The 50,581-nt window shown below is 47.9% G+C and carries 43 protein-coding genes, 1 other RNA gene and 2 pseudogenes; 19 read left to right on the plus strand and 27 right to left on the minus strand.

The genetic code is table 11. The features are described 5' to 3' along the window. The 3 genes and pseudogenes from DXD25_RS10385 to DXD25_RS10390 all read left to right on the plus strand — a co-directional run. Nucleotides 1–249: pseudogene (locus DXD25_RS10385) on the plus strand (hypothetical protein); the annotation flags it as partial. Between the two features lie 151 nt (nt 250–400). Then, entirely contained in the window at nt 401–493 is a 93-nt protein-coding gene (locus DXD25_RS16705) for a smalltalk protein (protein ID WP_153089932.1), read from the plus strand. Between the two features lie 366 nt (nt 494–859). Then, nucleotides 860–2,194, plus strand: a complete 1,335-nt coding sequence (locus DXD25_RS10390) for an NADP-specific glutamate dehydrogenase (protein WP_117663441.1) — start codon at nt 860–862, stop codon at nt 2,192–2,194. Between the two features lie 148 nt (nt 2,195–2,342). On the opposite strand, the gene DXD25_RS10395 is transcribed toward DXD25_RS10390, so the two are convergent. From DXD25_RS10395 to rnpB, 3 genes are all read right to left on the minus strand, one after another. Next, nucleotides 2,343–2,750 carry a YkvA family protein gene (locus DXD25_RS10395; protein WP_089544164.1) on the minus strand — a complete coding sequence of 136 codons (408 nt, stop codon included), beginning with the start codon at nt 2,748–2,750 and terminating at the stop codon, nt 2,343–2,345. A 21-nt stretch (nt 2,751–2,771) separates the two neighbouring features. Then, nucleotides 2,772–3,206: a hypothetical protein gene (locus DXD25_RS10400; protein ID WP_089544165.1), complete on the minus strand. Its 435-nt coding sequence runs from the start codon at nt 3,204–3,206 to the stop codon at nt 2,772–2,774. A gap of 113 nt (nt 3,207–3,319) precedes the next feature. Continuing rightward, nucleotides 3,320–3,752: RNase P RNA component class A (gene rnpB / locus DXD25_RS10405), an RNA gene on the minus strand. A gap of 456 nt (nt 3,753–4,208) precedes the next feature. On the opposite strand from rnpB, the gene DXD25_RS10410 reads away from it, so the two are divergent. From DXD25_RS10410 to DXD25_RS10420, 3 genes are all read left to right on the plus strand, one after another. Then, on the plus strand, nt 4,209–5,675 hold the full coding sequence (locus DXD25_RS10410; RefSeq protein WP_117663442.1) for a trypsin-like peptidase domain-containing protein: 1,467 nt from the start codon (nt 4,209–4,211) through the stop codon (nt 5,673–5,675). A gap of 180 nt (nt 5,676–5,855) precedes the next feature. Further along, entirely contained in the window at nt 5,856–6,719 is an 864-nt protein-coding gene (locus tag DXD25_RS10415; protein WP_117663443.1) for an RNA polymerase sigma factor RpoD/SigA, read from the plus strand. A gap of 29 nt (nt 6,720–6,748) precedes the next feature. Further along, nucleotides 6,749–7,378, plus strand: a complete 630-nt coding sequence (locus tag DXD25_RS10420) for a hypothetical protein (RefSeq protein WP_117663444.1) — start codon at nt 6,749–6,751, stop codon at nt 7,376–7,378. 194 nt (nt 7,379–7,572) lie between these two features. Here the strand turns inward: DXD25_RS10420 and DXD25_RS10425 are convergent, their stop codons facing one another. The 7 genes from DXD25_RS10425 to DXD25_RS16960 all read right to left on the minus strand — a co-directional run bounded on the left by DXD25_RS10425 (nt 7,573) and on the right by DXD25_RS16960 (nt 15,852). Then, nucleotides 7,573–9,762, minus strand: a complete 2,190-nt coding sequence (locus DXD25_RS10425; RefSeq protein WP_117663445.1) for a S9 family peptidase — start codon at nt 9,760–9,762, stop codon at nt 7,573–7,575. 81 nt (nt 9,763–9,843) lie between these two features. After that, nucleotides 9,844–10,620 (minus strand): gliding motility protein GldB, encoded by a 777-nt coding sequence (locus DXD25_RS10430; RefSeq protein ID WP_117663446.1) that lies wholly within the window; start codon nt 10,618–10,620, stop codon nt 9,844–9,846. A gap of 226 nt (nt 10,621–10,846) precedes the next feature. After that, on the minus strand, nt 10,847–12,094 hold the full coding sequence (locus tag DXD25_RS10435) for a DUF4861 domain-containing protein (RefSeq protein ID WP_117663447.1): 1,248 nt from the start codon (nt 12,092–12,094) through the stop codon (nt 10,847–10,849). 33 nt (nt 12,095–12,127) lie between these two features. Further along, nucleotides 12,128–13,144 carry a glycosyltransferase family 2 protein gene (locus DXD25_RS10440; protein WP_117663448.1) on the minus strand — a complete coding sequence of 339 codons (1,017 nt, stop codon included), beginning with the start codon at nt 13,142–13,144 and terminating at the stop codon, nt 12,128–12,130. Nucleotides 13,145–13,147: 3 nt separating this feature from the next. Next, nucleotides 13,148–14,032 carry a TIGR01212 family radical SAM protein gene (locus DXD25_RS10445; protein WP_117663449.1) on the minus strand — a complete coding sequence of 295 codons (885 nt, stop codon included), beginning with the start codon at nt 14,030–14,032 and terminating at the stop codon, nt 13,148–13,150. 53 nt (nt 14,033–14,085) lie between these two features. Then, nucleotides 14,086–15,471, minus strand: a complete 1,386-nt coding sequence (mtaB, locus tag DXD25_RS10450) for a tRNA (N(6)-L-threonylcarbamoyladenosine(37)-C(2))-methylthiotransferase MtaB (protein ID WP_117663450.1) — start codon at nt 15,469–15,471, stop codon at nt 14,086–14,088. A gap of 207 nt (nt 15,472–15,678) precedes the next feature. After that, nucleotides 15,679–15,852 (minus strand): hypothetical protein, encoded by a 174-nt coding sequence (locus tag DXD25_RS16960; protein ID WP_176425561.1) that lies wholly within the window; start codon nt 15,850–15,852, stop codon nt 15,679–15,681. Between the two features lie 400 nt (nt 15,853–16,252). Between DXD25_RS16960 and DXD25_RS10460 the strand changes: the two genes are divergently transcribed. Continuing rightward, on the plus strand, nt 16,253–17,425 hold the full coding sequence (locus tag DXD25_RS10460) for an MFS transporter (protein ID WP_117663451.1): 1,173 nt from the start codon (nt 16,253–16,255) through the stop codon (nt 17,423–17,425). Nucleotides 17,426–17,521: 96 nt separating this feature from the next. Here DXD25_RS10460 and DXD25_RS10465 read toward each other — a convergent pair whose 3' ends face one another. After that, a complete protein-coding gene (locus DXD25_RS10465; protein WP_233522272.1) occupies nt 17,522–20,119 on the minus strand; it encodes a prolyl oligopeptidase family serine peptidase in 2,598 nt (865 codons plus the stop codon). A gap of 310 nt (nt 20,120–20,429) precedes the next feature. Here DXD25_RS10465 and DXD25_RS10470 point away from each other — a divergent pair, with 310 nt between their 5' ends. From DXD25_RS10470 to DXD25_RS10480, 3 genes are all read left to right on the plus strand, one after another. Then, the gene (locus DXD25_RS10470; protein ID WP_117663453.1) at nt 20,430–22,670 is read left to right on the plus strand and encodes an outer membrane beta-barrel family protein; all 2,241 of its coding nucleotides are present in this window, start codon (nt 20,430–20,432) and stop codon (nt 22,668–22,670) included. A 170-nt stretch (nt 22,671–22,840) separates the two neighbouring features. Then, the gene (locus tag DXD25_RS10475) at nt 22,841–24,025 is read left to right on the plus strand and encodes a PLP-dependent aspartate aminotransferase family protein (protein ID WP_117663454.1); all 1,185 of its coding nucleotides are present in this window, start codon (nt 22,841–22,843) and stop codon (nt 24,023–24,025) included. Nucleotides 24,026–24,181: 156 nt separating this feature from the next. Then, complete coding sequence (locus tag DXD25_RS10480) at nt 24,182–25,354, plus strand: MalY/PatB family protein (protein ID WP_117663455.1); 1,173 nt, start codon at nt 24,182–24,184, stop codon at nt 25,352–25,354. Nucleotides 25,355–25,531: 177 nt separating this feature from the next. Here DXD25_RS10480 and DXD25_RS10485 read toward each other — a convergent pair whose 3' ends face one another. Continuing rightward, nucleotides 25,532–27,733, minus strand: coding sequence for a helix-turn-helix domain-containing protein (locus tag DXD25_RS10485; protein ID WP_117663456.1), 2,202 nt, complete (start codon nt 27,731–27,733; stop codon nt 25,532–25,534). A gap of 11 nt (nt 27,734–27,744) precedes the next feature. Continuing rightward, nucleotides 27,745–28,257, minus strand: coding sequence for a nitroreductase family protein (locus DXD25_RS10490; RefSeq protein ID WP_117663457.1), 513 nt, complete (start codon nt 28,255–28,257; stop codon nt 27,745–27,747). A 312-nt stretch (nt 28,258–28,569) separates the two neighbouring features. On the opposite strand from DXD25_RS10490, the gene DXD25_RS10495 reads away from it, so the two are divergent. Both DXD25_RS10495 and DXD25_RS10500 read left to right on the plus strand, forming a co-directional pair. Beyond that, nucleotides 28,570–29,883, plus strand: a complete 1,314-nt coding sequence (locus DXD25_RS10495) for a Y-family DNA polymerase (RefSeq protein WP_117663458.1) — start codon at nt 28,570–28,572, stop codon at nt 29,881–29,883. A 65-nt stretch (nt 29,884–29,948) separates the two neighbouring features. Next, nucleotides 29,949–30,407 carry a LexA family transcriptional regulator gene (locus DXD25_RS10500; RefSeq protein WP_176425564.1) on the plus strand — a complete coding sequence of 153 codons (459 nt, stop codon included), beginning with the start codon at nt 29,949–29,951 and terminating at the stop codon, nt 30,405–30,407. Between the two features lie 110 nt (nt 30,408–30,517). Here DXD25_RS10500 and DXD25_RS10505 read toward each other — a convergent pair whose 3' ends face one another. The 3 genes from DXD25_RS10505 to DXD25_RS10515 all read right to left on the minus strand — a co-directional run bounded on the left by DXD25_RS10505 (nt 30,518) and on the right by DXD25_RS10515 (nt 34,532). Continuing rightward, entirely contained in the window at nt 30,518–31,825 is a 1,308-nt protein-coding gene (locus DXD25_RS10505) for an MFS transporter (RefSeq protein WP_117663459.1), read from the minus strand. Nucleotides 31,826–31,828: 3 nt separating this feature from the next. After that, nucleotides 31,829–33,280, minus strand: a complete 1,452-nt coding sequence (locus DXD25_RS10510; RefSeq protein ID WP_187360470.1) for a mannitol dehydrogenase family protein — start codon at nt 33,278–33,280, stop codon at nt 31,829–31,831. Nucleotides 33,281–33,527: 247 nt separating this feature from the next. Further along, a complete protein-coding gene (locus tag DXD25_RS10515) occupies nt 33,528–34,532 on the minus strand; it encodes a LacI family DNA-binding transcriptional regulator (protein WP_117663461.1) in 1,005 nt (334 codons plus the stop codon). Between the two features lie 339 nt (nt 34,533–34,871). Here DXD25_RS10515 and DXD25_RS10520 point away from each other — a divergent pair, with 339 nt between their 5' ends. Continuing rightward, complete coding sequence (locus DXD25_RS10520) at nt 34,872–36,245, plus strand: NAD(P)/FAD-dependent oxidoreductase (RefSeq protein ID WP_117663462.1); 1,374 nt, start codon at nt 34,872–34,874, stop codon at nt 36,243–36,245. A 121-nt stretch (nt 36,246–36,366) separates the two neighbouring features. Here DXD25_RS10520 and DXD25_RS10525 read toward each other — a convergent pair whose 3' ends face one another. Then, nucleotides 36,367–37,374: a LacI family DNA-binding transcriptional regulator gene (locus DXD25_RS10525; protein WP_117663463.1), complete on the minus strand. Its 1,008-nt coding sequence runs from the start codon at nt 37,372–37,374 to the stop codon at nt 36,367–36,369. Between the two features lie 282 nt (nt 37,375–37,656). Between DXD25_RS10525 and DXD25_RS10535 the strand changes: the two genes are divergently transcribed. The 5 genes from DXD25_RS10535 to DXD25_RS10555 all read left to right on the plus strand — a co-directional run bounded on the left by DXD25_RS10535 (nt 37,657) and on the right by DXD25_RS10555 (nt 42,621). Further along, nucleotides 37,657–39,096 (plus strand): MFS transporter, encoded by a 1,440-nt coding sequence (locus tag DXD25_RS10535; RefSeq protein WP_233522273.1) that lies wholly within the window; start codon nt 37,657–37,659, stop codon nt 39,094–39,096. Between the two features lie 77 nt (nt 39,097–39,173). After that, a complete protein-coding gene (locus DXD25_RS10540; RefSeq protein ID WP_117663466.1) occupies nt 39,174–40,223 on the plus strand; it encodes a zinc-binding dehydrogenase in 1,050 nt (349 codons plus the stop codon). Nucleotides 40,224–40,391: 168 nt separating this feature from the next. Further along, nucleotides 40,392–41,354, plus strand: a complete 963-nt coding sequence (locus tag DXD25_RS10545; RefSeq protein ID WP_117663467.1) for a carbohydrate kinase — start codon at nt 40,392–40,394, stop codon at nt 41,352–41,354. Nucleotides 41,355–41,438: 84 nt separating this feature from the next. Then, on the plus strand, nt 41,439–42,173 hold the full coding sequence (locus tag DXD25_RS10550) for a hypothetical protein (RefSeq protein ID WP_117663468.1): 735 nt from the start codon (nt 41,439–41,441) through the stop codon (nt 42,171–42,173). 58 nt (nt 42,174–42,231) lie between these two features. Continuing rightward, nucleotides 42,232–42,621 (plus strand): VOC family protein, encoded by a 390-nt coding sequence (locus DXD25_RS10555; RefSeq protein ID WP_117663469.1) that lies wholly within the window; start codon nt 42,232–42,234, stop codon nt 42,619–42,621. 186 nt (nt 42,622–42,807) lie between these two features. Here DXD25_RS10555 and DXD25_RS10560 read toward each other — a convergent pair whose 3' ends face one another. Both DXD25_RS10560 and DXD25_RS10565 read right to left on the minus strand, forming a co-directional pair. Then, complete coding sequence (locus DXD25_RS10560) at nt 42,808–43,140, minus strand: cupin domain-containing protein (RefSeq protein WP_022122055.1); 333 nt, start codon at nt 43,138–43,140, stop codon at nt 42,808–42,810. 45 nt (nt 43,141–43,185) lie between these two features. Then, nucleotides 43,186–43,734, minus strand: coding sequence for an NUDIX hydrolase (locus DXD25_RS10565; RefSeq protein ID WP_117663470.1), 549 nt, complete (start codon nt 43,732–43,734; stop codon nt 43,186–43,188). A gap of 181 nt (nt 43,735–43,915) precedes the next feature. Between DXD25_RS10565 and DXD25_RS10570 the strand changes: the two genes are divergently transcribed. Next, nucleotides 43,916–44,407: a GAF domain-containing protein gene (locus DXD25_RS10570; RefSeq protein ID WP_117663471.1), complete on the plus strand. Its 492-nt coding sequence runs from the start codon at nt 43,916–43,918 to the stop codon at nt 44,405–44,407. On the opposite strand, the gene DXD25_RS10575 is transcribed toward DXD25_RS10570, so the two are convergent. The 8 genes and pseudogenes from DXD25_RS10575 to DXD25_RS10625 all read right to left on the minus strand — a co-directional run. Then, nucleotides 44,375–45,523, minus strand: a complete 1,149-nt coding sequence (locus tag DXD25_RS10575) for an acyloxyacyl hydrolase (RefSeq protein ID WP_233522275.1) — start codon at nt 45,521–45,523, stop codon at nt 44,375–44,377. The two genes, DXD25_RS10570 and DXD25_RS10575, sit on opposite strands and share 33 nt — an antisense overlap. A 29-nt stretch (nt 45,524–45,552) precedes the next feature. After that, a complete protein-coding gene (locus DXD25_RS10580; RefSeq protein WP_117663473.1) occupies nt 45,553–45,783 on the minus strand; it encodes a DUF3791 domain-containing protein in 231 nt (76 codons plus the stop codon). Beyond that, on the minus strand, nt 45,780–46,256 hold the full coding sequence (locus tag DXD25_RS10585) for a DUF3990 domain-containing protein (RefSeq protein ID WP_117663474.1): 477 nt from the start codon (nt 46,254–46,256) through the stop codon (nt 45,780–45,782). Before DXD25_RS10585 ends, DXD25_RS10580 begins: the two co-directional genes overlap by 4 nt. Continuing rightward, a complete protein-coding gene (locus tag DXD25_RS10590; protein ID WP_117663475.1) occupies nt 46,253–46,471 on the minus strand; it encodes a DUF3791 domain-containing protein in 219 nt (72 codons plus the stop codon). Before DXD25_RS10590 ends, DXD25_RS10585 begins: the two co-directional genes overlap by 4 nt. 13 nt (nt 46,472–46,484) lie before the next feature. Further along, a complete protein-coding gene (locus tag DXD25_RS10595) occupies nt 46,485–46,799 on the minus strand; it encodes a HigA family addiction module antitoxin (RefSeq protein ID WP_233522277.1) in 315 nt (104 codons plus the stop codon). 1,008 nt (nt 46,800–47,807) lie between these two features. Beyond that, entirely contained in the window at nt 47,808–48,470 is a 663-nt protein-coding gene (locus tag DXD25_RS10610) for a hypothetical protein (RefSeq protein WP_117663478.1), read from the minus strand. 162 nt (nt 48,471–48,632) lie between these two features. Continuing rightward, entirely contained in the window at nt 48,633–49,487 is an 855-nt protein-coding gene (locus DXD25_RS10615; RefSeq protein WP_117663479.1) for an Rpn family recombination-promoting nuclease/putative transposase, read from the minus strand. 649 nt (nt 49,488–50,136) lie between these two features. Then, a pseudogene (locus tag DXD25_RS10625) lies at nt 50,137–50,581 on the minus strand (carbamoyl phosphate synthase large subunit); the annotation flags it as partial.

Below are 50,581 nucleotides of genomic sequence, written 5' to 3' on the forward strand. Positions count from 1 at the left end.
CTCGTGGCTAGCCGCAGCGCTCAGGCAGCCGTGATCAAGGCGATCAAGGAGGGCAAGACCAACGTGGACCTCAACGTTCCAGTTACTCCTGACGGAGGTGGTGATGGCGACGGAACCACTGGCGGCGGCAGCAATGCTGGCGGCAGCGGAACCACAGGAACTGAAGGTAGCGGAACCACTGGTGACCAGGGAACCAGTGGCGGCAATACCGGAGGTGAAGACGGCGGCGGCGACAATGTAAATTTTTAAATCTTGCTTGATGCGGATTGCAAATCCGCAAAGCTAAAAGAGGTTAGGACGTTTTTTAACGGCGGATTACAAATCCGCCGGAACGCCTAACGGATGCAAATCCGCCGGAACGCCTAACGAAATTAAACATTAAAAACTAAACATTAAAACAATGAAGAAGGATACTTGGAAAATGGTGATTCAGATTGCGATTAGCATTCTCACCGCAATAGCCACTTCGCTCGGCGTTTCGAGCTGCGTGTAGGGTTTTTCAAAAGAAAAGTTAGTTCATGATCATTTTAAATTAGTTCATTATCAGATTAAATTAGTTCATAACCAGACCGCTCCCTCCTGAGACAGGAGGGGCGGTTTCTCACTTTTCCGAGAGTGTCATTTCGGGTCAAGGTCATTTCGGGTCATTTTCATCGTAGAGTACTGCTCTTTATATATATAATAAGGTGTACGCACACAATTAGGCTACATGAACCTTTACGAAAAGTTAAAAGATTGTCTTTTTTCTGCTTTTTATGCATTTTTTCTTTCTTTTTGTTGGTTATTTCAAGAAAAAGCTATATCTTTGCAAGCGCAAACAAGAAAAAAGAAATTTCAAACACAATAAAAGATAAAGATTATGAAAGCATCTGAAGTAATCGCGAATCTCCAAAGAAGATTCCCAAACGAGCCGGAGTACATCCAGGCTGTTAGTCAGGTTCTCGGTACTATCGAGGAAGAGTACAACAAGCACCCTGAGTTCGAGAAGGCAAACCTCATCGAGCGCCTCTGCATCCCAGACCGCATCATCCAGTTCCGTGTATCTTGGGTAGATGACAAGGGTAACGTTCAGACTAACATGGGTTACCGCGTTCAGCACAACAACGTAATCGGCCCTTACAAGGGAGGTCTTCGCTACCACAAGTCTGTAAACTTGGGTATCCTGAAGTTCCTTGCTTTCGAGCAGACTTTCAAGAACTCTCTTACTACTCTCCCTATGGGTGGTGCAAAGGGTGGTTCTGACTTCTCTCCACGTGGCAAGAGCAACAACGAGGTGATGCGTTTCTGCCAGGCTTTCATGACTGAGCTTTACCGTCACATGGGTCCAGACGAGGATGTTCCTGCTGGCGATATCGGTGTAGGCGGCCGTGAGGTAGGTTACCTCTTCGGTATGTACAAGAAGTTGACTCACCAGTTCCAGGGTGTCTTGACCGGTAAGGGTCAGGAGTTCGGTGGTTCTCTCATCCGTCCTGAGGCTACTGGTTACGGTAACGTTTACTTCCTCTGCAATATGCTCGCTACCAAGGGCATCGACATCAAGGGCAAGACTGTATTGGTTTCTGGTTCAGGTAACGTTGCCCAGTACACTATGGAGAAGTTGCTCCAGTTGGGTGCTAAGCCTGTTACATGTTCAGACTCTGATGGTTACATCTACGATCCAGACGGTATCGACCGCGAGAAGCTCGACTACATCATGGAGCTCAAGAACGTAGAGCGTGGCCGTATCAAGGAATATGCTGAGAAATATGGCGTGAAGTATGTAGAGGGTGCTAAGCCTTGGTTTGAGAAGGCTGACATCGCACTGCCATCTGCTACTCAGAACGAGATCAACGAGGAGGCTGCCAAGGCTCTCATCGCAAACGGTGTATTCGCTGTAAGCGAGGGTGCTAACATGCCTACTACTCCAGAGGCTATCAAGGTATTCCAGGATGCTAAGATTCTCTACGCTCCAGGTAAGGCTGCCAACGCTGGAGGTGTGGCTGTTTCTGGTCTTGAGATGAGCCAGAACTCTGAGCGCCTGAAGTGGTCACGCGAGGAGGTTGACGCCAAGCTCCACGACATCATGAACAATATCCACGCTAACTGCGTGAAGTACGGTACAGAGAACGACGGTTACGTAAACTACGTAAAGGGTGCTAACGTAGCCGGATTCCTGAAGGTGGCTAAGGCTATGATGGCTCAGGGTATCGTATAAAAAAGATAAAATCGTAAAAAGATAAAAGGATTTAATCATTTATTAGTTATTAATAGAAGCGGCGGGCTCGTGAGAGTCCGCCGTTTTGCTATTGTCCTGAATCGAAATTCAGAAACGGGTTCTGAAAAATGAATGTGTTCTAAATGAATCAGACCGGAGTATCTTCCGGATTCTCCTTGAAGAGATCTTCTGCCTGTGGAAGTTCATCTTCATCAAACCACTGTGCGAGCTTGTCGTGAGCCTTCTGCTTCGCATCCTCAGAAACATCTCCCCATACCTTATGAAGCACGAAGATGAGCACAGCCAGGTCGTCGCTCAGTCCCGCTATCGGAATGGCATCAGGAATCACATCGAGCGGACTGATGAGGTAGCCCAGGGCGCCGATAATCATCGCCTTGTCCTTGAGCGCAACCTTGTCACTCTCCAGCGTATAATAGAGAATGAGAGCTGCATAAACCATCTTGGCACCTGCACGCTTTGCCACGTGCGAAATCTTCTCGACAAATGCACTCTGAGTGAATTTGTCCTTATAAGCCATAAAATCAGGTAAATTCATATCTTCAATGCTTTAAAGTTATTATCTTTTTTCATAGAAGAGTACTGCCTTGATAAAGGTCTCCATCTTCGTTTCCTTGTGCTTGTTCACACGGTAGAGGATCACCATCTGGAGCAATGCCTTGCAGAAGCAGGCGAGCAGCAGACCGATGATGATGGCGATGATGGTGGTCATTGCCTTGCCGTTCTCATAGATAGGCGACTTATCTGGGAAGCAGGAAAGGATCAATACGGGGATGACGGTGATGAAACCGCCCACCGTGAGCTGCGTGCGCTTGGAACCGCCCATGTCGAGGATGGCCTGCTTATCGAAGAGATAGTCATCCAGCTCCATGCGGGTAAGTCCGTAATTTTCCAACTTAGGGAAGTCGGGCTCATCGCCATACTTCTGCATCTTGTTGGTTACCTTGTGCTCAAAATCGTCTAATATCTGCTTTTCCGGTTCTCTAAGATTCATAATTGCTGGTTATTTTTAAATGGTTTGAAACACCGCACCATACATTGCATAGACAGGTATATATGTCTCCATACCTTATTATATATATATGATGCAGAAAGAACTAAAAGAAAGAAAGCAGTGCTCCTATAAGCCGAGTTCTGTACCCATACCGTCAGAAACGATACGGGTGCCTGTCATTTATCTAGTCCCAGAGTCACCCCTGGGCTCAAGCACTCTACCCTCCGCAGCAGCCCGAAGGCAATCGGACGAGCCGCCCTCAATCTGCGGTTTACATGAGCTTACAGCTCCCAGATGGCACAGCCTGGCGATCACCCGCCAGCTGGTGGTCTCTTACACCACCTTCTCACCCTTACCCGACACTAAACCACGATGCCCTGCCGGAGCCTGACTTCGCTACGGAATAAGTTTCGGGCGGTAATTTTCTTCTACCGACACCTACTGTCACCAATAGCTTCTATTTTCGGAAGTGGGATGCCCTACGCTGCCCGGACTTTCCTCTCGCACCCCCCAGTAGAGAATGCCAGCGACAAGCCGGAGCACTGCTTTCGAAATGCAAAGATAGCAAAAAAGTTCGACTTAACCGCCAATTTCTCTGAGTTTTTAAACTCTTTTCGCTTTTTGGGGATGATTTTACTGCTTTCTCATCCCGAAAGACTGACATTCCAGTCATCTTTTTCTCTTGTTCCGTTCACATTCGTTTGCATATCAAGAAGTTTTAATTTCATATACAAAACTATCATTTTTCAGAAAAGTAGCAAATAATTGTAAAAATAGGGCTATTCTTGTTTAAGAGCCGTTAAAGTGTTAATTTTAAATGTTAAAACGGAATAAAAAATGACTCAAAGTTATACGTATATCAAAAAATGACTCTATATTTGCAATCGAAAAGCTGAGGCAAGAAGCTGACAGATTTGGCAGACCCGAGGGATTTGGCATAGATTTGGCTGATGGCTAGGCGTAACAATAAAAAAGGAAATAATAATAAAAAGGATATTAAACATGAAAAAGGTAACTAATTATGTAATGGCAGTGCTATGCGTAGGTTCGCTAGCATTCTCAACAGGTGCTTTCATGAAGGTGAACGCTTCACCAGCAGTAACAGCAACAGCACCAGGTCAACCAGTTGATCTCACTTACGCAGCAGAGAAGGCTCTGCCAGCCGTGGTACATATCAAATACGTACAGAACTCGAAGGTGAAGACCGTAGATGTTCAGAGCGACCCATTCGGCGGCTTCTTCGACCCATTCGGATTCTTCGGCAATCCAGGAGGTCAAGGCGGCACACGCAAGCAGCAGGTGCAGACTCCTAAGAGAGAGGCTACAGGTTCGGGCGTGATCATCAGCTCAGACGGATACATCGTAACCAACAACCACGTGGTGGAAGGCGCAGACGAGCTGACCGTGACCCTGAACGACAACCGCGAATACTCTGCACGCATCATCGGTACCGACAAGAGCACCGACCTCGCCCTCATCAAGGTGGATGGCAAGAACCTGCCTACCCTGCCTATCGCCAACAGCGACAATGTGAAGGTGGGTGAATGGGTCATCGCAGTGGGCAATCCATTCGGACTCAACAATACCGTTACCGCAGGTATCATCTCTGCCAAGGCACGTTCGCTCGGTGCCAACGGCGTGGAGAGCTTCATCCAGACCGATGCTGCCATCAACGCAGGTAACTCTGGCGGTGCACTCGTCAACACCCAAGGTGAGCTGGTGGGCATCAACGCCATGCTCTACTCCCAGACCGGTTCCTACTCAGGCTACGGCTTCGCCATTCCTACCTCTATCATGAACAAGGTGGTGGATGACCTGAAGAAGTACGGAAGCGTACAGCGCGTGATGCTGAGCATCCAGGGTAGCGACGTGCTCAACTACATCAACGCCCAGAAGGAAAACGGCAAGGACGTGAACCTGGGAACCAACGAGGGTGTCTATATCGCCAAGGTAGATGAAGACGGCAACGGTGCTGCTGCCGGACTGAAGGAAGGCGACGTGATTACCAAGGTAGATGGCAAGAAGGTGACCAAGATGGCAGAACTGCAGGAGTCGCTCAATGGCAAGCGCCCTGGCGACAAGATGAGCATCACCTACCTGCGCAACAAGAAGGAGACCACCAAGACCATCACCCTGAAGAATGCCCAGGGCAACACCTCAGTAATCAAGAGCGCAGACCTCGACGTGCTCGGCGGAACCTTCCGTCCTGTTACAGAGAGCCAGAAGAACCAGCTCAGCATCAAGTATGGTGTAGAGGTGATGAAGGTGAACAGCGGTGCCCTGAAGGATGCCGGCGTTTCACGCGGATTCATCATCCAGCGCATCAACGACAGCAACATCACATCGCTCGACGACCTGCAGAAGGCTGTGAAGAGTGCTTCTACCAGCAAGGATCCTGTGCTCTACATCCAGGGTGTATGGCCTACAGGCAAGAAGGCTTACTTCGCTGTTCCACTGCAGAAGGACTAATCGGCTGAGGGGCGCCTTTCACCGGAAGAGCCGGCTGAAGTTCCTAAAAAAAGAGAACTTAATCCCCTCTGAAAAGATAAAAAATGACAAAATAGCAGGTATTTTGAAAAATATCTGCTATTTTTTTTGTTTTTCCAAACAAAAAGTGTACTTTTGCATCTACAAAATTAAATTGCTACCATGAGACAACTGAAAATTTCAAAGTCTATAACGAATCGCGAAAGCGCATCGTTGGACAAATATCTCCAAGAAATTGGACACGAGGAGCTCCTGACAACCGACCAGGAAGTGGAACTCGCACAGCGCATAAGAAAAGGGGACAAGAGAGCCCTGGAGAGATTGACCAAAGCAAACCTGAGATTCGTGGTATCTGTTGCCAAGCAATATCAGAATCAGGGACTCAGCTTACCTGACCTTATCAACGAAGGAAACGTTGGGCTTATCAAAGCTGCAGAAAAATTTGATGAAACACGCGGCTTCAAGTTCATCTCGTATGCCGTTTGGTGGATCAGACAGAGCATTCTGCAGGCTATAGCTGAGCAGAGCAGACTGGTACGCCTCCCCCTCAACCAGGTGGGTAGCGTCAACAAGATAACAAGGGAACTCAACAAGTTCGAGCAGGAACACGAGCGCAAGCCGAGCGTGGATGAGATTGCCGAGCGTGTGGATTTGCCCGAAGACAAGATTGCAGACGCCATGAAGGCGAACTCACGCCACGTGAGCATGGATGCACCTATCGCCGACGGCGAGGACAGCAGCATGATCGACTTCCTGGCTGGCGACTCATCCAATACCGACAGGGAACTCGCCATAGAATCGCTCAAGGCGGAGGTTAGCCGCATACTGAAGCTGCTCACCGACAAGGAGCAGAAGGTGCTGAGAGCATTCTTCGGAATAGACGGCTCGCCGGAAATGACCCTGGATGAGATAGGTGAAAAGTACAACCTGACGAGGGAGCGTGTAAGGCAGATCAAGGAGAAAGCCCTGCGCCGACTCAGACACAACACGAAGAATAAACTGCTGAAATCCTATCTGGGACAGTAAGCGCAAAACATAAGTATAGAAAAGAATAAATGAAAGTTTTAAAAATCGCATTAGCACTGGCTATCGCAGCCATCTCTTCATTCACGGCTCACGCCAAGAATGATCCGACAACTGCATATATGTTCGGTTTCGCATCGTCGTTCAGCGACTCTACGGTGTATATGACCAGCGTGCAGAGAGTTGATTCAGTATATCTGACTCACAAGAAGCTCTTCCTGGACAACAGAGAGAACTACTCCCTGCAGCTAAAGGAATACCTGGAGTCGATCGGTGCACCAAAGAGAACCTGCATCGTGATCTTCGACCGCAACTTCAAGAAGGCGGAGAAGAAATGGTCCAAACTGCACGACCGTTACACCAAGCAGGCGAAGGCAAAGCGCCTGAAGAACGGCGAGAAGCCGAAGGACCTCCCTACTCCATGGCAGATGAAGAACATCGACGAGAGCAAGTTCATGTTCAAGGCGGTAGAGCCAAGCGACATGGAGGAGCCAAAGACCAAGGCTGAAAGAAAGGCTGAAAAAAAGGAGGCAAAGGCTCAGCTGAAGCAGAAGAAAGCGGAAGTGAAGAGCCAGCTGAAGCAGAGAAAAGCCGAAGTGAAGCAGAAGAAGGCGGAACTGAAGCTGAAAAAGGCGGAAGCCAAGAAAAAAGCTGAAGCATAAAGAAAAGAAGTTTTTAAAAAATATTTAGTAGTTAATACCTATAATTTTTTAGGGCGTCAGCGGTACTAGATTACCGCTGAATGTTAGTAGTTTAGTTCAGCCCCTAGGAAGTTGTGAAATCTCCAAAAGGGCAAAAGCCCCCGGAAGTTGTGAAACCTCCGGGGGCTTTTTTTATAGGAATAAACCTGATGTCTTTATTTCATTTTATCCTTAAACCAGTTGGTAATCTGGCGCAGGAGATGATTGCGGGTGTTACCTCCCGAAATGCCGTGGTTGCGGTTGGTGTACCACAGCTCCTTGAAATCCTTGTCTGCCTGAACCAATGCCTCTGAATACTCGAAGGTGTTCTGTGGATGAACATTGTCATCTGCCAGTCCATGACAGATAAGCAAGGCTCCGTGCTGCTTGTCGGCACGTTCGATTGGGTTTACCTTGTAACCCTCCTCGTTCTCCTGAGGAGTACGCATGTAACGCTCGGTATAGACCGTATCATAGAAGCGGTAGCAGGTAGGAGGCGCAACAGCCACACCCGCCTTGAACACAGGGCGGCCTTCGCTCATACTCATCAGGGTATTGAAACCGCCATAGCTCCATCCCCAGATACCGATGTTGTCCTTATCCACGTATGGCAGACTGCCCATATAGAGCGCTGTCTCCACCTGATCCTTTGACTCCAGGTCGCCGAGGCGCAGATAGGTGCACTTCTCAAACTCAGCACCACGGGCACCGGTTCCACGGCCATCTACACAAGCCACGATGAATCCCTCCTGAGCCAGATAGTAATCGAAGGCTCCACCGGAACCCATGCTTCCCGTGCTCCAGGAATTGAGCACCTGCTGACTGCCCGGACCGGAATACTGGAAGAGGATGACCGGATACTTCTTGCTGGCATCGAAATCTACCGGCTTCACCATCCATCCGTCGAGCTTCACGCCCTCTGATGTTGTGAAGGTGAAGGTCTCGCGCTTGCCCCAGTTATACTGCTTGGTCTTCTCCAACAGCTTCTTGTTGTCCTCCAGGGTCTTGATCACCTTACCCTTGTTGTTGCGTACGGTGTAAACGTATGGATGGCTGTAGCTGCTCCAGTTATTCACGAAATAGCGGTAATCGCCTGAGAAGTAAGCCGAGTTGGAACCCTCCTCAGAAGTGAGTCGCTCCACCTTGCCGTTCTTGTGAGCCACATAAACCTGGCGGTCGTGTGCATTGAGCATGGCTGCCTGGAAGTAGATGTCGCCGGTCTTCTCATCCATGCCGTAGATGGCGGTAACATCGTAGTTGCCCTTCTCTACCTGGCGGATCAGCTTGCCTTTCATATCATAGAGATAAAGGTGCATGTAGCCGTCGCGGTCGCTAGGGAGCAGGATGTTCTTCTTGCCCACGATGCTGTTCTCCATCACCTCTTCCTTGATGAACTTAGGTACGCTTTCCTGGATGATCTGCTTGCTCTTGCCGGTGAATGGATTCACGGAGTAGAGGCGCATGTCGTCCTGGTGGCGGTTCATCGTATAGACGATGAGACTGTTGGCATCTGGAGTGGTCTTGATGCGAGGATAGTAGCCGTCTGCATCTACCGGAACATCCAGTGCGAGGGTCTTGCCCGTCTTCATATCGTAGCTCCAGAGGCTCACCTTGGAGTTGTCCTGTCCTGCCTTAGGATACTTGTAGGAATACTCTCCCGGATAATCGTGAAACTCGCTGCGGGTAGGCTTGGCGCCTTCGAAGAGCTGGAGCGAATAGGTCTTCACGTGGCTTTCGTCGAAACGGATCCAGCCGAGTGAGGTTCCGTCAGCATTCCAGGCGAAGGCACGGTTGAAGGCAAACTCCTCCTCATATACCCAGTCGGGAATACCATTGATCACTTCATTGAACTTTCCGTCCTTGGTAACCTGCACTTCCTTCTCGCCATCGGTTACGAAGATGTTGTTGTCCTTGACGAAGGCGATGTGGCGTGAATCCGGTGACCAGGTAGCCACCTGCTGGTTCTCGCCCTCAGAAAGCTTCTTGATGGTCTTGCGGGCAATATCATAGATGAAGTACTCAGCCTTGAACGAACGGCGATACACCGCCTTGCTCTTGGTGAAGACGAGCATCTTCTTGCCATCCGGGCTCATCACGTAGCCCTCTACCGACTTCATCGGAGCCTTGGCAGCCTCAACGTCGAAGAGCACAGCCACCTGCTTGCCTGTCTTGAAAGAATAACTTACTACCTGCTTGCCATCAGAACTGATGGAAGCATAGAGATCGGTACCCTCAATAGGGTTGATTCCTGTAACGTATGAGGCAGAGAATGCACCTGAAGTAATCGACTTCAAATCGAGCTTCTCAGCTGCCTGCATTACTGATGCCATCATCATCGTTGCAACAAAAATTGAAAATCTTTTCATGTATTGTATTGAATGCTTTTGTTTTTCCTGCTTCATCCAGCAGCTGACTAATCCTTATCCGATTAGTCCTTATCCTGCTGATTAGTCCTTATGCAGCGCTTCGATAGGCGAATAGTCCTCGTCTTCCAGCAGTTCCTTGACGGTGATTTTCGGATTGCGCTTCACATAAGCCTGGATGGTCTTCACATACTTGGTGTCCAGGATATCCTTGCCCAACGCCTTGTTCACGGTCCACATGATCTTGCCCATGTGCAGGTCGCGGTCCAGCTGCGGACGGGTATCGAAATCCTTCATCGGATAGATGCTCAGCAGATAGAAGGTGAGGCAGTCGGGCACGATATACTCGCGCTGCATGGTAGCACGCTGCTGGGCTGTATAGAATTTCTTGTAGAGCGGATATTCCGGACCCAGATACTTATCCAGTGAAATACCTACCGAATGCTCACCTACCACGATACTCTGGTCGAGCGCACCAATCTGGGCATAGAAGTATGGCTGCTGAAGCTCAGGCAGCCAGTCGTGCAGACGGCCGAACGACTTCTTCAGCTGCTCGTTGATGTCGTCCATGTTCGCATACATGGCCTCAGCATCTGCGATAAGCGACTGGAGGGTGGAATCCTGATAGAACATCAGGAAACGGTTGCTGATATTGGCGTCGGTAATGGTGCCAAGCTGCAGCATCTTCTCTATCAGTGTTCGGGTTTCTATCGGATAGTCAGTATTCATCTGCTGAAGGGCAGAGAAATCACCGGTGGTAAGGTATCTGCTTTGCAGACGGTCGTAGCGCTGCACCGTTAAAGGGACAGCGTCAGCCTCCTCGTTCGGCTTGAACTTGAACTCGCAGGCCGAACAGAGCATAATAAATGCTAATATGACGATATAATCAAATATTCTTTTCACGTAATTTTAAAGTCTTCTGGTTACGACTGCAAAAATACTAAAAAATATTTAAATTACCAAGTAAAATCTCAAAAAAATAATAAAAAACAGCCAATAGCGAGCAAAATGCTAACACTTTTACTCACTATTGGCTATCTGTGCAATATTCTGTCGTTTATTGAGGAGTTAAGGAGTTAGTTCCCTACTATCGAATCGTGCAGGAAACGGAAACCTTCACGGGTTCCTCGATCTGCTTCTTCCACTCCTTCAACCACTGATACCATTCTTTCTCACCCTTGAAACCATAGGTTTCGTTGGCACTGGTATAGGCGAGCTTGTAGCTCAGCTTCTTGCCGGAAGGCTTCACCACCTGGGTGTAGCAGTCCTTGTTGGCTGGTTCCTGGCTCACCAGGGCGCTCTGCGGCACGTAGATTCCCAAGCCTACGGTTTCCAATTTGTGCTTGCCGTCATCCTTGCCTGTAGGCCAGTCGCTGCCGTAGCAGCCACGCAGACCCTTGCCGTCGGCAAACTCGCTGGAACCCTTCACATTGATGAGTCCGGTAGCAAACTGATAACCAGAAGCATCCTTGTTGAAGAACACATCTACATCGAAATCACGATGACCGGCGTAGATCGTGTAGCGGATGGTAGCATTCAGCGGTTTCAGACCCGGAGCCGGAACCCAGCCGTTATCCACCACCTCGACGATGGCACGGAGCGGACCTTCGGAGATGACGCGCTGCTCCTGATACTTCACATCGGTGAGATGCAGCTGATTCTTGCCGTCCCAGCCACGCAAGGCTCCCAGTCCGTAGGTGTTCCCTACCCAAAGGCAGTCGTCGCCAGAGCCAGCCTGTAGCTGTCCTTCGGATGGATAGAACTGTGTGTCGTAGATTACCAGTCCCTTGTTGATCTTACCGTAGAGGTCGATGGTCTGTCGATTGTCGAAATAGACGCGCATGGCAACCAGTTCACTCTCGAAGCAGACACCGTGGGAATGAACATAGTGATAGACATCCTTGGTCTTCTTGTCGAAGGAGATGCTTCGCAGATAGATGTCCTGTCTGTTCTTGGCAAGTTTCTTGTTCTTGCTAGGCAGACAGAGTTCGGCGAAGGTACGGGCAGGATACTGCGCCTGTTCGCCCTCTGTAAAGAGCTGCACCTGGCAGTTCTTGGTTTCCTTCTTGCCGAGATCGAGCAGGAAGCAGAGTTCATCGTTGGTACAGTCGCGGTTGGTGTCGTCGAGCTGTGAAGGAATCTCCTTTCCATCCACGGTTACCACCGCACGCTGAATCTCCCCGATGCTTCCCAGCTTGCTGAGGTCGATTACCACCGGTTCGTCTGTCTTCACCATCTTTGACGGATTGGTCACCGTCACATTGAAATTCGCCTGTGCCTGTGCTGTCAAAGCCATCAGCGACACGAGCGCCATCATCATTTGTTTCTTCATCATAGATTCTTATTTTAAGTTTGTTTTATCGTCTTCTTACAGTTTCGAGAAGAGCTTCTTGTCCCTGGCGTAATACTGCCAGAGGATGGAGCAATCGAAAACCTGCGGAATCTTCTCCTCTACTCTATTCTCCTGAATCTTCTTGCGGTCTTCATCGAAATCGTGCTTCCATGCCTGGAAAGCCCTGCGGGCCTTGAAGATTGCCTTGAAGTCGCCCAGGTTGCGTTTCAGGATCAGCATCTCGAAAGCAGCCAAGTAATCCAGGAACCATCTCACTCTCATAACATGATATAATTCTTTGTCGCTCAGATTCTTATAGAGCATCGTTAGATTGTTTCTGAAATTCAGGAAAGTCTTCATCGGATTGCTCTTCGGTAAGGTTCCACCACCCACGTGATAGACTTCACTCTCCGGAATGCAGTAGATCTTCCTACCCATCAGGCGCAATCGCCAGCAAAGGTCTATTTCCTCGTTATGGGCAAAGAAGCGGCCATCCAGTCCGCCTGCCTCCCAGTAATCCTTGGCACGGATCATCATGCAGGCACCCGTAGCCCAGAGCACCTCCTGCTGGTAATCATACTGTCCGTTGTCGCGCTCCACGGTCTCAAAGATGCGGCCGCGGCAGAACGGATAGCCGAACTTGTCGAGGAAACCGCCGCAGGCTCCCGCATACTCAAACATATCCTTGTCGTATTCCGCCAGGAGCTTTGGCTGGCAGGCTGCCACCTGGGGATGGGAATCCATGAACTCGATGAGCGGAGTGAGCCAGTGATGAGCCACCTCCACATCGCTGTTCAGGAGAACATAATACTCTGCCTCTATCTGCTCCAGCGCACGGTTGTAGCCCTCGGCAAAGCCGAAGTTCTGCTCCAGCACGATGGTCTTGACGTGGGGAAACTGAGTCTCCAGGAGAAGCATTGACTGGTCTGACGAATTGTTGTCAGCCACCCATATCTCAGCATCCTGCCGTGAATACTCCACGACATTAGGCAGATACTTGGCAAGCATCTTCTGCCCATTCCAGTTTAATATTACGATTGCAACTTTAGCCATATTTTACTGTAAACTCTTTAACTTATTATTCAGGAGATTGGTAAACTCATAGTTCTTGAGTCCCCATTTCGGTGCAACGAGCAGTTCCTTAGGCGACTGGCTGACGAACCGCTCCAGCACCAGGTCCTTTCTCAAGAGCCGGATGTATTTTACGATGACATCGATGTATTCCTCCACCGTATAGACGTGGAAGGGATGCTCTGCATACTCCTGTGCCAGGCGAGTTCCCTTGATGATCTGCATCTGGTGAATCTTCAGGATGTCGATGGGAAGGGAAGAGATGATGGGCGCCTGACGGAGACTCTCTGCCGCATCCTCACCCGGCAAGCCGATGATGATGTGGGCACCCGTGAGGATTCCCCTGGCGTGGGTTCGCTCCACCGCATCCCGGCAGCAGGCGAAATCATGACCACGGTTGATGCGCTTCAGGGTCTCATCGTTGGCACTCTCAATGCCATACTCCACCAGCACGAAGGTGTGCCGGTTCAACGCCTCGAGATAATCCAGCAATTCATCGCTCACGCAATCAGGACGGGTTCCTATCACGATTCCCACTACATCCTCTACCTGCAGCGCCTCCTCGTACATCTGACGGAGAAGTTCCACTTTGGCGTAGGTATTGGTATAAGCCTGGAAATAAGCCAGATACTTCATATCCGGATACTTCCTGCTGAAGAAGGCCTTGCCCTCCTCCAACTGCTCCGTTATCGACTTCCTGCGGTCGCAATAGCTGGGATTGAACGTACGGTTGTCGCAGTACGTGCATCCTCCGCTCGAGATTCTTCCATCCCTGTTAGGACAGGAGAATCCTGCATCTATCGAAATCTTCTGAACCCGGAAGTCAGGAAACTGCTTCCGGATCCAGGAGCCAAAATCATTGTAGTACATTGAACTTTGAGGTTTGAACTTTGAACTTTATGATCAGCCTTCACTTTGAACTATCAAATCAATTCTGCCTTCAATGCCGTCTTGTCGTGATTGAAACCACCCAGACGAACCTTGATGAGCTGATTGTCGTATTCCTCCTTGGCGAGAGCTGGCGAAAGTTCCACACGAACATAGTTCTTGGTGAAACCATGCATTGCCTTGCCTCTTGGCGCCTTCTCGAAGAGCACCTCTGCCTCGGTACCGATGTACTGGGCATAGAACTCCTGAGTCTTCTGGTCGCTCAACTCAAGGAGACGCTTGGAGCGCAGCTTCTTCTCCTTCTCATCTACCACGTATGGAATCTTCAAGGCTGCTGTTCCAGGACGCTCGGAGTATGGGAACACGTGGAGCTGCGTAACAGGCAGGCTCTTCAGGAACTCATAGCACTCCTCAAAGCACTCCGGAGTTTCACCACGACAGCCCACCATCACATCTACGCCGATAAACGCATCAGGCATCTTCTCCTTGATCAGGTTCACCTTGTGGGCGAAGAGCGCCTTGTCGTAACGGCGGTGCATCAGCTTGAGCACCTCATCGCTTCCGCTCTGCAGCGGAATATGGAAGTGAGGCATGAAGGCACGGCTCTCGGCACAGTAGGCGATGAGGTCATCATCGCAGAGATCCGGTTCCAGACTGGAGATACGGTAACGCTTGATGCCTTCCACCTGGTCCATCGCCTTCACAAGGTCGAGGAAACGCTCATGGGTGGTCTGTCCGAAGTCACCGATATTCACACCGGTAATCACGATTTCCTTGCCGCCCTCAGCTGCCGCCTGCTCACACTGAGCCACGAGCGACTCGATGCTTGGGTTGCGGGAATTGCCACGGGCGAAAGGAATGGTGCAATAGGTGCAGTAGTAGTTGCAACCATCCTGCACCTTCAGGAAGTAGCGGGTACGGTTGCCACGGGAACATGAAGGCTGGAAGGTCTTGATCTCCTTGGTCTTCACGCTGTGGTGCTGATGAAGCGCAGAATCAGAAGGCTCCAGGTTCTCGCCGGTGACAGGAAGTCCGTTTTCTGCGGCAAACTTCTTGGCCCATGCATCGCTGAGATACTGAATCAAGTGGGCCTTCTCGTTGGCGCCCAACACCAGGTCAACACCTTCTATCTTGCTCACATTCTCTGACTCCAGCTGCGCGTAGCAACCGGTGACGATGACGAAGGCACCAGGATTCTGTCGCACCATACGATGGATAGCCTGACGGCACTTATGATCGGCAACTTCAGTCACCGAGCAAGTATTGATGAGACAAATGTCTGCTTTCTCCCCCTTCTGTGCCGTAATGACGCCCATATCTTCGAGCATCTTGCCGAAAGTGGAGGTTTCCGAGAAATTGAGTTTGCAGCCCAGCGTATAGTAGGCTGCCTTTTTGCCTTGGAAGGCACTTGAATCTATCATATATTTATCTTTTTCTTTGGTTTCTTTTAAGCTTTTGCCCTTTACCTTTCCCTTCGGCCGGTGACCGTTGGTTCAGGGCGCATAGTTGATTGCTTTTCATACCCAGGGCGTTCTCCCCAAAAGACCCTAGGTCTATAAAACGAAAAAGCCGCTAGACCGAAGTCCAGCGGTTGTTTCTCTCATTTTTCGTTCGCAAGTAATTCTAAATTACTTAACTGAATCTGTAGCAGCAGCAGCTGTATCAACAGCAACTGAATCAGCAGCTGAATCAACTACAGCTGTGTCAGAATCAGCAGTAGCTGCTGTCTGAGCTGTTTTGTTACCACATGATGCGAAAGAGATAGCTGCGATAGCTACGAACATAAAAACTAATTTCTTCATTTTCTTTGCTTTTTAAATCTGTAAAACAATCATTCGTTTATTAAAACTGATGCAAAGGTAAGCATTTTTTTGATACGGCGAACTTTTTTTTGTGTTTTTTTTTAGGGGTGTTTTGTAACAAAATCACAAACTACTGATATTCAACAATTTACAAAGTACTAACAAAAGTTAAAGTTTTTGGTGTGTCCGAAAACAGCCCGATTTTAACACTTTTCGGTGTTTTTTAGCGTAACAAAGGTGCGCGCCAACACCCCGGCTAAGCCGAGCTATATACATATAATAAGGTACGCGCGAGGAAGAAAGCAGAAACTTTTTCTAAGAAATCAAGCCTCAAAACTTGGTTGGCAGCAAACTTTTCTGTAACTTTGCACTCGAAAAAGATTCTTTGATAAACAGAAAAATGATACAGCTAAAAGAAAATCAGGGCATTCCCCGCAGCATTCTCCTGATGATGTCTATCATCGCAGGACTCACAGTAGCCAACTGCTACTACAACCAGCCGCTTCTCGAACTGATCCGCCACGATCTGGACATTACCGAGCAAAGCGCCAACCTCATCACCGTGATTACCCAGATAGGTTATGCGCTGGGACTGTTCTTTCTCATCCCTATGGGAGACATGTTTTCGCGCAAGAAACTCATCCTCGTGAACATGACCATCGCAGCCTTGATGGCAATCGTGATGGCTGTGGCACAAAACGTATGGATGCTCTGGGGAGCTTCCCTGCTCATCGGTGCCTGTTCCGTGATTCCCCAGTTCTTCATCCCGATAGCCGGACAGTTCTCCGCACCCGAGAACAAGAGCAGGAACATGGGCATTGTGCTCTCCGGACTGCTCACGGGTATTCTTGCCTCACGGGTAATCAGCGGTTACATCGGCGAATGGCTGGGATGGCGGGAGATGTTCTTCATCGCCGCCCTCGTCATGGTGGTCTGCATGGGAATCATGATGCAGATGATGCCTGAGATGAAGCGCAACTATGTGGGTACTTACAGAGGACTGATGACTACCGTGGCTGAGATCTTCATCCTCCATCCTTCCATCCGCATCTACTCCATCCGTGCCGCCTTCGGTTTCGGAAGCATGATGGCGATATGGTCTTGCCTCGCCTTCCATCTTGCCCAGCCTCCTTTCTGTGCAGGCAGCGACATGGTGGGAATGCTCGGACTCTGCGGAATCATGGGAGCCGTGGCAGCCAGCAGCGTAGGAAAGCTGGTTCCAAGGTTCGGAATCCACAAGTTCAGCCTCTTCGGAGCAGCCATGCAGATCATCGCCTGGGCAATAGCCCTCCTCTTCGGCAACACCTATGCAGGACTCATCGCAGCCATCATCCTGGTAGATATCGGACTGCAATGTCAGCAACTCAGCAATCAGAGTGGCTGCCTGCAGGAGATTCCGCAGGCAGCCAACCGCGCCAACACCATCTTCATGACGACCTATTTCATCGGTGGTTCGCTCGGTACGTTCTGTGCCGGATACGTGTGGGCTCAAGCCGACTGGCTGGGAGTCTGCATCGTAGGCATTTCCTTCGCCTTCATCTCCCTGATGATTTCACTGAGCAATAAGAAATAAGAAAAACAAAAAGAGATTATATTCCCAGCCAATCAGGAATATAATCTCTTTTTTATTTGATAGAGACTGAAGCCGGCATTTCTGCCGAGACTTCAACTACATCTTCTCCTCTCCATACATTTCTTTCCACCAGCTGCCATCATCCTGCAGCCACTTGGCAAACCATGCGAAGATGGTGTTCTGCCACTTCAACCGCTTCTCGTAATCGATGATGTGATGATCCTGACCATCTACCAGAACCATCGCCGTTGGACGGCCAAGAAGCTTCAAAGCCGTATAGAGCTGAATACTCTCTCCCACAGGCACATTGTTATCGGCTGTTCCATGCACGAAGAGCAATGGAGTATGAATCTTGTCAGCATTGTAGAGCGGACTCTGATCTACGAAGAGATGCTTGTTGGTCCAAGGATACTCGTTCGCCATGGAAACCTCGCTGTAGCTGTATCCCCAATAGCCTTCGCCCCAATAACTGGTATGGTCGCTGATGCCGGCATGAGAAATGGCTGCGGCAAAGAGATCGGTCTTGGTCTGAAGATACTGAGTCATAAAGCCACCGTAGCTGGCGCCGATACAACCTATTTTCTTGCGGTTTACGAAACTATGCTCATCGCAGAAAGCCTGTGTGCTGGAGATAATATCCTCAGCCACTCCCTCGCCGGCTGTATCCACGTGGCGGGCAGAGAACTTCTGACCGAAACCGGTGGCTCCGCTTGGGTTCACGACCAGAACCACATAACCCATCGCTGCATAGACATGATGAGGATAGCGGCTCTGAAACATACGGGTAGTTGGACTGCAACCGCCATAGTAGTTCACCACCATCGGATACTTCTTGGAAGCATCGAAATGAGGTGGCAGATAGTAACGGCAGCAAAGAGTGTCGCCACGGGAATTCACGAAGTTCCAAGCCTTGCACTCGCCCAGCTCGATGTCTTTCAGCAGGCGGGCACTGAGATCATCTACGAGCAGCGACTTCTGCGCCTTGGTGCTCATCTTGTAGAGTCGGTCGGCATTGGATGCACTCTGTCCTGAGAACGCCATTTCCGGAGCAGCCGCTGCGATGGAGAAGCTCTTGATGTTCTCCTCCGGAGTCTTGAGCAAAGTAAACTTACCCGACTTAGGGTTCAGTTGGAAGAGATGCATGCAGTCTTTATCCTCGGCTGTAAAGTAAATATTGCCATCCGCCTTGCTCCAATCCACGCTCTGCACGTTAGGATTGAAATTCTTGGTCATCGGGCGAACCTTCTTATCCGCCAGGTTCATCAGATAGAGCTGAGTGTCAACCATGCTAGGAATCTGTCCCTCCTCCACATTCTTTCCAATTCCATCGAAAGCCTCAGGCGAACCGGTAACGAGAATGCTCTTGCCGTCTGGAGAGAACTGGGCACTGTTCAGGAATTCACCCTTCTCTACCAGCGCCTCAACACTCATATCGTTCAGATCGAGACGATAGAGCGAGTTGAGAGTAGTAGGACGCTTGGTAAGGCGCTCCTCGCTCTTGCCGATGAGCAGATAGCGGGAATCTGCGGAAATATCGTTGAGATAAACATTATGGTAGCCGAAGGTAAGCGGCTGGAGAATGCCTGAAGCCAAATCATACTTAGCCAGATAGCTGCGGGGTCTCCATCCTGGCTGGCGGTCATCTGGTTCTTTTACATCGTACACCTGAGGGTCCTTCTTTCTGCCTTCCTCATAGAGCGTATAGATGAGCGATTTCTCATCTGGAGTAAACTGGAACCATCCCTCCGGAATGTTTGCCGCCAACACCTCTCGCTCCATATTCATCGGATTGATGGTAATCAGCTGAACTTCGCCATCTGCCTTTCCTTCGCCGGCAATGGAACTGTCGCTCGCCTTCTCGGTAAAATACAGTTTGTTGGTACGAGGCATCCATCTTACACTTTCCTCGAAAGAAGCAACCACCTTGTTGGTCTGACAGTTTCTCAATTCATTGACGCTATGGTTCTTGCCCTGACGATCTACCCAAGTCTTGCTCACGATCATGAACTTGCCGTTTGGCGACATCTGAACGCTCGCATAGTTAGGCATACAGATTACATCGTATATATTAAAGGTACGCTTGGTGCTGGCAGAAGATTCGCCCACGCTCAGCTGCTTGCCATCAGCCGCAGTAATGCTGATCTTGAAATCCTGATCAGCTTTCTTTTCTGAAGAAGATGATTTTTCTGATGCATTCTTTTCAGAAGCGGAAGCATCGGCAGATGAAGCGGTGAGGTACTTGATGACTACGGTATGAGTAGAAGGCATCAGGACAGTCTCCGCCTTATCGCCATTCACTTTCACCTGCTCTCCATCCACAAAGAGGCGATACTGCTTCAATCCCTTCACCTCGATGGTAGCCTGGGTACGGCTGGAGTTCGATATGGTGAACGAAGCCAGGTGAAGAGCATTCTGCCTGCTATCAGCCAGGAGCTGAGAAGCAGCCACCTCCTTACCATTATTCAATAAGGTAAACGAGAGCGGAGAGTCGAGCACACCCTCCATCGAAAATTTCTCCCCCTTCACATTTACGCTATCCGCCATCCAAGGGGTTGCTACAGGATAAGGACCTGCATGTCTCAGCTTCTGCACTTCGATGGTCTCGGCAAAGGCAGAAAGCGATGTTCCGAGCGAAGCACAGAGTGCAGCACTAAACGTAAGAGCCCGGAGGCTCATTTTAGTTGATTTCATCATAACTGATTTATATTTTTATTCTATTGTTTATTCTATGATCATCCAAGAAACACTGAATTTCTATTTCGCTGCGAAATTACAAAATAAAGTTGAGATAAACGAATGAATGGCTTACATTTTATGCTTTTTGCAGGGTTTCTGATAAATTTATGTTATTTCAATGTTAAGGACGGCTTTCAGAAAGTTATTGTTGGGTTAAACCCCTCCCGGTGTCATTGTCTTTACAAAAGAATCTATTATCTTTGCATCGTCAAACAAACAAAAAGGCAAAAAGATAGTCAATAAACAAGGATATTCAAACACGAAGAATATGAATAAGAAAAATATGATTTTGATGAGTACTCTGCTCGTCTGCTCGCTAGAAAGTTTCGCACAGAGCGATGCTGAGGTCACAGATTCCCTCTGGAAAGATGTGGATCTCAACGCTGTTACCGTAGTTGCATCCAAACCACTGGTAAAAATGGAGACCGACAAGATGACCTACAATGTGCAGCAGGATGCTGACGCCAAGGCTTCTACCGTTCTCGATATGCTGCGCAAGGTGCCGATGGTTACCGTGGATGGACAAGATAACATTACCGTGAACGGTTCATCCAGCTTCAAGGTGTATGTGGACGGAAAACCCAACCCGATGTTCTCAGCCAACCCCTCGCAGATTTTCAAGGCAATGCCGGCTACCATGGTCAAGAACATTGAGGTAATCACCAATCCGGGAGCCAAGTATGATGCTGAAGGTACGGGAGGCGTGCTTAACATCGTACTCAACAAGCAAGCCGTGAACGGCGGCGGAGGCAGCGATCTCAGCAATGGCTATAATGGCAACATCAGTGCTGCTGCCGGTAACCAGACGCAGCGCATCTCCGCCTTCATCAGTGGTCAGCAGGGCAAGCTTACCTACAGTGCCAACGGAATGTACAATCATCAGCGCATGGATGGAACCACCATCTCCTTCGACCGAATCCAGAAGGATGGAAGCACAATGAACTACTATCAGAATTCGGATATGAAGCAACCGTTCTCCATGGGCAACATTAGTCTGAGCTACGAACTCGATTCGCTGAGCAACATCAGTGCCACGGCTGGTCTGACCTCCTTCAGCCAGAAGATTACGGGTCACCCTCTCACGAAGATGGCAGGCGGAATCTACGGCGAAGGATTCGAATACGGCAATGAGATGAAGCAGGATATGGGCAACACCTCCTTCAACGGAAGTCTCGATTATCAGCGATTCTTCAACAAGGAGCGTACGAACTATCTCATCCTCAGCTATCTCTTCAGTACCAACCCTTCTCACACCGACGACTATACATTCTACGACAATATCAGTCATGTGACGACTCTCCAGCTCAACGACCTGCTCTCGAAGAGCAAGACACGCGGAACGGAACATACATTCCAGGCAGACTTCACCCATTCGCTCAGCGCCACCCAGCGTCTGAACTTCGGAGCCAAGTATATTGCCCGCATCAACAAGAGCGATTCCCGCTACTACGACGTGGCTGAAGATAAAAGCGAAACGCTGAATCCTGCCAACAGTATGGAGTATAAGAACACCCAGAACATCCTGGCTGCCTATGCTGAATGGAAAGGAAACTTCGGAAAGATAGGAACCATGCTGGGAACCCGATACGAACAGACCTGGGAGAAAGTGAAATTCGAGCAGGGCAAGGGCGACAACTTCGACAAAAACTACGGCAACTTCGTGCCGAGCGCCAGCCTCTCCTACAGCATCACTCCAGGAGTGAATCTCGGCGTGAACTACAGCATGAGAATCACCCGTCCGGGAATCACCTATCTCAACCCGTATGTAGATCGCAGTAATCCTACCGCCATCAGCTATGGTAATACAGACCTCGACGTGGTGAAGTCGCATCAGTTGAACATGGTGTTCAATTATTACAACCCTAGATTCATCCTGAGCACGACTCTGGGCTATGGATTCTGCAACAACCAGATAGAGCAGTATTCATTCATCGATGCAGACAACCTGCTCAACACCACCTACGGCAATGTTTCGAAGACTCGCAACGCCAGTCTGAATGTCTTTGCCAACTGGCTGGTGTTCAAGAAGACGAGACTGATGCTGAACGAGAGTCTTAGCTACAACGACCTGCGCAGCGAAATCCTGGGATGGAAGAACCATGGCTGGAACAGCAGTACGATGATCAATCTGCAACAGACTCTGCCTTGGGAACTGCAATGGACAGTAGGAAGTATCATTCAGAGCAAGCAGCAAAACCTGCAGGGCTATCAGAGCGGAATGGCTTTTTTCTACTCCACCCTCTCCAAATCCATCGTCAAGGATAAGCTGGACCTGAGTCTGATGTTTCTCACACCAACCGACGACAAGCTCAACATCAAGCAGAAGACCGTGGGTTCAGACTATGTGCAGAATATGACGGTGAAGGTGCCTCTGCGCCAGATCAGTCTCACCCTTACCTGGAAATTCGGCAACACCAAGAAGCAATTCCAGCAGGCGAAATCCAACATCAAGAACGATTTCCAGGAAGAAAAACAGGGAATCCAGACGGGTGGAATGAATGGAAACTAACAAGCCCAGGAACCATCGGAAACATAGAATAGAATAATCAATACACTCTCTCGAACGAGTTGCAATGCATAAAAAAAGCATTCGCAACTCGTTTTTTAATGCTATCTATTGTCTATTTGATTTCTTTTTTGTACTTTTGCAAACAAAATATCACATAAAATCATAAAAGAATGAAGAAACAAACGCAAGCCATTCATTTGGAATACGAACGCCGCGATGCTTACGATTCGCTGAGCGTTCCAGTATATAACACCCTTGCCTACGAATTCGACAATGCTGCCGTGATGTCGGAAGCATTCACCGACAAGATCAAGGCACCTGATTACTCCCGTGTGGAGAATCCTACGGTAACCAACCTGGAGCGCCGAGTGGCAGCCCTCACCGATGCAGCCCACACCACAGCCTTCAACTCAGGAATGGCGGCAATCAGCAATACTTTCATGTCCTTGTCAGCACAGGGCAAGAACATCGTTACCTCGAAGCATCTCTTCGGTAACACCTATGCGCTGCTCGTGGCTACCCTGCGCCGATTCGGCGTAAAGGTCCGCTTGCGCGATTTAACCAATATCGAGGAGGTACGTGAGGCCATCGACGATGACACCTGTTGCGTATTCCTGGAAATCCTGACCAACCCACAGTTGGAGGTTGCCGATCTGAAAGCCATTTCGGAAGTGGCTCACGAAAAGAATGTTCCGCTGGTAGTGGATTCTACCGTGATTCCGTTCACACAGTTCTCGGCTAAGAATCTGGGAGTAGATATTGAGGTGGTTTCCAGCTCTAAATATGTAAGTGGTGGTGCAACTTCGCTCGGCGGTCTGGTCATCGACTACGGAACTCCTTATAACGGCGATTTCGCCAAGCGTCTCTATGGAGAAATGCTCTTCAACTTCGGCGCCTACATGACTCCACAGGTAGCTTATATGCAGACCATCGGACTCGAAACGCTCGATGCGCGCTATCGCGTTCAGAGCGGCAATGCCCTGGAACTTGCAAAAAAGCTGCGCACTCTACCTCAGATTCAGTATGTAAACTATGTAGGTTTGGAGGATAATCCTTACCACGAATTGGCGCAGCGCCAGTTTGGCAAGACGGCGGGAGCCATGATCTGCATTGATTTGGAAAGCAAGGAAGCCTGCTTCAGTTTCCTCAACAATCTGAAGCTCATCCATCGTGCCACCAATCTCTTCGACAACCGTTCGCTCGCCATTCATCCGGCAAGCACCATCTTCGGTGCGTTCTCCGAGAGTATGCGTAAGTCAATGGATGTGAAAGACACCACCATCCGCCTCAGCGTAGGTCTGGAGGATGTGGATGATCTCTTCGAAGACATCAAGCAGGCGGTTGATAATTTATAGTAAACTCAAGTTTCGCAAGTGGTTTAAGTACGGGCTGAAGGCCCAAAAGCTCATAGCCCAGGGCATCGCCCTGGGTATAATGGCAATCAGTAAGGCGCCCTGTAAGGGCAAAAGCTTTGTATATTGCCCGGTATTTAAAGTTAAAGATTAAAAAAAATGTACGATTTCGATAAGATCATAGACCGTTCGGGCAGCGACGACCTGAAGCATGGCGCCCTGCTGCCCCGTTGGGGACGAGATGATCTGCTGCCACTCTGGGTAGCCGATATGGATTTCGAGACCCCATCTTTCATTACAGATGCCCTCAAGGCAAGATTGGAACACTCTCTTTTCGGCTACACCATGGAGCCGGAAGATTATCTGCCCAGCATCATCGACTGGGTGCATGACCACCACCAGTGGGATGTGAAGCGAGAGTGGATCCGCTTCATTCCAGGTATTGTAAAAGGTATCGGACTCGTGGTGAATGTCTTCACCCATCCTGACGAGAAAGTCATCATCCAGCCCCCCGTTTATCACCCATTCCGTCTCACTCCTGAGGGCAACGGCAGAGAGGTGGTCTTCAATCCGCTGAAGATGAAGGAGGATGGATATTACGAGATGGATTTCGAAAACCTGGAGAAAATCTATGATGAGAAGTGCAAGATCCTGATTCTCTGCAATCCTCATAATCCGGGCGGTATTACCTGGAGCAAGGAAACCCTGCAGCGACTTGCCGACTTCTGCTACGAACATCATCTGCTCGTTATCAGCGATGAGATTCATGCGGACATGGCTCTGTTCGGACACAAGCACATTCCATTTGCTTCGGTTTCCGACAAGGCGCGCAACATCAGCATCACCTTCCAGGCTCCTTCCAAGACCTTCAACATTGCTGGAATCGTAAGCAGCTACGCCATCGTTCCAAACGAAGAAATCCGCAGGAAATTCTATCCTTGGCTGAGTGCCAACGAACTGGATGAGCCAACCCTCTTCGCTCCTATCGCCACCATCGCCGCTTTCCGCAAGGGTGAGGAATGGAGAAAGAAGATGCTTGCCTACATAGAAGACAACATCCGATTCGTAGAGGATTACTGCCGCGAGCACATTCCAGGCATTCGTCCGTTGCGTCCACAGGCTTCCTTCCTGGTCTGGCTCAACTGCCGAGACCTGCATCTCTCCCACGATGCGCTTCTCGATTTATTCATCGACAAGGCACACCTGGCGCTGAATGATGGTGAAATGTTCGGTCCTGGCGGCGAAGGCTTCATGCGACTGAATGTTGCAACTCCTAGAAGCATTCTCAAGCAGGCTTTGCAACAGCTGGAAAAGGCTGTAGCCCAACTCTAGACCAGCCAAGAGAAGCTTTTGCCCTTACAGGGCGACAAGTTTAAATCCATTACAAAACCCAGGGCGAGTGCCCTGGGCTATGAGCTTCTGCCCTTTCAGGGCGTATGGGGCTTACCGACGAAAGTTCTATCAATCAATATAAAAAGATATAATGATTTAATGGTGAGAGGAAGACCTTTATTCCTCCTCCATTAAATCACGTACCAGTTTGATTTCGTAATAATCAATGCCGGTTCCCAATGCTTCCTTGATTTCGCTGAAATGCTCCATCTCGGGATGAGCCTCCATGAATTCACGGATTTTCTTTTCGTGGGCACTAGAAATCAACGCACGCAATCCCACCTTTCCTTCCTTTACGTATGAGGTAAGATGACCGATGATGGTGCCTTTGGTAAAACCACGTTCTGCAGCAATCTGATCCACAGTCATACCCTGCTGGTAAAGATTGAAACTCACCTCCTTGGTTGGAATCTTCGGTTCCTTCGGCTCATTCGATTTCTTCTGCTTTCTGGCTTTTCTACCAGAGCCATAACCGGCACTTGAAGACGCGCCCTCGCCCATTTCATCCAGAAGCATGAACTGCGCCTTCTTCTTCAGATAATCAGTCACCGTAAACACAGCGCTGCGCTCGTATTTCAAAAGACGTTCCTTCAACTTCACATCCTCAGAAAAGACAGAGAAGCGGTCCTGGAACTGTTTCTTTGCTACCTTATTATCCGTATCTAGATTCGACTTTCTGATCAAATCGCTCAGAATACCTATCTTATCAAAGAAATACTCAGCACCCTTGTGAATACGCTCCTGCAGTTCTGCCTGAAGGATATCAGGATTCTGGGAAAGCATGCGGGTATATTGCAGACGGAACTTATCAGAAACACCTATCAGACTCTTCAGCACCACCTGCAACTTCTGATACTCGCTCACCACACGAGGATATTTGCTGTTGAAGAATTCTACCAGACAGCGCATCAGATGCTCGTAACTTCCGCTAATAGCATAGAAATCAAAAAGTTCGCCGATGCAGTGAAGCACGTATTGCTGCTCCAGATAGCTGATCTGCTCCTGGGTAGGCGCAGCAAGTTGACTGTTGAAAGCATCCACCGTCTGACTGCTGATGATGGCTCCACGAGACAAAGGCTGACTGAGCACCATTCCCTCCAAAGTCTTGCAGCGGCTCAAAGCCACGTAGGTCTGACCATGGGTAAAGGAATGGGAAGCATCGATGATGGCGTGTTCGAAGGTAAGGCCCTGACTCTTGTGGATGGTAATCGCCCAAGCCAGGCGCAAAGGATACTGTCGGAATTTTCCCTCTACCGTCTCCTCTATCTCCTTGGTCTCCTCATTGATCGTATATTTCGCATTCACCCACTCCATCTTCTCCAGCTCAAACTCCTCATCAGAATCCTTGCTGCGCACGATGATCTTATCTCCTTCCTCATCGGGTTTCACACCGATCACCTCACCAATCATACCATTATAGAAGCGGTGCTGCGGGTCGTTCTTGATAAACATCACCTGTGCTCCGGGCTTCAGAGTAAGCATGGAATCAGCCGGATAAGATGATTCCGGGAAGTTATCCTCCACCTCTGCCGTATAGGAAAAAGCCCTGGATGGCAAAGCGGCAAGCTGCTGCTCATTGATCTGCTGGGCTGGCGCATTATGAGTGGTCAGGCGGATGAAGTTACTGTTCTTCGGCGGTTCGAAATTAGGGATAAAACGCTGGTTCAATGCCTGCAAGGTAGCATCCGAAGCCCTGTTCTCCCTGATCTGGTTGAGCAGGGAGATAAACTGCTCGTCCTGCTGGCGATAAACCTTCTTGAGCTCTACGGTAAGATAGCCTACCTGCTTCAGCGCATTGCTGCTGAAGAAGAAAGGAGTATCGTAATGCTCTTTCAGAAGCTGTTCCTCCTGTGCCGTAACCACTGGTGCCAACTGCTGCAGATCGCCTATCATCAGGAGCTGCACACCGCCAAAAGGCAGGTCGTGGCGCTTGCGGTACTGGCGAAGCACCGAGTCGATGGCGTCGAGCAAATCGCTGCGTACCATACTGATTTCATCGATGACCAGCAGGTCGATGCTTCGGATGATGTTTCGCTTGAGTTTGCTGAACTGATAGCGTTTCTGTTCGCCGCTTCCGAAGGTTGTACCCGGAATGTAAGGCGAAAAAGGAAGCTGGAAGAACGAATGAATGGTCATTCCTCCTGCGTTGATGGCGGCAATACCTGTTGGGGCAAGCACCACCATTCGTTTAGGCGACTTCTCCTTGAGCTGTTTCAAGAAGGTTGTTTTACCTGTGCCTGCCTTGCCCGTAAGGAAGAGGTTAGCGCTGGTCTTTTCTATGATGTTCCATGCCAGGATGGATTCTTCGTTCATTTCCATTAGCTTCGTTTTTAGATTTCTTCCACGATCTCGTTCATTTCCTTGCGCTTCTTCTCGGTATGAGGACAATCCTCAGCAATATGACCGAGAGGGATAATCACTACAGCCTCGAAACCTTCGCGAGGGAAAAACTGCAGCATCTTGTCTGTATCATAATTGCAGACCCAGCAGGTGCCCAGACCTCTTTCGGTGGCAGCCAGACAGAGGTGCTCGGCAGCTATTGCCACGTCAATATCTCCATAAGGCTTCTCATCGTATCTGCGAACCCAGTTCTCATTCACGTTCTTCATTCCCACAATATACATTGGGGCTGTCTTGAACCACTCACGGTCGTAGCACTCCTGGAGTTTCTCCTTGGCCTCATCCGAACGGACGATGAGCCAAAGCCAAGGCTGTCTGTTCACTGCCGATGGAGCCAGTCGCACACACTCCATGATGTAATCCATATCCTCCTGACTTACTGCCTCGGAGGTAAACTTGCGAGCCGAGAAACGCTCCTGGCTCAATGCCAACATATTTTTCATACCATTTCGTTTTAAACTTTTTAATCCTTTTAATCCTTCTATAAACACATTCTATTTTTCTTTTCAGAAATCGAAAGCATTCACCTTTTTAAAAAGCAAAATTACAAAAAATCCCCGAAAAGCCCAAGCCTTTCGGGGATTTTCTTTCTAATCATCCTATGATTTTCCTGAATTTATTTACCCTTAAGGGAAAATATATTTAGCCTTAAGGGAAAATATTTCGAACCTTAAGGGAAATTATCCTAGATAAAGACTAGCGTTTCGAATATTTTTTGTAGTTTTGCAACACGAAAGGATTTGTAAGATAAGAAAATGATAGGATTAGCCGACTGCAATAACTTCTACTGTTCGTGCGAACGAGTGTTTCGCCCCGACCTGATAGGAAAGCCCGTGGTTGTTTTGAGCAACAACGACGGGTGCGTCATTGCACGCTCTGAAGAAGCCAAGGCGCTGGGCTATAAGATGGGCGATCCGTTCTATCAGGTAAAGGAAAAACTGGAGGCTGAAGGCGTGGCTATCTTCTCCAGCAACTATACACTCTATGGCTCACTCTCCAACAGGGTAATGTCGATGCTCTCGCACTACTCACCACACATCGACCAGTACTCCATAGACGAATGCTTTTTCGATGTGGAAAACCTTTCTTCCGTCACAGATGGTTCCCTCCTCCAACAATACGGCACCAGGATTTCTGCCGATGTGCTCCAAGCCGTGGGAATCCCTATCTCCATCGGAATCGCAGAAACGAAAACCCTGGCGAAAATCGGTTCCAAATTCGCCAAGAAATACAAGGGCTATCAGGGCTGCTGTCTCATTGATACGGATGAACGGAGACACAAGGCTTTATCGCTGTTCCCGATAGAAGATGTATGGGGAATCGGAAGACAGATTGCCCGAAAACTCGACTATATGGGAATCCGGACTGCAGCCCAGTTTGCTGATAAAAAAGAGAGTTGGGTGCGCAGTCATTTCAACATCCCCACGATGAGAACGTGGAAGGAACTGAATGGCGAAAGCTGCATCAGCATCGAGGAACTGCCGCAGAAGAAGAGTATCTGCACCAGCCGGAGCTTTGCCGGTGAAGGCATCAGCGATAAGAATGTGATAGAAGAAGCCGTGGCTAATTTCGCCGTGCGTTGCGCCGAAAAGCTGCGACATCAGGGCAGCGTGTGCCAGGGAATCACGGTGTTTGCCTGGACATCCAGGTTCAATGAGAACGTGCCGGAATACACCATCCACGATTCCCTTACCCTGCCCATCGCCACCAATGCTCAGGAAGAAATAGTAGGTGCTGCCCTCAGCATTCTCCGGGCCAAATACCCAAAACCGCTGGCAGACAGCAGAGCTGACCGCCCCGACATGTCGTTTCACTTCAAGAAGGCAGGTGTCATTCTGTGGCAAATCTCACCCGACAATCCTCGCCAGCAAGACCTCTTCGATCCTATCGACCGAAGCAAGCAAAAAGCACTGATGGAAGCCATCGATGCCATCAACCGAAAGAACGGACACGGCACCATCCGTCAAGCCGTACAGGGAACCGGTTGCCGATTCGACTTGAAACGGGAATATATGTCGAAGCGGTTTACCACGGATATTCATGAGATTCTGAAAGTGAAAACCCAATGAGATTCAGAATGATCCTCTTTCTAAAAATGGGCTCCATAAACTAAGAAAATAAATAAGAAAACAAGATGAATAAGAATAACGATAACAAGATAAGACTGACATTTCATCCTGCGGAATTCGGAGCCAAGATGCCGATTCCGCTGGCAGAGCAAAGCGTAAAGGCAGGCTTCCCTTCGCCGGCACAAGACTATATGGAGGGAGAGATAGACCTCAACGATATTCTGGTTCGCCATCGTGAGGCCACCTTCTATGTACGTGTTTCAGGCGACAGCATGCAGGATGCAGGCATTCTCGACGGCGACTTAGCCATTGTAGATAGGCAGATTGAACCCTCCAACGGCAACTTCGTCATCGCCTTCGTGGATGGCGAATTCACCATCAAGCAATTCAAGATGGATGAGAGCGGTGCCTTCGGATGGCTTATCCCATGGAACAAAAACTTCTCCCCAATCCGGGTAGATGAGACCAACCGATTCATGATTTGGGGCGTAGTTACCTATGTGATTCATCAAATTGCAGAATGAATCATCTGATTGTAGAATAACTCTTAAAAATAAAAAACTCGGGATGCTTCGAAAAAGGAAACATCCCGAGTTTTTTATATTCTTCTTAATTTATGTCTTACTAATGTCTTTTATACTTCCTGCTTCTTATAACCCACAAGTCCATACCAGAGGATGACGAACTCGCAGAAGAGAGGAACGAGCCAGGTGAACTGCCATGAACCGATATAATCAGCAAGCAATCCCTGAAGCACAGGGAAGACGGCACCACCGAAAACTCCCATCATAAACACACCCGAAGCCTTGGAAGTATATTCCTTCAAGCCATCCACTGCCAAGGTGAAGATGCAACTCCACATGACACTATGGAACAATCCCACAGCAGCCATCAGCCAGAGATTTTCGGTAAGCATGGAAATGGCCATCAATACGATTGCCGCCACGCTAACGGTGATGAGCATTGGACGAGGCGCCACGTTCTTCAAACCAGCAGAAACCATTCTACCAATCATGAATCCTCCCCAATAAAGTGTGGCAAGAAGAGCTGGAGAAAGATCGTAACCATGTCCCATCAAATCCATCGCATGAAGATTCATATTGTTGCCGATTCCCACCTCGGTTCCCACATAGAAGAAGATGGTGATCACACCATATTTCAAATGACGGAACGACCAGATGCTGCGTTTCTTCGCATTTCCGGAATCATCAGAAGGAGTTGTCTTTACTTCAGATTCCACATCTTGAGTTTCCTCTCTCGTACCCTCAATGTCTGGAAGATTCGCCTTGGAAGTGCTCCATGTTGTAAAGGCAATGATGAGCATCATCACCAGAAAAGGAATGGTGAGCTGATCGGCAGAAACACTATCCAGGGAAACACCGGCAAACATCACACCCGTTACGAAGAAAGGAGCAATGGTAGTACCGAATGAATTCACCGCACAAGTGAAGTTCATACGCTGCACCGGTTGAGTGCCCGGCAAAGGATAGGCAGCTATGTATGGATTGATAACCACCTGAAGCATTGCCGCAGACGTACCCATCAGATAGGAACCGAAAAGGAAAATGAAATATCCGAATGGTACGAAATCCTGAGAAATATGTATACCTGCCCCACCCCAATATTCAGCAATCAGCGCCGAAGCAAGATAGAAGGCAAGTCCCAGCACCATGACCAGCATCGAACGGATGAGCGTCTTCTTATAGCCCACCTTGTTGAGCAAGCGTCCCGTCTTCGCACTATTAAGCAGATAGCCCAGGAAGAAGGCGAAGGAGATAAGCGTAGCCAGGGAGTTCTTGGTAGTGGTAACCTCCGAGAGGAAGGCTATCTTCAAGGGGCCCTGACACTGACCATTGACGGTAGTAAGGAAGCCCACTATAAAATAGATGAATGTCAGGAGCAGGAAGGGTCCTGCACTCCTGAGTGTTATCGATTGTTTCATAAATTACAAGATTTCTTCTTCCAAAACCTTCATGGCACCCTTTGCCTTGATGTCTTCCACCATCTTCAGGTAAAGCTCTACAAAATGAGAAGCTGCCTTGAGATCGGTGCTTGTAAAGGCTGAAATGCCAAGAAATTCGAGCGCATCATCGCTGTCGATGGCTTTATGGTCATCAACGGTAAGCCATGGATCAGCCACTTCGAATGCATCACCATTGTCATCTACCTGATACTTCAGATAATGACGGTAAGCAGCAAAGAGGTAAGCCACACGCTTGAACTCCACATCCTGACGCTTGCCAGAAGCATCATCAGCAATCATCTTCTCCAGGTTCGGCATCACATAAACAGGGAACTTGCTGGCACCATCGAAGCAGAGACGAGCCACCTGGTCGCTGACCATGCGGTTGCCAAAACGCTCTACCAGGCACTGCTTGTATGCCTCCAGATCCGTATCCTGTGGAGCTGGCACGTAAGGCGTAATGTCTTCGTCCATGAAGGCACGTACAAACTTACGGATTCTCTCATCGTGCATAGCTGCATCTACCTTGCGGTAACCGCCGAGGAAAGATGGATAAGAGAGCAATGTATGAGAAGCATTCAAGAGAGAAAGCTTCATATTCTCGAAGGCAGTCACATCGTCAGTCATCTGAGCACCCACGGTTTCCCATGCTGGGCGACCGGCCGCAAAGTTATCCTCTACTACCCACTGGATGAAGTCCTCGCAATAAACAGGAGCCTCATCGCAGGTTCCGTTCTGAGCATTCAATCGCTCGATGTCGGCAGGACGGGTAGCAGGAGTAATACGGTCAACCATAGAGTTAGGGAAGGTAACGTTCTCCTCCATCCAGGCAGCGAGTTCCTTGTCCTGAGCTCCCACGAAAGTCATGAAAGCCTTGCGGGCTGTATTGCCATTATGCTGCAGATTATCGCAGGAAAGGATGGTGACAGGACCATTGCCTGCAGCCTTGCGGCGACGCAATCCCTCGGCTACATATCCGAAGGCTGTAACCGGCTTGGCAGGATTCTCGATATCGTGAGCCACCTGCGCATTGTCGAGCATGAATTCGCCACTCTGACGAGAGATGTTGTATCCGCCCTCGGTGATAGTGAGGGTGATGATCTTAATATCCTTAGACGCAATCTTGTTCAGAATCTGCTCCTGCTCCTCAATTCCCCAATAGAGTTCAACGAGCGCACCCAACTGATAAACCTGGATGCTGTCGTCGCGTCCACATACGGTAAGGGTGTATTCGCCGTCCTGCTTCTTCAGGGCGTGGTAGAGGCGCTCATCACCCGGGAGAATCATTGCTCCACAGATACCCCAGTTCTGCTGGGTATTGTTCTCGAGGAGCTTATTGGTCATAAACTCCAGGTGAGCACGATGGAAGTTACCTACTCCGAAGTGCAGGATGCCTGCCTTTACCAAACTGCGGTTATAAGCATAACCTTTCACTACCTGAGTTGCATTTGCTGCGTTTGCATTTACTAAATTTGCCATAATTCTTGTATTGTTAGCTGTTATTATTTAATTATTTACTCTTTCCGAGAGCAAGCTGCCTAGATGTGTCTCTTCAGCAAGCCTGTCTCTCGTTTTCGATGGCAAAGATAGTTCGTTTTTTCGAGATAAAAAGATATTTTTTTCGAAAAAACCTTGCAAACGTTCCCGCAAACGTTCCCAATTTCTGCAAACGTTTTAAATACTATTCTCCTGTAGATTCCCTACATCGCATCGTGGTCTTCAGCACCACCTGCCTGTCCTCCATCTCCGGATTGTTGATTTTCTCCATCACCAGTTCTGCCGCCTTTCTGCCCATCTCCTCCAGCGGAGGCTCCATAGTAGTAATCTGCGGAGAGACGATGGTAGATAGTTCCGTGCCCGAAAAACCAGCCACGAAGATCTCTTCCGGTACTCGTTTGCCCAAGGCACGGAGCCGATTCTGCGCACCTATCGCCAAAGTATCAGTAAAGGCGAAGACGGCATCAAATTCCACCTTATTATATATAAGGCGGTCGATGGCATCGGCTCCATCCTGGAAGGTCATTCCCGTCTTCACGATCAGCGAAGGATCGAAGAGATGGAATTTCTCCATCGCCTCACGATAACCCAAGCCTCGCTGATAGGCATTGTAAATATCGTCGGGTCCCTGCAGATAAACGATGCGCTTCCTGCCCAGGCGAATCAGATGCTCCACCATGAAATAAGAATCTACATTATCATCCACCACAACCTGCGGCATCTTCAATCCATACGGAATGCGGTCGTAGAAGACAATCGCCATACCGTCTGCCGCCAACTGCTGATACATTTCGATGTTCTTGCGATAGCTGCAGAGGCTCACAATCAGTCCATCCACCATAAACTGCTCCATCATCTTCAGGTTCTCCAGTTCACGCTCCGGTTTCTCATCGCTCTCGGCAATCATCACCTTCTGGTTCTTCTTGTAGAGCACTTCCTGTATTCCGTTAATCACCTGCGAAGCATAAGGGGTGTGCATCTCCGGCACGATGACACCAATGGTGTTCGTACGCCCCATCTTCAGGTTCATCGCCACCGGATTGCGCTTGTAGCCGAGTCGCTTTGCCTCTTCCACCACCATCTCGCGCGTCTCCTTGCGAATGTTCTTGTCATCCGTCAACGCTCTGGAAACAGTGGAGACCGAGATGCAGAGCGAACGGGCTATATCCTTGATAGTTATATGTTTCATTGTTATGTTTTTATAAGATAAACGTTCGAATATTGAAGTTGTCGATGCAAAAATACAACATTTCCTTCAAAACCAAAAACTTTTCTTGGAAAAAGACAAGAACAACTACCAAAATGCTATCTGCATATTACATTTTGCAACATCATTTGCAAGAATAAAAAATGAGAACGATTGCAACCGGTTTCTATCCCTTTTTTCTACTCATCTTCCTTTGCCACCTCATTAAAAAGTTGTACCTTTGCAGTCGAATTTTCAGCGAAGACTAGGCTATATGCCTTCTAAGAATAGAATTTTCAGCAAATATATGTATTTAGTAATTCCAAACAAACAGCAGTAGTTATGAGTATTAATATCAAGAGAAATCAGTTGAAGAGAGTCGTAATTGTAGGTGGCGGACTCGGTGGTCTTCGCTTGGCAGAAGACCTCAGCAAGGCAAACCTTCAGGTAGTGTTGATTGATAAGAATAACTTCCATCAGTTCCCTCCGCTTATCTATCAGATTGCCTCAGCAGGTATCGACCCAAGTTCCATCTCCTTCCCGTTCCGCCAGATTTTCCGCAAGCGCAAGAACTTCTACTTCCGCATGGCAGAAGCGAGAGCCGTATTCCCAGACAAGAAGATTCTGCAGACTTCCATCGGTAAGATTGAGTACGATTACCTGGTGTTCGCAGCAGGAACCACCACCAATTTCTATGGCAATGCCAACATCGAGAAATGGGCGATTCCGATGAAGACCGTTTCTGAGGCAATGGGATTGCGCAACGCCGTGCTCAGTAACCTGGAGCGTGCATTGACCTGTGCCACGGAAGCAGAGCGACAGGAACTGCTGAACGTAGTGATTGTAGGCGGTGGTGCTACAGGTGTGGAGATAGCCGGAGCCCTCTCTGAAATGAAGCGCTACGTGATTCCTTATGATTATCCTGATATGGACTCATCTCTAATGCACATCTATCTCCTGGAAGCGGGCGACAGACTGCTCGCCGGAATGTCACAGGACTCTTCTAAGAAAGCATACGAATTCCTTACCAGCATGGGTGTGGATGTACAGTTTGGCAAAATGGTAACCGACTACAAGGACCACAAGGTTCTGATGAAGGATGGTCAGGAGATTCCTACCCGCACCTTCCTCTGGGTATCAGGTGTAAAGGCACAGCCTATCACGGGTATCGATGGCGACCATCTGGGTCGTGGGTTCCGAATCGTAGTAGATGAATTCAACCGCATCCCTGGCATGGACGGTCTCTTTGCCATCGGCGACCAGTGTATCCAGACCGCCGACCCAGCTTATCCTGGCGGTCATCCACAGTTGGCTCAGGTAGCCATCCAGCAGGCTGCGCTTCTGGCAAAGAATATCCAGAAGATAGCAGAGGGAGCCACAGATTCCCAGCTCAAGCCTTTCCGCTACAAGAACCTGGGTTCTATGGCTACCATCGGAAGAAACAAGGCAGTGGTAGAACTTGGCAAGTTCCACAGCCAGGGCTTCTTTGCCTGGGTATTGTGGCTGGTAGTTCACCTCCGCTCTATCCTTGGCGTAAAGAACAAGGTAATGGTAATGCTCAACTGGCTCTGGAAGTACGTGAGCTACAACGATTCTATCCGAATGATTACCTACGCCACCAAGCCTAAGGAGGTGCGCGACCGCTTGAAGCGTGAACAGACCACTCACCTCGGCACCGACTTGCTGGAGAATGAAGAAGAGGAAGAGGAAGCTTAAGATAACGAGATAGATCAAGTTTAAATGCTTAAGATAACGAGATAGAAAACGGGTGTATCATTCAATTATATAGATGATACACCCGTTTCTTTTATGCAGATTCCAGAAGTCGATACCTTTATTAAGTAGATTCCCTTATCACGGTTTCACCTCTCAATGCAATTTCCTCTATCCTTCTATAACCATCGGCAATATGCTCCAGCAGCAGTCGGCAACTTTCCTGCGCCATTTTCTCAATAGGCTGCTCCACTACCGTCAACTGAGGATGAACCAAGGTAGCCAAGGCTGTGCCCGACATGCAGCAAAGCGCCACATCCTCCGGAATACGCAAGCCACGCTTCTGGATAGCACTCTTTGCTCCCAACACAGCAGTCTCCGTAAAGCCAAAGACCGCATCAAAGGGCACATTCTTCTCCAGGAACCGCTCCATCACCCAACTACCCTCTTCAGCCGACAAAGCTGGCGACAAGATATCCTGCGCCTGATACTCTATATGAAACTTTTCCAGCGCATCCCGATAGCCCCTCAATCGTTCATAGCTGTTTCGGATATAAGCAGGTCCCGGGATATGAATAATATGCTTATAGCCCTTGCGCAACAAAGCCTCCACCATGAAAAACGACATGATGTAATCGTCCATGTGCACCTGTGAAGCCTTTACCTTCTCCACCGTTCTATCGAAAAACACAATGGGAATGCCCCTTTCTATCACCTTATTATATAGGTCCACATTATGCTCCTTATCGCATGCACTCATCAGGATACCATCCACACGCAGCTGCTCCATCATCAGAATGTTCTCTCTCTCCTGCTCAGGATTCTCGTTAGAGATGGCAATCATCACCTTATACCCCTGCTTGCGCAAGATGGCTTGAGCATCATTGATAAAGGTCATATAGAACGTTGTTACGATTTCGGGGATGATGATGCCGATGTTGTGAGTGCTCTGCTGGCGAAAGTTCACAGCCAGTTCGTTGCGATGATAGCCCATCCGTCCTGCTGTCTCCAATATCTTCTTCAAGGTTTCCGCCTTCACATTACCCGTATCTCCCGACAGGGCACGCGAAACTGTGGACTTGGAAAATCCCAACTCCCTTGCAATATCCATGATGGTTACATATTTTGCCATATTTCTTTTTCGTTTCTTGATGAATGTGCTTGCAAAGATACTTATTTTCTACGAAAGCCACAACAAAAAACAGAGAAATCTTTTTGGGAACGGTTGCGGAAAATGGGAACGGTTGCGGGAACGGTTGCAAAAAAACTATCGATTTTTTTCTTGTTTTTCCTGCGAAAACGTTCTATCTTTGCAGCGTGAAAAGGAAAAAACGATTTCTCAAATCGCTCTATTCCTTCACAAAAAAAAGAATAAACAACATTAAGTATCACAATCAAACCTAAGAAAAAGAATATGGAACAAGATTCTAAATTTCAAGCAAACAGTTCGCAAGATGACAATATGCAAGCGAATGTTTCACAAATGAGCAACTCGCAAAAGAACAATTCACAGGGAAAGGTTCCCTTCATCAGCAAACTCGCCTATGGAATGGGCGATGTAGGCTGCAACTTCAGTTGGATGTTCGTGGGCAACTTCCTCATGATTTTCTACACCGATGTATTCGGAATCAGCATGAGTGCCGTAGCAACCCTGATGCTTGTTTCCCGATTCTGGGATGCCATCAACGACCCAATCATCGGCACACTTACCGACAAGACCCACACCCGATGGGGACGATTCCGCCCATGGCTGCTCTTCGGAGCTCCTATCACGGCACTGGTACTGATACTCACTTTCTGGGCACATCCGGAATGGAGCCAGACCGCCAAGATTATCTATATGGCAGTAACCTACTGCATCCTGGTGCTGGGATATACCTGCGTGAACCTGCCTTACGGCACACTCTGCGGAGCCATGACGCAAGACATCGATGAGAGAGCCAAGCTCAACACCAGCCGTTCGGTGAGCGCCATGATGGCCATCGGAGTAATCAACATCGTAACCGTTCCGCTCATCAGCTGGTTTGGCGCAGGCGATACCAAATATGGTTATCTGGCTGTGGCTGTACTCTACGGCATCATCTTCGCCGCCTGCCATCTGTTCTGCTTTCACAAGACCAAGGAAGTGGTAGAAGTTCCTGTAGGACAGAAACTCCCTTTAAAGGTGCAGCTTCGCTCCGTGATGAAGAACAAGCCCTATCTGCTCGCCCTTTTAGGACAGTTGCTCTTCGGTTTCATCCATTACGGACGCAATGCCGACATGCTCTACTATTTCACTTATGTAGAAGGTTCGGCAACGCTCTTCTCCTACTATTCCATGGCCATCATCGTGCCAAGCATCATAGGTGCCGCCTGCTTCCCTCTGGTATTCAGAAAAACGGGCAACAAGGGCTTCACGGCAGCCATCTTCGCTTTCCTCACCGGTATTACGATGATAGGTCTGTACTTCTTCAGCCCTAACGGCAGTGCCATCATGTTCTATCTGTTCTCAGCCTTGTCGTGGTTCTTCTTCTCAGGCTTCAATACAGCCATCTATGCCATCATCCCCGACTGTGTGGAGTATGGCGAGTGGAAGACGGGCATCAGAAACGACGGATTCCAATACGCCTTCATCTCGCTGGGCAACAAGATAGGAATGGCACTCGGCACATCGCTTCTCGCCATTGCCCTGGGCAGTGCAGGATATGTAAGCAACGCTGTGCAGAATCCAGAAGTATTGAGCATCATGCACCACGCCTTCAGCACCATTCCGGGAGTCTTGTGGATTATCACCGCAGGATGCCTCTGCTTCTACAAGCTCAACAAGAAGCAATACAAGCAGATTATGGCCGATCTGGAGAATAAGAAGAAATAAATAAAAAAGAAGAAATAAAAAAACGGGATCTTTTATCCCACCAACTATAACAATAACAATTTCAAAACATTATAATTATGAGACAGGCAATATTGGTAGAACCAAAGCATATCGAATTCAAGGAAGTAGCAGAACCAAAGGCAGCAGACTTAACTGCTCATCAGGTTCTCGTCAACATCAAGCGCATCGGCATCTGCGGTAGCGAGATTCACTCTTACCACGGTCTTCACCCAGCCACATTCTACCCAGTGGTTCAGGGACATGAGTACTCAGGAGTGGTTATGGCTGTAGGCAGCGAAGTTACCGTCTGCAAGCCTGGCGACCATATCACCGCTCGCCCACAGTTGGTTTGCGGCAAGTGCAACCCTTGCAAGCGCGGACAGTATAATGTTTGTGAGCACCTGCGTGTTCAGGCTTTCCAGGCAGATGGTGCTGCACAGGATTTCTTTGTTGTAGATGACGACCGCGTGGCTAAGTTGCCAGAAGGCATGAGCCTCGACTATGGTGCCATGATTGAGCCTTCAGCCGTTGGTGCCCATGCCAGCAACCGCACCGACGTGAAGGGTAAGAATGTAGTAGTGAGCGGTGCAGGAACCATCGGCAACCTCATAGCCCAGTTCTGCATTGCCCGTGGCGCCAAGAATGTACTCATTACCGATGTAAGCGACCTCCGCCTGGCTAAGGCTCGCGAGTGCGGCATCAAGCATACCCTCAACATCACCAAGAAGACCTTGAAGGAGGCAGCCCAGGAACTCTTCGGTGAGGAAGGCTATCAGGTAGGTTTCGAAGTAGCTGGTGTAGAAGTTTCCATCCGTTCGCTGATGGAGACCATCGAGAAAGGTAGCGACATCGTTGTGGTGGCAGTCTTTGCCAAGGACCCAGCCCTCAGCATGTTCTATCTCGGCGAACATGAATTGAGACTCATCGGTTCAATGATGTATCGCCACGAGGATTATCTCACAGCCATCGATTACGTAAGCAAGGGCATCGTCAACCTCAAGCCACTCGTAAGTAACCGCTTCGCCTTCGAGGAATACGATGACGCCTATAAGTTTATCGATGCTCATCGCGAAACCAGCATGAAGGTTCTCATCGATTTCGAGCAGAAACCTGGAGAGAAGAAGTAAAGGATTGAAGAGAAGAAACATACTGCAAACGATTGCAGAAATTGGAAACGATTGCGGGAACGTTTGCAGAAAGTTTAGATGATTTTTCTTTGCAAAGGTAGCTGAAAAATGCTACCTTTGCAACAGAAATCAAGTAACATCTCTAACATTCTTAAAGTAAAAATGACAATGGAAAAGAAACAATCAGTGATAGGTATCGGTGAGGCACTCTTCGATGTGCTTCCAGAAGGAAAGAAGCTAGGTGGCGCTCCAGCCAACTTTGCTTACCACGTTTCACAGTTCGGACTCGAGAGCTGTGCGGTCAGCGCAATGGGCGATGATGAGCTGGGCAAGGAACTGGAGAAGGAACTCAACGATCACCATCTCAACTATCAGATAGACAAGGTAGCCTACCCTACAGGCACCGTCCAGGTTTCGCTCGATGCCAACGGCATTCCTTGCTACGACATCAAGGAGGGAGCAGCCTGGGACAACATCCCCTACACGCCAGCCCTGGAAGAATTGGCTAAGAATTGCACCGCTGCCTGCTTCGGTTCGCTGGCACAGCGCAACGAGGTTTCTCGCAACACCATCTATCGCTTCCTCGACCACATGCCTAAGGGAGAAGGAATCCTCAAAATCTTCGACATCAATCTCCGTCAGGGATTCTATAATAAGGATATTATCACCGAGAGCATCAAGAGATGTAACATCCTCAAGATCAACGATGAGGAACTGATCACCGTAAGCCGCATCTTCGGCTATCCGGGCATCGACTTGGAGAATAAATGCTGGCTCCTCTTGGGCAAGTACAATCTGAAGATGCTCATTCTTACCTGCGGTGTAAACGGCAGCTATGTGTTCACCCCTGGCGAAGTTTCGTTTATAGAGACTCCGAAGGTGGAAGTGGCTGATACGGTGGGTGCAGGCGATTCATTCACAGGTGCATTCGTGGCAAGCATCCTGAAGGGCAAGAGCGTAAGAGAGGCACATGAATTGGCAGTAAAGGTTTCGGCATTCGTCTGTACACAGAATGGAGCCATGCCTGTTTTGCCTGATGAATTTACCAAGCAAAGCCACATTTGCCCAAAGATATTTGCGAAAAAGCAGTACAAATATAAAGCTGCACGTTTTATTATTTTTGATTTTTAGTGAAGGTTTATAAGGTTCAAAAAGTTATTAGTTTATTTTAGTAAGTTTTAGTTAGGTTCAAAAAGTTTATTTTGTAGTAAAACCATGAAAAGAATTGTAGTTATTGTTTTGATGATGGCAGCTTGCCTGGGAAACGCCCAGGCACAGCTCCATCTGAAAGCCAACGTGCAGAACAATCATCTGTGGCGTGGCATGGAAGTTTCCGACGGCATCGTCCTCCTCACCGACCTGAGCTATACGATGGCCAACGACCACATTACCGTGGGACTTTGGGGTGGCTGCAACTCGGAAGGCTCCTACAAGGAGTTTAACCATTATCTGAATCTGAAGGCTGGCGGTTGGGGATTCGCCCTGTGGGACACCTACAACTTCTCCCCTGGTGCCACCTATAATAATAAGGAATACTGGAACTACTCAGCCCATACCACCGGCCGATTTCTCGATGCTACATTAAGCTACCGGTTTCAGGACGAGAAGTTTCCACTGCTCCTGAGCTGGTCAACGGTAGTCTTCGGACGCGACCGCAACAGCGATAATACGAAGCAGAAATATTCCACCTTCGCCTATGCGGAATACCCTATCTACCAGAAGGATGGCTGGAAGGTTGATGCAGGAGTAGGTGGAGCCTTCGCCCTTAACAGAGCTGGCGAGGATGCTCACTTCTTCGGAACCACGGCAGGCATCGTTCACGTATCGCTGCAAGCCTCCCACGACCTCAAGCTCGGCAACTACACCATTCCGGTTTACGCCAAGGGCATGTGGAATCCGCAGAGCAACCAGAGTTATTTCCAGATTGGAGCAGAAATCATCCGCTTCTAAATCTTCAAAAAAAATACAGAAATTTTTATCATAACAATCATCTAAACACAAGTTCATTATGAAGATTAAAGATTTTACAACAGGCGTGCAGCACATCGGCATTCCTACCAACGACATCAACAAGACCATTGAGTTTTATCATGCCCTGGGCTTCGAGACAGCCCTCCGCACAGTAAACGGCACCGAGGAAGTAGCCTTCCTCCAGCTCCACAATCTCATCATCGAGACCTATCAGAACCATCAGGCTAAGATGGAATATGGAGCCATCGATCACATCGCCATCGATGTAAAGAACATAGACAATCTCTTCCTAGTTGTAAAGGAAGCCGGAATCTTCAAGATGCTGGATCAGCAGGTAAATGGTCTTCCATTCTGGGAGAACGGTGTAAAGTTCTTCACCATCGAGGGTCCAAACAAGGAGAAAATCGAGTTCTGCGAGAAACTCTAACCCGCAGCCGGCTTTTAGATAAAAACAGATTAGCATAGCAATATAAAGAGAAAGAAAGAGAGAGATAAAAATGACGAAAGTCCAGCTTGGAGCCTTTTTATAAGAGAGGCATCCGAGTTGGACTTTCTATTTTTTCATTTTCCTCAGGAGGAACATGATGTGTTTTTCCCTGATACTCCAGGGATATTAATGATGCTCAGGCACAATGGCGAGATACACCAGATCATGGTCGGTGAGGTTCTCCATATAATGAGCATGGTTCATCGGGCAGTAATGCACCTGTCCCTGGCGAACCTCCTCCACGGTATCATCATAATGGAAAGTAGCAGTGCCGCTTACCACATAGATAATCTCGCAGTTGCCCTCATGAGTATGAAGACCAGTTGATGCACCCGGACGCAAGGTAGAATACATAATCTTCACCTTGTCATCCACATAATTACGAGTATCGAGTTTACCCTGTCCACCCTTGAAGCCCTCCAAGTGAGCCTCAGCAATCTTTTCGAAATCTATTACCATCTTTATAATGTTTATTGTTAATGTTTAATGTCTATTGTCTGTTGTTTACTTTTCCTTCGCAAAATACTTCCAGAGCGGAGCAGCCATCAGGCTCTGCCAGATTTCACTCTTCTCCAGCATTTCCATCACTTCATCCCTGGAGAAGAGGCGAACCTCGATATCCTCAGCCTGGTCAAGATGCTGAACATCCATGCGCTCCACATCCGTAGCCAGATAGCAATGGGTAAGATTGGTATGCGTGCTCGGATTAGCCGAAATCGTCATCCACTTCTGCCAGTTTCCGCCTCCGAATCCCGTCTCTTCCATCAGTTCTCGCTTGGCAGCATCCATCGGGTCCTCGCCCTTCTCTATAACTCCGGCACAGAGCTCATTCACCGTCTTCCCTATCGCATAGCGATACTGACGTACGAATACGAACATTCCGTCCTTCGTAATGGCGATGGTATTTACCCAATCAGGATATTCCAGCACGTAATATTCATCAATGATGGCACCCGTAGGCAATTCCACCTTATCCACTCGTGCCGTGAGCCAAGGCTTCTCTATCAGATACTTCTGCGAGAGCGTCTTCCATTTCATATCTTTATCAGCCATTTTCTTACTTCATTTAAAATCAGACTTTTCTTTCTCTTAATTGATAGTGCAAAAGTACGAAAAAAGATTGAAAGGATAGAAATATTTCTATAAAAAAGACAGTTTTTCAATTATTTTTATTACTTTTGCAGAAATAGTATATCTAAACTGATAATAGAAAGAATTGAAAAGTAAAGACATCATGGCAGAACATCTTATTATAAAAGGAGAAACGAAGGAGGAACTTTACGCTACCCTCCTCCCTCAGCTTAAGTCGCTCATAGAGGGCGAAAACGACATCATCGCCAATATGGCGAATATTTCAGCGTGCATCATGGACACCTTCCGCTTTTGGTGGGTAGGCTTCTACAGGGTCATCGATGGAACCCTTGTACTGGGTCCTTTCCAGGGACCGCTGGCCTGCACCCGCATCAAACGGGGCAAGGGTGTTTGCGGAACGGCTTGGGATAAAGCGGAGACCATCGTGGTAGAAGATGTAGAGAAATTTCCAGGTCACATCGCCTGCAGCAGCGCCTCCCGTTCAGAGATTGTCGTACCCGTTATCCGAAACGATGAGGTGATCGCCGTACTGGATATTGACAGTGAACACCTCAATACCTTTGATGACATTGACAAGGAATGGCTGGAGAAAGTGGCAGAATTATTTGCCGCCAAAGCGCCATCCCAAGCCTAGCATCAGATTGTTAGGAGTCTTAAAATCCACCAGACTGTAGCCGATGTGCAGCATGGCACGTCGGCTCACATGAATCTTCAGGGCAAGCACCTCATATACTCCCTTGAAGTCGTTGCGATTGCCAAGCAAATAGGTTCCCGCACCGAAGTTGATGCTGAAATAAGGCATGGCAAACTCGCCACGAGCCGAAAGCCCCAGACCAGCCTGGGTACTAAACTTATGATTCACATCCTCGCCCCAAGGATCATTCTCCCTGCTAGCCGAACGGTCGTACACACCATCAAGCGAAGCACCCAAACTCAGCCACGGGTTCAACCGGTACATCGGGTTGACATTGAAGCCCATCACGGCATACTTGCCATCCAGCAGATAGCTCGACACACCATCATGTGCTATTCCCTGCTTCCATGCACCATACAATACCACATCCGTGTAAAGTCCACGCCTATCCGGCAGCTTCTCCCGCTCTACCTTCGGCACAGCCAATGGTTGTCGGTTGATGTAATAAGCCAGTCCCAATCTTATGCCACCTGTGTTAAGTCCCATGTTAGGATAAGTGGTGTTGCCATTAGAGAAATGAGTCAGCGAGATACCGGCATTCAGGTCGAGATATTTCGAGAGCATCCACTTCATATACAAATCAACATCAATATATGCCGTTGCCTTTGAGCCAATCACCTTGTTTTCAGGATTGTTCTGCTCGTCGTAGGCATTCCATCCGAACGCCATTCCCAGATTCCACTCATAGTTGAGCGACACCCTGCGGGATAGGTTCACAATCGGTGCCCCCTGAAACAGATACACGGATATCGGATTTGCCAGCCACTGGTTAAACTCATGTCTAGCCAAGCCTACACCCTGATACGCCCCCTGATAGATGGAGCCAGGTCTCACCTCCTCCTTATTCATGAAGGCATATTTCAACGTAAAAGTCATGTCGTGATTCATCGTCCGGGCCTCATCATTTCCTCCACGCAGAAACTCGTTAGTATGAAATATGGTAGATGGCACCGCATCCAGTGCGATGCGGTGTATAGTCTTGCAGCTATCCTCCTGCGAGGAGGCCGGCAACGCCATGGCAGCAAACATCGATATAATCAATAAATTATGTTTCATCATTCTTTCCAACACTCCACTATTAATCATTAAGAATGTTTCTCTCTCCAAACCTCCTCTGCTAAATATTTTTCGCTTCGACAATGCAGGTCGGCAACCCCCTCCTCCATCAATTGTATCGTTTCTGAATTATAAAACATATCCATCGCATCATCTAATGATACGTTATACATCTCACTAATTTCAGATATAATTCTAGCGAACTTTGCCTCCAGTATAGCATGCCAACCTTCATCATGCAAGATTATATTGTTTGTCATAATCTTATACTTTCTTTAAATACTAAACAATTATCTAATAATTTCTGAGAACGAACACATAGTTGATTATTAGGAATTTCGAAGAAGAGTCGACGCAAAGCTTCTTCCTTTGTTATATCTCCAGCAAAAAACAAGTCAACAGTACGAAACACCTTATCATTAGCAATACCACCAAGAACAACGTCATAATTACCAACAACATTTCCTTTTCGGCATGCAACAACAAAATCCAACCATTCCTCATCATATTTTTCAAACTCTTTCAGAGCATATGAAGAGTTCACAAGCTGTTCGTCCAATTCATAAACATTGAGCCAAGCTTCTTTTCCTCTGCGAAGGAAGCGTTGAGCATACTTAATCGCTTGCTCTCGCAAAGTCGTAATATAAAAGCCCTGACCAAAATCCAAGAACTTACGTGAGTGAAAAACATCAGGATGCTCTACCCTCACCATTGAAGCATGATAAACTCTCATGGGGCTAGCACTCCTTTCTCTTTCATGAAATCAACAAGATCTTCCATCAGATACTCCTTGCTAAAAGTATGGAGCACATCATAGCTTGGGATAATATAATCAGTAAGTATACCAGAAGTCTTTAGACGCTGATATACATCACGAGCATTCAATCCCAATCTGCGAGATAAGTTGCCTATGCAATATGTTACAAAATCAATATTATCACTATTCATAACTTCAGCTTTTTTACAAGGCTACTGCCACCCTCCTTACCTTAGCCAATCTAGCCATAAAAGTAGTATCACTTTTTGTAAATTGCAAATTATATCTCATCTGCATTTTCAACAAAGGCTCAGCATTCACTCCAAGTGCAGCCTCAAAGAGTAGAACTGTTTTTTCCGTCACAGGGCGACGTGCATTCAGAATTTCGTTCAGAGCAGAATAGGCAATACCCATTTCCTCAGCCAACTGTCGCTGAGAAATTCCACGATATTCTATCTCATCCTTCAGAACATCTCCAGGATGCGTAGGAAAAGCCGGAGTCATATCGTTTGCCCGCATTTCCTTTATTGTTTTTTTATCGTTGCTCATAACTACATTATTTATAATAGTTTGATGTTGCAAAGATAATATATAAATTCGATATTCACAAATTTTGTGAAGGAAACTTTTGCTAAACAACTATAATTGTGATTATCTATGTTAAAAATCATAAGAATTGATTACTTCCCGACTTGCAACTTAGCCCTTTTCATGAAATATGTCACAATATCTATTTTGCAAGTCTTTGTTTTCAAGATATTTAAGTTTGGTGACCTTCATCTGATGACCCCCACCAACTTTTCGATTCTACCAAGCATAAACTGGAAGAAACGGTGAAGGCTACTGATAAGCCTCCACCGTTTGTCACTTTATTTCTTTGCTCTAACGAATATATAACATTACCTAGTTTTATAAAACCCAAAGCAGCTACAACAAGACATTAAATCTCACAGGCTCCTCGCCTGTACGTAATTTGTAGGCTTCATAAAGCATCTTCTGCATCTTATCAACATAAGTTTTTTCTGCGAAAAAGTCTCATAGTCTCATTTTTGCCCTCAAAATACCAGTTATCTTTCTGATGATTAACAACTTAACATCAATGACACTTCTTGAAAAATGCGGGAAGAAGTATCATCAATGTATCATAGAAGTATCATCATATTATGGTCGTACAACTAAAAGGTGTATAGTTGTACGACTATAAAGCTACGATTGTACAACTATAGGGTGTATAGTCGTACGACTAAACAGGTTATAACCGTACAACTAAAGGGGTTATAGTTGTACGATAACAAGGGGTTGCCACTAAGCTCGACAGAGGTGCTGACTGCAGTCAGCAGACCTGCTGACTAGGCTCGGCAGAGGTGCTGAGCCTAGTTGCAACAGTTGGGAAGATACTTGCCTGCACCCGAGAAGATACTTACTTCAACCCAAAAGGATGCTTACTTGAACCCCAAAAGATACTTACTTGAACCCCAAAAGATACTTACTTGAACCCCAAAAGCCGTTTACTTCAACTTCCTATCATCATTTCTTCTTTCTCAAACGATAGATTGTAACAGGACCTTCCTTGGTAGCATACATTCTGGCTGCCGGTTCCTCACAGAGATCATTCAATACCTTATTGGCATGATAGCGGGTGACACCGAATTTGCGAATTATATCCTTCACCGTGATATATCCCTGCTGCTGGCAAATCTCCACAATGTCGGCAAACTCCTGATCCACCTCCTTCGGAGCAAATTTCACATTCCAATACTGGCGGCTGCAACCGTTAGAACGACGTTTCAATCTTTCCAGGAATTCCTTCGTGGGCTGAATTTCCAAACCGCAGACAGCTACTTCGTTGGCAGGAATCAGGTCGCCCTCATGATAGGTCTTCTTCCATTCATTTCCCTCCTTATCCTTATGCTTCACCACGCCCAGTTTAGGCTTGACGATAAACATATCACCTACCCTCACCTCGTTGCCGTCAGCCAAGGCATAAAGCGTTTCATCCTCCAGCGTTTCCAATGCAGAGATAAAGGAGGAAACATTCATCGCACAATGATCGCGAACACGTTTCTCCATCTTCTCCTGGTCAACGATATCCCGCTTCACAAACATCGGATGTATCTGATACTTACCGCTTTCGTCCTTGAAGGGCGTGCGATGCTCCAAATAATTGATTGAACCTGTTGCTCTTGCCATATTCTTAGTTTTTTGATTCTTTAAAAGATTATGCGCAAAAATACTGATTATTAGCGAGATATGCAATTATTTTGTGTTAACTTTGCTAAAAGAGTGATATTATCAAATAGCAGAATATACAATGAAGAACTTTAATTATTAGATACTCAGTAATACGCTTTTTTATGAGTTACGAAGATTCTCAATGATTTTCAAAGGTAGCAGAGTTGCCTTAGCAACCTGTTCTGCAGAAAGTCCCATAGCCAGCAAACGTTGGGCTGTTTCTGTATTAGCTTCTATTTTACCTTCTCTTTTCGCAGTATCAATGGAATTCTTGATGTCACGATATGCCATCTTACTTGCTTCATACTCCCTCATTTCCTGCGGGGTAAACTTGGCGATCTCGGCTTCCTCAAAGAGACGGTCGAAAATCTTATCGCACAGCTCTTTCGGACGCTGGGTAAGCTTATAGAGGTTCTTCAGCGCATAAAGCCATTTGTCATATAGCGTTTCCAATTCTTCCAGGGTCTTGTCGAACTTGGCAATCTCTACATAGATAAACTCCAGCTTATCATAGAATACCTTGTGGGTAGCTGTATCGCACAACTGTACATGATGGCGAATTTTCTCCTTATCGAAGGCATCCTCGTTCATGTTGAAGTTGAGCAGGGCAACAGTATAGACATGATTGAGCTTGAAATCCCAGTCACTACCCTTGGGAGCCTGTTCACGAATAGGGAAAGTCGAGTAGAAGAGTGAGCGGTCCTTGAAATATGTTTGATAGGCATTCTGCATTTCTACGATGAATTTCTCGCCGTTTTCTCCTTCACAATACACGTCGAAGATGGCCTTTCGGTCGGTATAGACATCTCCCACGTGCTCAGGATTCAGATACGACACATCCTTCACAACCTGTCTGCCATTAAACAGGCTGTTGAGGAAGCAAATGAGCAAATCCTTGTTCATTGCCGTTCCAAAAATTCGCTTGAAGCCGAAATCGGTCAGCAGGCTGATGTATCTTTCCTCAATCTGTTTCATAAAATTGTCTCCTTATCATTTATCACTTGTTTGTTCCGAGATATTCGGTTTTCTTCTAAGTCTGCTGCAAAGATAAGGTTTTTATTCTTATTGAGCAAGAAAATCGTGGGATTTTTTCTTGAATTCAGCACTTCTGCTCCTCATACAGATATCAGGCTACTTCCAGAAAATCGGGAGAGCGGGATATCTTGACCACCACTGCACGGTGACGCACAAACTGCATACGGATGCGAACAATGCTCTCCATATTCATGTAAATAATATTCAAAGAAGAGAGAATCAGGCGGAAACGCCCGAAAAATGGGGAAAAAAGAGATGGAGAATTTTCCCTTAAGGGTTTTTATTTTTTTCCTTAAGGGAAAATATATTTTTCCTTAAGGAAAAAGAAAGTTTCTCTTAAGAGATTTTTCCACCAAATTTAACTTGTAAAGTTATTTATTACTAACAATGCTATACCCCCCCACTCCATAAACTCATCTCTCGCAGCATATCCCTTGGAACGGCTGTGAGGACAGTAGAGGTGCAAAAACAAATCCCTGCCATAGGAAGCCTTTCCTACAGCAGGGATTTTTCTATTGGAAATCATCAAGAATGACTTAACTGTCAATTCTTAACTACTAACTATCAATTCTTAACTATTAACTATCAACTATTTATACTCTCCCCAAGCCTTGATGTCGATATCCTCCAGCTTGGTGGTGCAGAATGCATAAATAAACGCACTCGCCAGACGGCTGTTGGTAATCAATGGCACGTTCAGATCGATGGCTGCACGACGAATCTTGTAACCATTGCTCAACTCGCTGCTGGTCAAGTTCTTTGGAATATTCACTACCATATCAATCTCGTGGTTGTGGAGCATCTCCAAAGCCTTAGGCGCACCGCCTTCTGCCTCCTCTGATGGCCAGAGTACACGGGTGTTCTCAATGCCGTTCTCGGTGAGGAACTTGCTACTACCACCAGTTGCATACAGCTTGTAACCATGCTTAACCAGCATCTGGGCAGCATCGAGCAAATCTACCTTCTGCTTGGCAGAACCAGTAGAAAGCAGGATGTTCTTGGCTGGAATGCGATGACCCACAGAAAGCATACTC

The sequence above is a fragment of the Prevotella sp. TF12-30 genome, from assembly GCF_003436715.1.
Taxonomy (GTDB): domain Bacteria; phylum Bacteroidota; class Bacteroidia; order Bacteroidales; family Bacteroidaceae; genus Prevotella; species Prevotella copri_A.

Bases quoted from the DNA above. Each gene is read 5' to 3' on its own strand.
- DXD25_RS10560 (WP_022122055.1), bottom strand. From the start codon at position 43,140: ATGGTAATAGATTTCGAAAAGATTGCTGAGGCTCACTTGGAGGGCTTC.
- DXD25_RS10545 (WP_117663467.1), top strand. From the start codon at position 40,392: ATGGAAAAGAAACAATCAGTGATAGGTATCGGTGAGGCACTCTTCGAT.
- DXD25_RS10580 (WP_117663473.1), bottom strand. From the start codon at position 45,783: ATGACAAACAATATAATCTTGCATGATGAAGGTTGGCATGCTATACTG.
- DXD25_RS10400 (WP_089544165.1), bottom strand. From the start codon at position 3,206: ATGAATCTTAGAGAACCGGAAAAGCAGATATTAGACGATTTTGAGCAC.
- DXD25_RS10500 (WP_176425564.1), top strand. From the start codon at position 29,949: ATGAATAAGAATAACGATAACAAGATAAGACTGACATTTCATCCTGCG.
- DXD25_RS10490 (WP_117663457.1), bottom strand. From the start codon at position 28,257: ATGAAAAATATGTTGGCATTGAGCCAGGAGCGTTTCTCGGCTCGCAAG.
- DXD25_RS10565 (WP_117663470.1), bottom strand. From the start codon at position 43,734: ATGGCTGATAAAGATATGAAATGGAAGACGCTCTCGCAGAAGTATCTG.
- DXD25_RS10430 (WP_117663446.1), bottom strand. From the start codon at position 10,620: ATGCTCTGTTCGGCCTGCGAGTTCAAGTTCAAGCCGAACGAGGAGGCT.
- DXD25_RS10420 (WP_117663444.1), top strand. From the start codon at position 6,749: ATGAAAGTTTTAAAAATCGCATTAGCACTGGCTATCGCAGCCATCTCT.
- DXD25_RS10555 (WP_117663469.1), top strand. From the start codon at position 42,232: ATGAAGATTAAAGATTTTACAACAGGCGTGCAGCACATCGGCATTCCT.
- DXD25_RS10480 (WP_117663455.1), top strand. From the start codon at position 24,182: ATGTACGATTTCGATAAGATCATAGACCGTTCGGGCAGCGACGACCTG.
- DXD25_RS10460 (WP_117663451.1), top strand. From the start codon at position 16,253: ATGATACAGCTAAAAGAAAATCAGGGCATTCCCCGCAGCATTCTCCTG.
- DXD25_RS10475 (WP_117663454.1), top strand. From the start codon at position 22,841: ATGAAGAAACAAACGCAAGCCATTCATTTGGAATACGAACGCCGCGAT.
- DXD25_RS10520 (WP_117663462.1), top strand. From the start codon at position 34,872: ATGAGTATTAATATCAAGAGAAATCAGTTGAAGAGAGTCGTAATTGTA.
- DXD25_RS10540 (WP_117663466.1), top strand. From the start codon at position 39,174: ATGAGACAGGCAATATTGGTAGAACCAAAGCATATCGAATTCAAGGAA.
- DXD25_RS10595 (WP_233522277.1), bottom strand. From the start codon at position 46,799: ATGCGGGCAAACGATATGACTCCGGCTTTTCCTACGCATCCTGGAGAT.
- DXD25_RS10425 (WP_117663445.1), bottom strand. From the start codon at position 9,762: ATGAAAAGATTTTCAATTTTTGTTGCAACGATGATGATGGCATCAGTA.
- DXD25_RS10440 (WP_117663448.1), bottom strand. From the start codon at position 13,144: ATGGCTAAAGTTGCAATCGTAATATTAAACTGGAATGGGCAGAAGATG.
- DXD25_RS10515 (WP_117663461.1), bottom strand. From the start codon at position 34,532: ATGAAACATATAACTATCAAGGATATAGCCCGTTCGCTCTGCATCTCG.
- DXD25_RS16705 (WP_153089932.1), top strand. From the start codon at position 401: ATGAAGAAGGATACTTGGAAAATGGTGATTCAGATTGCGATTAGCATT.
- DXD25_RS10485 (WP_117663456.1), bottom strand. From the start codon at position 27,733: ATGGAAATGAACGAAGAATCCATCCTGGCATGGAACATCATAGAAAAG.
- DXD25_RS10590 (WP_117663475.1), bottom strand. From the start codon at position 46,471: ATGAATAGTGATAATATTGATTTTGTAACATATTGCATAGGCAACTTA.
- DXD25_RS10435 (WP_117663447.1), bottom strand. From the start codon at position 12,094: ATGATGAAGAAACAAATGATGATGGCGCTCGTGTCGCTGATGGCTTTG.
- DXD25_RS10415 (WP_117663443.1), top strand. From the start codon at position 5,856: ATGAGACAACTGAAAATTTCAAAGTCTATAACGAATCGCGAAAGCGCA.
- mtaB (WP_117663450.1), bottom strand. From the start codon at position 15,471: ATGATAGATTCAAGTGCCTTCCAAGGCAAAAAGGCAGCCTACTATACG.
- DXD25_RS10550 (WP_117663468.1), top strand. From the start codon at position 41,439: ATGAAAAGAATTGTAGTTATTGTTTTGATGATGGCAGCTTGCCTGGGA.
- DXD25_RS10410 (WP_117663442.1), top strand. From the start codon at position 4,209: ATGAAAAAGGTAACTAATTATGTAATGGCAGTGCTATGCGTAGGTTCG.
- DXD25_RS10505 (WP_117663459.1), bottom strand. From the start codon at position 31,825: ATGAAACAATCGATAACACTCAGGAGTGCAGGACCCTTCCTGCTCCTG.
- DXD25_RS10535 (WP_233522273.1), top strand. From the start codon at position 37,657: ATGGAACAAGATTCTAAATTTCAAGCAAACAGTTCGCAAGATGACAAT.
- DXD25_RS10395 (WP_089544164.1), bottom strand. From the start codon at position 2,750: ATGAATTTACCTGATTTTATGGCTTATAAGGACAAATTCACTCAGAGT.
- DXD25_RS10390 (WP_117663441.1), top strand. From the start codon at position 860: ATGAAAGCATCTGAAGTAATCGCGAATCTCCAAAGAAGATTCCCAAAC.
- DXD25_RS10495 (WP_117663458.1), top strand. From the start codon at position 28,570: ATGATAGGATTAGCCGACTGCAATAACTTCTACTGTTCGTGCGAACGA.
- DXD25_RS16960 (WP_176425561.1), bottom strand. From the start codon at position 15,852: ATGAAGAAATTAGTTTTTATGTTCGTAGCTATCGCAGCTATCTCTTTC.
- DXD25_RS10570 (WP_117663471.1), top strand. From the start codon at position 43,916: ATGGCAGAACATCTTATTATAAAAGGAGAAACGAAGGAGGAACTTTAC.
- DXD25_RS10615 (WP_117663479.1), bottom strand. From the start codon at position 49,487: ATGAAACAGATTGAGGAAAGATACATCAGCCTGCTGACCGATTTCGGC.
- DXD25_RS10575 (WP_233522275.1), bottom strand. From the start codon at position 45,523: ATGAAACATAATTTATTGATTATATCGATGTTTGCTGCCATGGCGTTG.
- DXD25_RS10465 (WP_233522272.1), bottom strand. From the start codon at position 20,119: ATGATGAAATCAACTAAAATGAGCCTCCGGGCTCTTACGTTTAGTGCT.
- DXD25_RS10470 (WP_117663453.1), top strand. From the start codon at position 20,430: ATGAATAAGAAAAATATGATTTTGATGAGTACTCTGCTCGTCTGCTCG.
- DXD25_RS10525 (WP_117663463.1), bottom strand. From the start codon at position 37,374: ATGGCAAAATATGTAACCATCATGGATATTGCAAGGGAGTTGGGATTT.
- DXD25_RS10610 (WP_117663478.1), bottom strand. From the start codon at position 48,470: ATGGCAAGAGCAACAGGTTCAATCAATTATTTGGAGCATCGCACGCCC.
- DXD25_RS10585 (WP_117663474.1), bottom strand. From the start codon at position 46,256: ATGAGAGTTTATCATGCTTCAATGGTGAGGGTAGAGCATCCTGATGTT.
- DXD25_RS10445 (WP_117663449.1), bottom strand. From the start codon at position 14,032: ATGTACTACAATGATTTTGGCTCCTGGATCCGGAAGCAGTTTCCTGAC.